The sequence below is a fragment of the Vibrio harveyi NBRC 15634 = ATCC 14126 = KCTC 12724 genome (genome assembly GCF_001591145.1).
Lineage (GTDB): Bacteria > Pseudomonadota > Gammaproteobacteria > Enterobacterales > Vibrionaceae > Vibrio > Vibrio harveyi.
In genome coordinates this window covers 1-41,820 of record NZ_BCUF01000046.1, presented here as the reverse complement: position 1 = coordinate 41,820, position 41,820 = coordinate 1, and the positions used below count along the sequence as shown (strand labels likewise).

Here is a 41,820-nt window from a genome sequence, read left to right as displayed (position 1 = left end):
TTAGCATCAATGGCAGAAGAACCATCAACTGCTGAATCTGACACTATTAGTCCAGAAGCATCGAATGAGTGCTTAGAAACGCCTCAGCCAGTGTTGCAAGCTGATAATGACCACGATGCTTTGTTCGAAGTCTTTGCGCAACCAGAAGCTTTCAGTGCCGATGTGGAGCCAGAAGCGAAAAATGCCTTTGAGTCAGAGTTAAATGACTTCGAAGAATCAGCGATGGCGAACCTGTTATCGGAAAATGCTGAATCTGAGGTCTTTGATGGCAAGCTAGATAGTGACACGATTGCAAGCGCTGGTATGGACTTCGAGACTATGCTGGATGTTGGTGATGACTGGGACGGCTTTAAACTGTCGCCAGAAAGCACTTCATCAGCAGCAGAGGTACCAGAAGATCAGCGTGAAGTATGGAGTTCGTCTGACGCGTTAGCACAGCCAGAAATCGCGCAAGAAAACTGGGGTGAGCAAGAAGACTTAACGGACTTTGATCCTAAGAAGAATCAATTCATGACGATTGATGAGTTGATGGCCCAAGTGGATAAAGACGGTGGCGAGTTTGAAGAGCAAGATCTCAAACTCGATGTGGGTCTGAACGAATTTCCTGACGTGATTGGTGATATTGGTGATGTCGATGTAGATACCAATGCAGAAGCTGCAGGTAAGCTGGATCTCGCAAAAATCTACCTTGAGATGAACGATCCTCAAGGCGCGATTAAGTTGCTAGAAGAAGCGATTGTCTACGGAGAAGATGATATTCGCCGAGAGGCTAAAAACCTCATCGATACGATTAACGGTAGGTAACTAAAAGGGCAGCAAATGCTGCCCTTTTTGTATCTGGAAGGACTTACGTATATACTTCCCGCCCCATTTTAGAGTTCGAAGGTTAAAATGAGAATCGCATTAGGTATCGAATACAACGGTACAAACTACTTTGGCTGGCAACGTCAAAGAGAAGTGAAAAGCGTCCAAGAAGAGCTAGAAAAAGCATTGTCTGTGGTAGCGAATCACCCTGTTGAAGTTCAGTGTGCAGGTCGTACAGACGCTGGTGTGCATGGCACTGGTCAGGTTGTTCACTTTGACACCAACGTGAGTCGTAAAATGGTGGCTTGGACTATGGGTGCAAATGCAAACATGCCAAGTGATATCGCTGTCCGCTGGGCAGTGGAAGTGAACGATGACTTTCATGCTCGATTCTCTGCAACTGCGCGTCGTTATCGCTACATCATCTTCAATCATGCACTGCGTCCAGGTATTTTGAATTCTGGGGTGAGCCACTACCATGGTGAACTCGACGAGAAGAAAATGCATGAAGCAGGGCAGTATCTATTGGGTGAGAACGACTTTAGCTCATTCCGTGCTGCGCATTGCCAATCATTGAGCCCATTCCGTAACTTGATGCACCTTAACGTAACTCGTCATGGTGACTACATCGTGATTGATATCAAAGCCAATGCATTTGTTCATCATATGGTGCGCAACATCACCGGTAGCTTGATCAAAGTGGGTCGTGGTGAAGAAAAACCAGAATGGATAAAATGGCTACTAGAAGCGAAAGACCGCAAATTAGCAGGCGCGACCGCCAAAGCTGAAGGCTTATATTTGGTGGATGTGGACTACCCAGAAGAGTTTGGATTGCCACGAGTGCCGATCGGTCCGTTGTTTTTGCCAGATAATTTGAACTAAATTTGCGATTTTGTTTCAAAATATCGGTACTTTAGGCTGGATACGTGCTGAAACTGTGCGTTATTAATGATATCAAAAATAGGTACAACCAGTTTTTTATCTACAGTCGCGGCAAGATATGTTTTAATCCATCCGCAATATTCCCGAATTTATATCTTTCGCAATGAAGCGGAAGAGTTGAGAGAAAAGGTCTTCCATGAGTTGGCTTGAAAAGATTTTAGAGAAAAGCAACCTAGTAAGTTCACGTAAAGCTTCTATTCCTGAAGGCGTGTGGACCAAATGTACTTCTTGTGAGCAGGTTTTATACCACGCTGAGCTTGAGCGTAACCTAGAAGTTTGTCCTAAGTGTAACCATCACATGCGTATGAAAGCGCGCCGTCGTCTAGAAACATTCCTAGATGAAGGTAACCGTGTGGAACTTGGTACTGAGCTTGAGCCGCAAGATAAACTGAAGTTTAAAGATTCTAAACGCTACAAAGAGCGTATCTCTGCTGCACAAAAGAGCAGTGGTGAGAAAGATGCACTGATCGTAATGCAAGGTGAATTGTTGGGCATGCCACTAGTGGCGTGTGCTTTTGAGTTCTCTTTCATGGGCGGTTCAATGGGTTCTGTTGTTGGTGCGCGCTTTGTAAAAGCAGTAGAAGCAGCAATTGAAAACAACTGTGCACTTGTTTGTTTCTCAGCAAGTGGTGGTGCGCGTATGCAGGAGGCGTTGATGTCTCTAATGCAAATGGCGAAAACCAGTGCGGCACTTGAGCGTCTTTCTGAGAAAGGCTTGCCATTCATCTCTGTACTGACTGACCCAACAATGGGCGGTGTATCAGCAAGTTTGGCAATGCTAGGTGACATCAACATTGGTGAACCTAAAGCGCTTATCGGCTTTGCTGGTCGCCGTGTAATTGAACAGACAGTACGTGAAGATCTTCCTGAAGGCTTCCAACGTAGCGAGTTCCTTCTTGAGCACGGTGCGATCGATATGATCGTTGACCGTCGTGAAATGCGTCAGCGTGTGGGTGGTCTAGTAGCTAAGCTAACTAACCACAAGTCTCCTATGGTGGTTTCGGTTAACGAATCTCCAAATGAAGAGCCATATTCTGTACCAGAAGCGGACGAAAAAGGGTAAAGTATCAACTAACATAAAAACCAAAGAAATTAATGGTTAAAGTTAGATGACCCAAAACTCTATTCCTCAAGCCACATCTCCTCTAACGATGTGGCTTGATTATTTAACAAATCTCCACTCTTCAGCGATTGACCTTGGCTTAGACCGCGTTCAAGCGGTAGCGCAAAAGGCTAACCTTACTAAACCAGCTCCTACTGTGATTACTGTTGCCGGCACCAATGGCAAGGGCTCAACATGTGCGTTGATGGAAGCCATTCTATTAGATGCCGGTTACTCTGTCGGTGTTTACAGTTCACCACACCTGATTCGCTACAATGAGCGAGTACGTATCAATGGCGTCGATGCAGAAGATAGCAAACACTGTGAGGCGTTCGATTACATCGAAAAACAGCGCGGCGAGATAAGCCTAAGTTTGTTTGAATTTGGTACGTTAGCGGCACTTCGTATTTTCCAAGTTGAGAAAGTGGATGTGGTCCTGTTAGAAGTTGGTCTAGGTGGACGCTTAGACGCGACTAATGTGGTTGACCATGACGTGTCTGTTATCACTAGCTTGGCTATCGACCATGTTGATTGGCTGGGCGATGACATCAATGTGATTGGCTTCGAGAAAGCCGGTATTTACCGTGCGGGCAAACCTGCAATTTGTGGTCAGCCAACACCGCCGGCGACGGTTGCTGCCCATGCTGATGATATTCAAGCTGAGTTTTTCCAAGTCGGTATTCAATTTGATTACCAGATAACTGAGAAAGGTTGGAAGTGGAGCAGTGGCGCATTTGATTTAGAAGATCTGCCATTGCCATCTCTACCGTTACCGAATGCAGCAACAGCGTTAATGGCTCTCGGCGCGTCAGAATTGCAAATCACTGACATTAATATCGTTAATGGCTTGAATAATGCTCGCTTGGCTGGCCGAATGCAGGTTTTGCAAACAGGTCCGGAAATCGTCCTTGATGTTGCACACAACCCTCATTCAGCTGAATACTTGGTTGAGAAGGTGAAACGTCAATACGCGGATAAGAACATCCACGTTGTGGTTGCTATGCTGCACGATAAAGACATCAAAGCAACAATCGAAGCATTAACTCCAATTGCAACGCAATGGTATCCAGCATCGCTGACAGGTCCACGAGCAGCGACAGCAGATGAACTGTGCCAATACTTACCTCAAGGTCAAGTTGAGTTCCAAGCTCCAGTAGAGGCGTTTGAGAGCGCGAAGACTCACGCAGCTCACGACGATGTCATTTTGGTGGTTGGTTCCTTCCATACTGTGGGCGAGGTGTTGGAGCATTGGCAATCAAATAATGAGTAATCAAAGGTAATTTGATGGCAAGTAAATTCCAAAGTCGTTTAGTCGGCACCATCATTCTAGTAGCGGTGGGGGTCATTGTGCTCCCTGACGTCCTAGATGGTAAGAAACTGCACTACAAAGAAGAGTTTGCCAGCATTCCTATCAAACCAGAACTTGATAGCGATGTGGAAAACTTTGAAATCTTGGAACCTGAAGAAGACAACGTTTCGTTACCAGAATCTCCGGTAACTGCGACGGTGGATGAATCTGAAGTGTCTCCAGTTGACGTTTCTGTACCAAAAACAGAGCCTGCTACTCAACCTGAACATGCGAACAAGCAGCCTGAAAAGGTAGAGGTCGCTGTTCGTTCGGTTGAAGAAAAAAATCAATATGAGGATTCGGCTTGGATCATTCAATTGATGGCACTGAAAAATCATGAGAATGCAGTTGCATTGGTAGAGGATTTACAGAAGCGCGGGTATCAAGCTCATGTAAAAAAAGAGAATACCTTTACTCGAGTAATTGTTGGTCCTGATGTATCAAAAAGTAAACTTGAACGACAGGTCAAGGAATTACAAAAAATTACAGGCTCAAAAGGTCAATTGCTTAAATTTAAGCCATTAAATCCATAAGAAAACGTTTGCGTCAGCATTTTTTCTGTTAAAATGCGCGCCAACTTAAGATGAAGAAAACATGAATTGGTTAGATTTTGTCATTTTAGGTGTGATCGGATTTTCAGCTCTGATCAGTTTAGTTCGCGGTTTTGCTAAAGAAGCTTTGTCTTTGGTGATTTGGTTCGGAGCATTTTTTATCTCCAGTAACTACTACGCCAAATTGGCGGTGTACTTCACCAACATCGAAGATGAAATGTTTCGAAACGGAGCCGCAATTGCGGCGTTATTCGTCGCAACCCTAGTGGTTGGTGCAGTGGTGAATTACGTCATTGGTCAACTGGTACAAAAAACAGGGCTATCAGGAACCGATCGAATTCTCGGTGTGGTGTTTGGTGGTTTACGCGGAGTACTGATTGTTTCTGCGGTGCTGTTTTTTATGGATGCGTTTACTGCATTCCCAAGCTCGGATTGGTGGAAAGAGTCACAGTTGGTCCCTGAGTTCAGCCGTATCATCGCCCCATTCTTCGAGCATTTAAAAGCAACATCAAGTTTTCTGTCTGGCACTATCTAGTAGTGCCAGCTACTGTCGCAAATCGAGGATTAGGACATGTGTGGTATTGTTGGAATCGTGGGCGCAACGCCTGTAAACCAGTCTATTTATGACGCGTTAACGGTGTTACAGCATCGTGGCCAAGATGCCGCAGGTATTTGTACCATAGAAAGCAATCGTTTTCGTCTGCGCAAGGCGAACGGTTTAGTGAAGGATGTGTTCGAAGCAAGACACATGCAACGCTTGCAAGGTGAGGTGGGTATTGGCCATGTTCGTTACCCTACTGCAGGTAGCTCAAGCGCCTCAGAAGCTCAACCTTTCTACGTAAACTCTCCTTTCGGTATTACACTTGCCCACAACGGTAACCTGACAAACGCTCATGAAGTTCGTCAGAAACTGTTTGAAAAAGACCGCCGCCATATCAACACCACTTCAGACTCAGAAGTGTTACTTAATGTACTGGCTCATGAAATCGACACCGTTAAAGGTAACGTGACTTCTGAAGACGTGTTCCGCGCGGTGACTAATGTGCATCGCACTATTCGTGGTGCATACGCAGTAACAGCGATGATCATTGGTCACGGTATGATTGCATTTCGTGACCCTCACGGCATTCGTCCTCTTTGTCTTGGCAAGCGAGAAGTAAACGGCAGAACAGAGTATATGGTGGCGTCAGAATCTGTCGCATTGGATGCTGTTGGCTTCGATTTTGTTCGCGACGTGGCGCCTGGTGAGGCAATTTACGCGACATTTGACGGTGAGCTATACACTAAGCAGTGTGCTGACAACCCTAAGCTGAACCCATGTATTTTTGAGTTCGTTTACTTTGCTCGTCCAGATTCATTCATCGATAAGATTTCAGTGTACAGTGCTCGTGTTGAAATGGGTAAGAAGCTCGGTGAGCGTATCAGCGAAGACTACGCAGATTTAGACATCGACGTGGTTATTCCTATTCCAGAAACATCTTGCGATATCGCACTGCAAATTGCTCAAGCGATTGATAAGCCATACCGCCAAGGTTTTGTGAAAAACCGTTACGTAGGTCGTACCTTTATCATGCCGGGACAACAGCAACGTAAGAAGTCGGTACGTCGCAAGCTCAATGCGATCCGCTCTGAGTTCAAGGGCAAAAATGTCCTGCTAGTCGATGACTCTATCGTACGTGGTACGACTTCAGAGCAGATCATTGAGATGGCTCGTGATTCCGGTGCGAACAAAGTGTTTATGGTTTCTGCCGCGCCAGAAGTTCGTTTCCCGAATGTTTACGGTATCGACATGCCAAGCGCAACAGAACTGATTGCTCATGGACGCGATAACGAGACCATCTGCAAGCAAATCGGTGCGGATGCTCTGATTTATCAACGTCTCGATGATTTAGTCGAGGCAGTTGGTCTTGGTAACCAAGACATCACTACGTTTGATACATCCGTATTTAACGGTGAGTACGTGACGGGTGATATTGACCAGCAATATCTGGATTTCCTTGATGGTCTGCGCAACGATGATGCGAAAACACAGCGCGAAATCCAGCAAGACCTAGCAAACTTAGAGTTGCACAACGAAGGCGCTTAAATCGCACTTCTCAAGAGATAAAAAAACCAGAGCTTCGGCTCTGGTTTTTGTTTTCTATCGGCTTCTGTTTTTAGCTTAGTGAATGTTGTAAGCAATCACGAAGTCGATGAATAAGCGTACCTTTTCAGGTAAGTGGTCTTTGTGGTTGTAGAGCATGTAGATGTCACGCGGGTTTGCGCTCCAATCTGGTAGTACGCGCACAAGATCGCCGCTTTCGATGTACTCTTTGATCATCACGTCAGGCATCAAAGTAATACCTAAACCTTCTGAACAAGAGCTACGAACCACGTTAAGTGCGTTTGCTTGAAAACGACCGCGCTCTACGTTCACCACAGACTCTCCTTTGCTGTTAATCAGTGTCCACTTGATAAGCGGTGAGCCTTTTAGCAAAGAGTGGTTAGAAAGCTCCTCAGCGTGATTTGGAGCTGGGTTCGCCGTTAAGTAGTCAGGGCTTGCAACCAAAATATCTTTTACTTCACCAATTTTGCGTGCAATCAGACTTGAATCACGTTGCGGACCAACACGGAAGATCACGTCCCATTCGGTCGGATCAAGTTGATCCGCATTGCTTTCCGTCGTCAACTCAATGTTGATATCTGGGTACTGCTTCATGAACGAATTGAACATTGGCATCATCATGCGCTTCGTCAGATTGTACGGCGCAGAAATTTTGATTTTGCCCGATGCACCGCGGCAGTCATCCGTAATTTCCTCAGCTGTCGAGGTTAGGCGTTGCAGCAGAGGTGAGCATTCATGGTAAAAGCGTTCTCCAGCTTCAGTGAGAGAAAGCTTACGCGCATGACGGTTCAGCAATCGAAGATTGACAGAGTCTTCTAGCGCTTGAATGCGTCGGGTGATGGTTGCCACCGGAATCATGGTTTTTCGCGAAGTTGCGGTATAGCTCCCATTTTCGACAACCAATCGAAACAGGTTTAGATCATCTAATTTCATATTTCCAGACACATTAAATTACCGTTTATGGCTAATTTATAATTAACTTTGTGATCAAAGTTTGCTTTAAGTCAACATGTTGCACCATTTGAACACAGCAGGACGCTCTTAGTAAATACTGATAAACCATGGAATATTTGTATAAACGTCAATTTAAGGCTACGGTTTATAACAAGGTGAAAGGGCCTGACGTCTTGCTGCACAACGTTTTGTAAGATGTGAATACAACAAAAATAATAACGTATAAATTTGTTTTTTGACTGAGCTTTGTGAGGTGCAAAGGTATGTTTAAGACTCACGGTCAAACGGCAATGGTCTCGGCGCAGGAAGTGGTCAATCACAAGCTCATCATGTTGGTGGACGATGACCCCATATTTCGTAGAGTAACTAGTGCCTATTTAGAAAGTCAGGGTTACAAGGTAGTAGAAGCTGAAAACGGTTTAGAAGCACTGCAGCAATTGCGTGAGTGCGAGCCTGACCTTGTCTTATGCGACTTATCCATGCCCGTTTTAGACGGAATCGAGTTTGTGGAGGAAGTAAGCCTAGAATATCCATCGATGCCATTGATCGTGGTGTCAGGTACAGACGAAATGTCTGACGTGGCAAAAGCGCTTCGATTTGGTATCAAAGACTTCCTACCAAAACCTATTGGAAATTATCACCATCTCTCTCAAGCGATTGACAATACGCTGGAAGATTCGGACTGCCACTTTGCTGAACAACGAGATTTTTCGAGCCAGTGGTTCCGAGTTGATGATGGTGGAGAGATGCCAGATGACCAAGAGCTTCATTGGCATCTTGAGTATCTACAGCAAAACCCGAATGCAGCGCGTGATTTGTTGCACGCTCTATTGCCTGAGAAAGACACCTCTCAGGGAGATTGGAAGTGCTCGTACCGATTACTGCAATCGACAGACGTGATGCCCTTGGTGTTTGACTACCGATGGTTAATGAACGGGCAATTTGCTTTCTACCTTGTGGATTCGGCTTCACTGCAGCAAGACGGCGTAGCAACCACATTACTGGTGAGAGCTCTGTTTGATGATTATCTACGCAACTTAAAAAGCTTTAGTGCCGATCTTAAAGACATGGTTGAGATCATTGAAAAGGGCATACAATGTTCAGAGTGTGCAGGTGCAGTAAATGCAGTGTTCGGCGTGGCTGATTTAGCATCATCGTCAGTCTCTATATTGCCGGCAGGTCTGGACAGCCAGTGGTCTGATGGACATGTTAATCAACACATCGCGGCCGGCAATCGTCTTGGTGATGGTAGTATGAAGAATTTTATTACCCGCGAACTTCCAATTACCACAGGTGGACAGCTTTCAATTGGCTGCTTAGGGACCTCAAGCTTTAGCCTAAACATTGTACGATTGAATCGTTTAATGTAATGAATTTAGAAATTCACGAGCAGCACTCATGTGCTGCTTTTTTTATTGTTTAAAATCCTATATCTTATTAATAATCATTCTCACAATAGCCTTACTTTTTGTTGGTGTTTAGCGTTTGCTGTTTAAGGTATAGTCAGCGCTTAAAACAATAATGACCCATTTACGTAACGATAATTTAACGATATGTAATTGGGAGAAAGCTAAGTCAACAAGTGAGAAGAAGCATCATGGCAGACAAAGATTTTAAAGAGCCTTATAATATTTTTTACTTTTTAGGTTTCATTGCAGTTCTTTTGATCCCAACTTTACCTGCAACGCTAACCTGGATTCGCGTACTGAACGGTTACGCAGGTTTTTAATTAAACGATTGTTTTTTGGAGTCCACCATTCGTATTAAGCGTTACTTTTTCAATATTGCTGGTGGACTCTGCATGATACTTGGCATTGCTGGTATCGTCCTTCCATTACTTCCAACCACACCTTTTATTCTATTAGCCAGCGCCTGTTTTATGCGTGGTAGTCCTGCTTTTCATCGTTGGCTGCATGAGCATAAAACGTTCGGACCTATTCTAGAAAACTGGCACAAACACCGAGCGGTTACACGAAAAGTGAAGCAGCGTGGTGCTGTATTTATCGTGCTCAGTTTTACCGTATCTATTCTGGTTGCTCCCATTGTCTGGGTAAAAATTGCGCTTTTAGTGATGCTAATCGTTTTACTGAGCTGGTTTATGCGTCTACCTGTGACTGAGCTGGTTGCTGACCGAGAAGAAAATCACTAAGATTGTAGAGAATAGTGTGCCCGCTCTTCGAGTGGGCGTTTGTATTTTCAGCGCTTGTAACTTTTAAAATAATGAGTACGTCGCGCTGAAAACCTATTGTTTATTGCCCTCATATATACTGCGATAAGAACAGAGGGTGATGAGCCAATCTAAGTAAATCGGTATTATGACTACAGAAACAATTTCGCTGATCAAATCTAGCATCAAAAGCATCCAAGATTACCCAAAACCAGGCATTCTTTTCCGCGACGTAACTAGCCTACTGGAAGACGCAAAAGCTTACCAAGCAACGATTAACCTATTAGTTGAACGTTACAAAGACATGGGCTTCACGAAAGTGGTCGGCACAGAAGCTCGTGGTTTCCTATTTGGTGCGCCTCTAGCACTTGAACTGGGTGTGGGTTTTGTCCCTGTGCGTAAGCCAGGCAAACTACCTCGTCCTACTGTGGCTCAATCTTATGAGCTTGAGTACGGTGTGGATACGCTAGAGATTCATACTGATGCAATCGTAGAAGGCGATAAAGTATTGGTTGTTGACGATCTGCTAGCGACTGGCGGTACAATCGAAGCAACAACAAAACTGATCCGTCAGCTTGGCGGTGAATTAGAGCACGCTGCGTTCGTTATTAACCTACCAGAAATTGGTGGTGATAAGCGCCTAGAAGGTCTAGGTCTTAACGTATACAGCATTTGCGAGTTTGAAGGACACTAATACATTCAATGAGTTATTTAGCTTTAGCGCGAAAATGGCGTCCTAACAAGTTTGATCAAGTGGTTGGACAAAGTCATGTCTTAACTGCTCTGGAAAACGCGTTAGCGCAAAATCGCTTACACCATGCGTACCTATTCAGTGGCACGCGAGGCGTTGGTAAAACGTCAATTGGCCGCCTGTTTGCTAAGGGCTTGAACTGCGAAACAGGGATCACTGCTAACCCTTGTGGGAAATGTGATACTTGTCGTGAGATTGATGAGGGTCGCTTTGTAGATTTACTTGAAATCGACGCAGCTTCTCGTACTAAAGTTGAAGATACTCGTGAACTGTTAGACAACGTTCAATACAAACCCGCGCGCGGACGTTTTAAAGTGTACCTCATCGATGAGGTACACATGCTTTCGCGTCACTCTTTCAACGCGCTGTTAAAGACATTGGAAGAGCCGCCAGAGTATGTGAAGTTCTTGTTGGCAACGACAGATCCACAGAAACTGCCAGTGACGATTTTGTCACGTTGTTTGCAGTTCCATCTTAAGCCAATCAGTGTTGATGATATCCATCAGCAACTTGACCATATTCTGGAAAAAGAACAAGTCTCTGCAGAAGCAAGAGCACTTGGCATGATCTCGCACGCTGCAGATGGCAGTATGCGCGATGCACTGAGCTTAACTGACCAAGCTATCGCCCTTGGTAACGGTACGATTCAAACTGACATCGTTAGCCATATGCTGGGTACGATTGATACAGACCAAGCTATCCATTTGCTGGAATCAATCAGTAGTAAGCAACCTCAACAAGCGATGGATAAAATCCAACTACTCGCATCAAATGGTGTAGAGTGGGATGGGTTACTACAGCAATTAGCTTCTCAGCTTCATCGTGTTGCGATGCACCAAGCTCTGCCTTCGACTTTGGACCAATCGCAGCCTGATGCTGAAAAAATTGAATTATTAAGTAAAGCTCTGACACCGCAAGATGTTCAGCTTTACTACCAGATCGCCTTGAAAGGTCGTGAAGACCTGACGATGTCACCAAATGGTCGCGTCGGCATGGAAATGATTGTATTGCGTATGATGGCATTCCGTCCGTCAGCAAATAACAACGCAAACGTAATTTCTACCTCATCGCAGCCTCAAGTCGCGCCGACTGCGACAGTGAGCCAACCACAAATTGCTCCACAACAGCAATCACCTCAACTGCAGCCATCGAAGCAACAAACACCTGCAGCACAAGCGCCAATGCAGCAGATGCAAAGCCGCCCAGCGCAATCAGCGCCACAGTATCAACCTGAGTATCAGGGTGGATACGATATGGCACCACCGCAATATGACATGGCTCCACCAATGAGTGAGAATCCTGCGCCAACGCAGCACGCTCCTCAACAGGCTCAGCCACAACAAAGTGCGCCTTCTCGCGGTAATTTGAGTGGTTTACGCCATCAATTGCGCTCACAGCGTCAAGGACAACAACAAGCAACAACTCCGACTGGTGGTCCAAAAAAGCCTAAAGCGGCACCTGCACAAAAAGAATCGGTTATTGACCGTTTAGCGCAATTGCATGGCAATTCTGCGCAGGTGTCGCCTAAATCTACTCCTCAAGCTGAAAATCAAGAGCCGGAGGATGAGGCATACCGTTGGCGACCAACAAAACCGGTCGAAAAGAAAGCCAATACGGAACTGACACCGACGCAGCTCAAACAAGCGTTAGAACATGAAAAAACGCCAGAAATGGCGCAAAAGCTGGTGGATGAATCTCTAGAAAGAAGTGAATGGGCGAATCTAATTAGCCAAATGGACACACCTAAATTGGTGGAACAATTGGCTTTGAACTCGCACTTTGATAAAGAAGGTTCAACGGTTTCACTACAATTAAGAGGCAATCAAGCTCACCTCAACACCGATAGAGCGCAGAGCGAGTTATTAAATGCTCTCAATACAGTGCTAGGGGAAGAGTGCCATTTAAGCATTGATGTCGGTGAAAATGGTGAAACCCCGCTAGAGTTAAGAGATAGGCTCTACCAAGAGAAATTACAACAGGCTCTGATCAGTTTAGAAAACGATCCACACGTACAGTTCATCGAACGTCGATTTACAGCAGAGCTTGATAAAGATAGTGTACGCCCTATCTAAAAATTGAACGGAATGGGGTTGAAAACGTAAAGTGATAACCCCATTAACAGATGCAACACCTAATTAAACCAGAGAGATAAACATGTTTGGTAAAGGCGGTATGGGCAACCTAATGAAGCAAGCCCAGCAAATGCAAGATCGCATGCAAAAGCTTCAAGAAGAAATCGCGAATATGGAAGTAACTGGCGAGTCTGGTGCTGGTCTAGTTAAAGTTACAATCACTGGCAGTCACAGTGTGCGTCGTGTAGAAATCGATGAAAGTCTGATGGAAGACGACAAAGAGATGCTAGAAGATCTAATCGCTGCAGCATTCAACGATGCAGCACGTCGCGTTGAAGAGACTCAAAAAGAGAAAATGGCTTCTGTAACTGGCGGTATGCAGCTACCACCAGGTATGAAAATGCCATTCTAATCTGCTGAATTCTAACTAAGCGGATTTTCAATGCGTACCAGTCATATGCTGGAACAATTGATGGAGGCCTTACGTTGTCTACCTGGGGTAGGTCCCAAGTCGGCGCAACGTATGGCCTTTCATTTGTTACAGCGTGATAGAAAAGGCGGTCTGCAACTAGCAGACGCGCTGAGCCAAGCAATGACAGAAATCGGTCATTGCACCGAGTGTCGTACCTTCACTGAAGAAGAAATTTGTCATATTTGTACTAACCCAAAACGCCAAGAAAACGGTCAAATTTGTGTAGTAGAAAGCCCGGCAGACATCGCTGCAGTAGAAGCGACCGGTCAATACTCAGGTCGATACTTTGTACTTATGGGGCACTTATCACCACTGGACGGAATTGGTCCAAGTGATATTGGTCTTGATGTTCTTGACTACCGTCTGCGCCGAGGTGATATTTCTGAAGTGATCCTTGCTACCAACCCTACGGTAGAAGGGGAAGCAACAGCACACTACATTGCAGAATTATGTAAAGAACACCAAGTCGACGCCAGCCGCATTGCACATGGTGTACCTGTAGGTGGGGAGCTTGAGCTCGTAGATGGGACAACCTTGTCACACTCACTCTTAGGTCGACACAAGATTTAATAAAAAAGCCGCTGAATTCAGCGGCTTTTTTGATCTTGCGGTTTGATAATCAATTAGTCGTTTGATTCTACACCTAGAAGATTCTTATAGATAAGCGCACCTAAGATACCACCAACAATTGGTGCTACCCAGAATAGCCAAAGCTGAGAAACTGCCCAATCGCCAACAAATACGGCAACACCAGTACTACGCGCAGGGTTAACGGATGTATTCGTTACAGGGATACTGATCAAGTGAATCAGGGTTAAACATAGACCAATCGCGATAGGTGCAAATCCCTGAGGAGCACGTTTGTCGGTCGCGCCCATGATCACGATAAGGAACATCATTGTCATCACAACTTCTGTTACAAGTGCTGCTACCATTGAGTACTGACCTGGAGAATGTTCACCGTAGCCATTTGATGCGAAGCCAGAACCAACTACATCAAAGCCAGCTTGACCTGTTGCAATAATGTAGAGCACACCGCCTGCAATCACGCCACCAATCACTTGTGCGATGATATAAGGGATAACGTCTTTGGTATCAAAACGACCGCCAGCCCATAAACCGACTGTTACAGCTGGGTTTAAATGACAACCTGAGATATGACCAATCGCAAATGCCATGGTGAGTACGGTTAAGCCGAACGCAAGAGAAACACCTAGTAGACCGATGCCAATATCTGGAAAGCCCGCAGCTAATACCGCACTGCCGCAACCACCAAGCACTAACCAAAAAGTACCAAAAACCTCTGCCATGTATTTATTCATGTTGTTTCCTATTTCGGATTTAGATTACCCGCTGAACATAGTAGAGAATTGTCAGAAAAGTGTGATTCGAAGCACGGAAATTAAGCGAATAACCAGATCGGCGGGTTTTTGTCTCAGATATGAAACGAAATACTCTATGAAGTGGAAACGTAGAGAACCTCGGTCATCATCATGAAGACGAATAACCGAGGTGAGAGGAAGGGTTAACTAAATGCGATGAAAGGTGAGATACACAGTAGAATACCTGTCGCAATGATTAGGTAGAGTGAAGCACCTTTGTATTTATGCAGTGAAGGAACTTGATACACCAAGTACGCAGGGATCAAACAACCAATCAAACCAAAGATCGGGCTACATATTGAAGTAAAACTCAATACTGGCAAGTTCAACACGATAGCGCCCCAAGCCATCAAAATAGCAAATAGAATGATGCCTTTGGTTACCAAATTACGGTTAATCTGCTCTTCAGGCATGACTTTCTTAAGAGCCAGCATTGCAAGACCTTGGCAAGAATCGCGGAACCCTAGGTACACCCCAAAGAACGCCGTCATAACAGAGAAAATGTTCAACATTAAGCTAAGCAATTTCAATGTTGTCCCGTCCATACCCTGTGCGACCATCGCTAATGCAGAGATGTTCTCTTCAGCTGCTTTTACTGCTTGATCGTGAGACATCGCAAGGGTGAACGAGATTGCATAGAAGAACACGGTGACAAACAGAATACCGAAAGCAATCTTCATCGCACGCATCGCTTTAAAACGCGCAACCTCAATTGATGTTTCTTTAGAGCGGTAAGAGATAACCATTGGGCTCAAGCTTTGAATAAACAAGATTGAAGTAAGAGTGAAGGGCAATAGTTCAATGGCGTCTTTCAAACCTGCACCTGCCGCAGGTACAGAGCCGACGTTAGCAAAGTCCCACTTTTCAATCATCATCACGCCAAGTAAGGCAACGGTACATAACTTGATCAAAACCAGACCAGTGCTCACTTTAAATAAGATCTTTTCACCACGTGACGCGATGGCCACTAAAGCACAAACTAAAGCAAGACCATACAGCGGGTTTTCCGACAATAGCCCCTTAGTGATGCCAAAGCTATGTAGGAAAGAGGCTGAGTCATTGTTGATTGCTGTGGAGTAAACGAACACCCAAATCACCAGCATGATGAAGTAGAGTATCCCCAACAGAGCCCCCCATTTATTTCCTAGGTACCCTGAAATGACACCAGCGTAGTCTTGGCATTTTGGTGACGTCGATAAGGTGTTAATGAATAATCGTTGGAATAAGTACATGGCAGGGTAACCAATAACTGCCGAAGCAAGGAATACCCAAATGCCCAGTACACCAACTTTTACAGGAAGAAAAACAATACCAGCACCGATTGCCATGCCGATACTCATGATCACCCAACCCCAGTCTGTGCTGTCAAACTTGGTTGCGGCTTTCCATTCTTCTACGGTCATTCCCGCCTTAACGTGAGGCGGCTCTTTGGTTATTGGAAGAGTTTGTGTAGGTACAGTAACGCTCATTGTCGTTGTCTCTTTGTTAGTATGAATTTTTCTCAAATCTATTTGAGAAAAAGAACAACAACAATTTTTTTGTGGAAAATTCAGATAAATTTGAGATCTCGGCAAAAATACTCAATAAAATCTGAAAAAAGATCGATTTATGTGATCTGAAGTAGTTGTTGTATTCGCATATAGTTGAAAGAATAGCTTTGAAATGAAAACTTACTTAAGAGTTTTCTTATTAAAACTAAAAATTATGTGAGGATTAAAATGAAAGAATTGATTACTTCAGAGTACGCTCCAGCTGCTATTGGCCCTTATTCGCACGGCACTGCTTACGGAGACTTGATTTTTACGTCTGGTCAACTGCCAGTTGATAGTGCAGTAGGCAAAGTAGTTGAGGGGGGCATTACTGCTCAGAGTCATCAATCTTTGATGAACCTAAAACACGTCTTAGAAGCAGGCGGTGGTAGCATTGACACTGTTTTGAAAACAACTTGTTATTTGGCAAACATCAGTGACTTTGCTGAGTTTAACAAAGTCTATGCTGAGTTCTTTAATAAAGAGTGTCCTGCGCGCAGCTGCTTTGCGGTAAAAGATCTTCCGCTAGGCGTATTGATTGAAGTTGAAGCGATTGCTTGCAAAAAGTAATACGGAGAAAAAACATGAATCAGCAATGGAACCAATATATCCAAATCATTAAGCAAGTTGTAAAACCTGCACTCGGATGTACAGAACCCATTGCTGCTGCATACGCGGCAGCAGTTGCAAAACGTGAGCTTGGATGCCAGACCCCAGAGATGATAGAAGTCCGTGTCTCTGACAATCTATTTAAAAACTCAATGGGAGTTTATGTCCCTGGAACCGGAAAGATTGGTCTAAAGATTGCCGCATCTGTAGGTGCGTTGGCCGGCGACCCTAATGCCGAATTGGAAGTTCTTGCCCATATTAATCAAGACAATGTGACTGCTGCTCAACAACTGATTGATGAAGAGCGCGTTAGCGTTGCGCGCATTGATACTCAAGAATTCATCTTTTGCAGCGTCACCATGACTGCTGGAGAAGACACGGTATCAGTGACAATCAGTGGTGGACACACCAACATTATTCAGATCACTCACAATGGCAAAGTGACATTTGATGCGCCCCAACAGCAACGAGTTGCAACTGGGTCTGTTTGTGAAGGTGTGGACATCTCTATCAAACAAATCTACGACTTTGCACTTAAAGCGCCTTTTGAAGAGATCAAATTTATCCTACAAGCGGCCGTGCTCAACAGCTCATTAGCGCAAGAGGGTATCGATAATGGTTATGGATTGGAGATCGGTCGTACATTAAAAGGTAATATCGAGCAAGGGTTGCTTGGTAATGATTTGATGAGCCGTATCCAAATGATGACCTCTGCCGCCTCGGATGCACGTATGGGGGGAGCTACGCTACCAGCCATGAGTAACTTTGGCAGTGGTAACCAAGGTATCGCGGCTACTATGCCAGTGGTCATTGCAGCAGAGGTTTTCCAAAGTACTGAAGAGCAATTAGCTCGTGCGTTAATCATGAGTCACTTAGGTGCGATTTACATTAAATCGTACTACCCACCGCTATCGGCGTTTTGTGGTAATACCGTCACCAGTGCCGCAGCTTCTATGGCGCTAGTATATTTGGCGGGAGGTTCGTTTGAACAGTCATGTTATGCGATTCAGAACGTGATTAGCGACAGTTCGGGCATGGTATGTGATGGAGCGAAATCGTCCTGCGCGATGAAAGTCTGCACTTCCTCAACCACCGCAGTACGCTCATATTTGATGGCTATGGGTAACCACAGCGTGAAGAATCAAGGTATAGTAGGTAACGAAGTCGAACAAACGATTAGAAATGTAGGCTCGATGGTTAGACTCGGTATGCCGTATACTGACAAATCTATTATCGATATTATGTCAGCCTAGCCTCAACGTTTTTGCTAAGGGAAGTAACATTGCTGCTTAAGAAACTCACTAAAAGTGATTTAGATATTTTGAATTCAATGAAGAACGTCGTGGATGGTATTGCACGCATGTATGGTGAGCACACCGAAGTCGTTCTTCACAGCCTTGATGCGGAAGCACCGGAAATTATCAAAATTGCCAATGGTCACATTACTGAACGTGGTGAAGGTGCACCGATTACCAACTTAGCAAGAATGAAGCTGTTAGAGGGCAATGACGTTTCAGACTCGTATTTAACGAAAACGGCGAGTGGAAAGACCTTGCACTCCATTACTACGATAGTTCGCAACCCTAAAAATAAACCGATCGGATTGCTGTGTATTAACGTGGACATGGACGTACCAATGCAAGATTTCTTGCGTTCAATTATGCCGCAACAGCAAAACGAATGTTGTACAGGAGCGCGTTCACCTGAGACATTCGCGCGTAATATTGATGAGACCATCATTAGCACGATTGAAACTGTTCAATCAGAAGTGTGGATGAATGAAGCGATCACACCATCCAAACGTAACCGAGAACTGGTCACCCGTTTGCAAGGGCTGGGTATTTTCAAATACAAAGATGCGGTTTTGATGGTGGCAAATCATCTCGGTATCTCACGCGATACGATCTACCTGTACCTAAGAGAGCTGGGGAACGATTAAGTGAGTTGCTCTAATTCTGTAATGTTGTTTAACGCTTCCTGATTTGTTTTGCCACACACAACCGGACATGGTTTGAAGTCGTGGCAAACTTTCGGGCGTTCTGGTTTTCCGAACAGCTTACACAGATTATCGTCATTTAATTGGATACAACGTTCACCTGCTGGTTTGCCATTTGGCATGCCTGGAATCGGGGAAGAGATGCTCGGTGCTATGCAGCATGCCCCACAACCTAATCGACAATCCATCTTAAAGCCCTCGTAAAAATGAAGGGGGCATTATGGACATTTCTCGCCAGATTGGAAGAGGCGCGCGTAAATTCATCGCAATATGATCGCATTGCTAAATGCGAACAAATCTTACTCAATATTCCTATCACTTCACTCACACCGTAAAACTTGAATTTTGATGCCCAGAGGGGTATAAAACGCACCCAATTCATTCCCACTCAGTAATAAGTAGTAAGCGTATGAGCACTCCATTTTGGCAAAGTAAATCGTTAGAGAACATGACAGAAGAAGAATGGGAATCTCTCTGTGATGGGTGTGGCAAGTGCTGTCTACACAAGCTAATGGATGAAGATACGGACGAAATTTATTACACCAATGTTGCTTGCAGTTGGCTGAACAGCAAAACGTGTTCGTGCAAAGATTACCCGAATCGTTTCACTTCAGGGGAAGAGTGCACCAAGCTAACACGTGAAGATATTGATGACTTTACTTGGCTACCGCACACTTGTGCCTACCGTTTGCTCGCAGAGGACCAACCACTACCAGAATGGCACCCACTGATAACGGGTTCCAAGTCAGCCATGCATGCTGCTGGCGAAAGTGTTAGAAACAAAGTGGTGTACGAGATAGACGTGGTGGACTGGGAAGACCATATCTTAAATCACCCTAATCGATAATATCGGAATAAAAACAAGCCTTTCATGTGAGTGAAAGGCTTGTTTGTTATTGGGGGAAATCGCCTAATTTTTCAAGAAGCGGTTGTAGACAAACAACAATACAAACGCGCCTAATGTGGCAGTGATGATGCTGCCGATATTTACGCCATCAGCACCGCCCAGCCCGACAAAGCTTCCCAAGAATCCGCCTACGAAGGCACCAGCAATGCCCAACACCATAGTCGCGATCCAACCGCCGCCATCATTGCCTGGCATCAGCCACTTAGCGAGTGCTCCGGCTATCAAGCCCAGAATGATCCAAGATAGAAAACCCATGATTTCTCCTTATTGATGAAACAATTAGCGTTCACTCCGTTCAATCATAGTCCATTCTTACTCAGGTGCTGTATTTGTGGCGACGGTGATGCACACTTAATCTTCAGTTTGTATCAATATCAACACAATGGAACTTGTCATAGGTTTGAGCTAATAGCGAATAAAACAGAGTAAATAATGGACATTGATTATGAATTTTGACGCTTAATTTACTAAATGCTGCTCGGTTTGCGAATTCGTGTTGTAAACTTAGAGCATCTAATTTCAAGAATTTACATTCCATTTCTCGATCGTGTTGATTGGGATTGTCTCTTACGAGGTAAAAATGACGTTACTATCCCCCCTTAAAGTGCGTTTGACCCCATGGTTGGTTTTAATGGCTCTGCTGACTCTGACAATGAGCCCTTTCATTGTACAAGCAACGGAAAGCGTTGAGACCACAGTAGATATGCCAAAGGTTTCTGCAGCAGAGAAGGCTATTGATAATATTAACCGAGACATTCTCGACTTATCTGAAAGTTTAAAGTTAGCTAGTGGAGACGAACGCGATGCACTTCAACTACAGCTTTTCCAGAAAAACGAAGAACTGAGAAGTCGTCTCGCTACTGCGATCAGTAATAAGTCCATTCCTCATGAGAAGTTGATTGAGCTCGTACAAACTCAAGAGAAGTACTCAGAAGGTGCCGTGGTTTATCTCGATGACAAAATCAAAGCGCTGAATGAGGAAATCAATAAGTCAAAAGACGAAGATAAGCTTTCTTTAATCAATAGCTATCGCGAGCTGCAACAGTATTTGGATGTGAGTTATGAATCGAGTTGGCAAAATTTAAACTGGTTGAAGAAGTTAGACGTTCAAGACGAAGATGCTGATGCTGAGTTTAAAGAGGGCGTAGATAAGCGTATGCGTCTGCTATCTGCGTCTATCGAGTACCTCAACCAGCAAAGCGAAATCATCGGTTCACAAGTCTCTTCCAGCCCAGAATCTGAAAAAGCGTCTTTACAACTGAGCCAACTGATCCTTAAACAACGCCTTAATATTGCTACCGATAGCCTTCGCAAATTAATTTCGATTGGTGACAAAGTAGGGCTGGAGACGTCTGAGTATAAACGTCAGATATTTGAAGTGACAGGTAGCATCACCCATGATCTTCTGAACTCAAAAGTCATTCTGTCTATCCTGAGTCATTGGTCGAACTCTGCGGTAGATTGGTTCGCGGAGAATGCGCCACAGCATGTTTTCCAGCTTTTTGTCTTTGCCCTGATCTTATTGATTGCTCGTTCATTGGCGAAGTTAACCCGAAAAGTCGTGAGTAAAACGGTAGCCTCTAAGAATTTGAAATTGTCGCATTTGATGCAAGATTTCTTTATTTCGATGTCGGGCAAGGCGGTATGGATCATCGGTATCATGGTCGGTTTGTCTCAAATCGGTTTAAACCTTGCTCCAATCCTAACTGGTTTCGGTATCGCCGGTGTGATCATTGGTTTTGCCCTACAAGATACATTATCGAATTTTGCGGCAGGCATGATGCTGCTGATCTATCGCCCATTTGATGTTGGCGATTTCGTATACGCGGGTGGTGTTGACGGTAAGGTAAGCCACATGAGTTTGGTGAATACTACGATTCGTACATTCGATAACCAAATTATCATTGTGCCAAACAGCAAGATTTGGGGCGATGTGATTAAGAACGTGACGCACGAGCGTATTCGTCGAGTTGATATGGTCTTTGGTATTGGCTATGCCGATGATCTGCTAAAAGCAGAAGAAGTTCTGAATGATATAGTCACGTCTCACCCTTCAGTGCTTCGCTCACCAGAGCCAAACATCAAGGTTCATACGCTAAATACATCATCGGTTGATTTTATTGTTCGCCCTTGGGTGAAAACCGACGATTATTGGGATGTGTACTGGGATGTGACAAAAGAAGTGAAATTGCGTTTTGACCGCGAAGGTATTTCGATTCCTTTCCCGCAACAAGATGTTCATTTACATATGGTCGACAAGAAAGACGCGTAACTCTCTCAACAGAAACTAAAGGCACTCACTTGAGTGCCTTTTTTATTTTTGTGCTTTAACGCTTATAGCTCTTCAAAGAAGGTGATTTTTGGCTCACTAGCTAGTAAACCATCGATAGTACTAAGCAGAGCTTGGAAATGTTCAGTATTACAGTGTTGGTCAAAAGCCGCTTGGTCAGCAAATTGCTCTTGGAACAAAAATTGGCAAGCGTCATTTTTGTCTTGGAAAAGTTGGTAACGCACGCATCCTTCTTCATTACGAGTTGGCACTAACATAGCTTCTAGTGCCTGCTTAAGTGTCGATGTGTGTTCTGGTTTTGCGTGAAATGCAGCAGTTAAATGAATCATAGTTATGTTTACTTCTTTGTTGTTATTAAAGGTAACGACCTTGTCGTTGTAAGAATTCGATTTTGTAACCGTCAGGATCGGTGACGAAGAAGAAGGTTGCTAAGTGTTTTTGCTGGTGGTCAAACACCTTGATATCACTTGCCTCAATATCAAGTGATGTTAAGCGGCGGTGTGCGGCTTCAATGTCTTCAACACTCACCGCAAGGTGACCATAACCCGAGCCGTGAGTGTACGGTTCGCTTTGGTCATGATTGTGAGTCAGTTCAAGTTCGAACCCTGTTTCTGAGTTCGCTAGGTAAGTAAGAGAAAAGCCGTCGAATACGTATTGGTCTTTGATTTCTAGCTCAAGTGCGTCGCGGTAGAACTTAAGAGAACGCTCCAGATCGCTTACGCGGATCATGGTATGAATTATTTTTGTCATGAGTACTCCTTAATCGTGCGTCTAGACTAGTCAGTTTCGACGCGCAATGGGTAGTACTCAGGTACGACAATAAAATGCAGGGATTAGTGTTGCTCGCTCAAAGCTCTTTCAATCGTTGCCTGAGGTTGGCGGGCGTAGGTGAGGCAAGCGCAACGAAGTAGGGAAGCAAAGTTGTTGACTTCACCGTTGTGTTCCAGCGCTTCTTGGTAAACAGTACTGATGAATTTTGGTACCGTCATGTCTTGTGCTGAGGCAATTTCTTCTAGTGTTAGCCAGAAACTTGATTCGAGCTTCACACTGGTTGCATGGCCATCAATACGAATCGAACGGGTCACAAACCGATAATTTTCCTGGGGCTGTTTGGCAAATATTTCACACATAGCATTGGTCATTTTTATAAATATTTGGCAAATAGTGGAGCGCAAAGCACGAAGCGTCAACCGTTTCAATGTAAAAAAACGCCCTCAAACGAGGGCGTTGAAGTTTCATCAGAAGATGAAAGTAAGTGCAGAGCGGAAATTATTTAATTTGTTGAATGAGGTATTCGCCCAGTTGTGAGTGATGCATGATCTTTGATACTGGCAGGATGGTCCCCGCAGGTCCCCAAGCGAATACATTGACCGGCGTATGCGTGTGTGTACCCGTTCCCCACACTGTATTTTGTTTGGTCGCTTGCTCTCGAGCCAACAAGTTTCCGCGATCGTTGTATGGGAAAAAAGCATCAAAATCATTGATTGCTGGAACATTCTCTTCACTCAGGTACTTGTGGCTTGCCAGTCGGTAAGGGTTTGGCTTACTTGCCAATACGCGCTCAGCTTGCTCCGGAGTAATGGTAAAGTCGCTACTTGCATTCACGATTTCTGCTAACTTCTCTGGCGTTTGCTGCGCTTTATCGAGTTTTTGGAACTCGCTGATCATACCGTAGTAGCTTTGTTTTTGATTGTAGAGTCCATCGAGAATGTCAAACTGACCAAAGTTGAAGTTTGGTGCGTAATCACGCTTAGCAAAAGCTTCGCCACTGCGCTTTTCTGGTTTAGGAAGGTTTGCTGAGGAGTAGCTGAAGCCAAAAGAGCCTGTTTCATGGTCGGCAGTGACGATTACTAGCGTATCTTCACGACCTTTCGCCCATTCATAAACGGAATTGACGGCTTCATCAAATTTGATCAACTCATGAAGCATGGTACCTGCATCGTTGCTGTGACCTGCCCAGTCAATTTGACCGCCTTCTACCATTAAAAAGAAGCCATCTTTGTCTTTTGATAGCACATCCAGTGCTTTTTCTGTCATCTCTTTAAGGGATGGTTGGGTGCGTTTCGGGTCATTTTTGCTATGGCTGTAAGCAATGCCATCGTTCATTCCTGAGTAAGCAAATAGACCAAGAACTTTTTCTCCTTTAGCGTTTTCTAACATGTCGCGATTAAACGCTAAGCTGTAGCCTTGCTGTTGCGCTTCTGTGAGCAAGTTGCGCTCATCTTTACGCTTTGATTTTAGGTAAACATCGCCTTGGGTGAGCTTTTCAAGTTGCGTATATGTGTCGCCTTTGTCGTTGGTAGATTTTGGGATCCAATGACGAAGACCGCCAGAAAGCATGACATCAACACCCGTCTCTAGCATGTCGACGGCGATATTGTTTTCTAGTGAGCGGTGAGGTTGGTGCGAGGCGAAAGCGGCTGGGGTCGCGTGCGTCATTCGAGTGTCGGAAACAAGACCTGTCGCTTTACCTTTTGCCTTAGCTTTTTCTAAGATCGTTTCAACGTGGTTGCCTTGGCTGTCGATACCAATTACTTCAGAAGCGGTTGGAATACCAGTGGCAAGCATGGTTGCAGAACAAGCAGAATCCACCACAATGGCATCTTCAGGGTTGGTTAACGATGAACCAATAACACCTTCCTGTGCCAGTTTATAAAGTGCGGTGGTTTCGCCTTTGTAGATTGAATTAGGTGCATGATTCGCGTAGGTCTCAAGCAAACCGACTTGTTGAGGTCCCATACCATCGCCAATCATTAAGATAACGTTTTTGATCTCTGCCGACAGAGCGCTGAAAGAGAGCGTAGATGCCGCCACTGCTGTGACGATTGGGGTCGCTAAGTGCTTCATTGTATATTCCTTATTTATAAAAGCGCTCGAATTACAACAAGGATTTATGACAAAAATACTACCGTCACAAAAGATTCATATGAGATACACAGGCGCATACTACGTCAGACACAAAAAAAAGCTCACCGAAGTGAGCTTTGAGTTATGTTTAGAAGTTGAAAGTCATGGGCTAAAGCTACACTGCGTAAGAGGTACTTTGGGCCACGATTTGATTAAACTCGGCTCTGGATTGCTGGGCAGTTTCCGATAACTCGAGTTTTCTCTCTTTTGCCTTCATCACATTATCCAATAGGGCTTGCAACTCCTCTTGCATACCCTGCGGTAAGTGATGATCGGCAAAATCATTGTCGTCGCTATGTTCAAGAGCGAAAGCACGAATGCGTTTACGCAGTGTCATCAATTGTGCCAGTGCGTCACGCTCTTGCTCCGCCGCTTCTTGAGCGGCGTCACGTGCGCGCTCAAACCTAGCCATTGCCATCCCTTCAGTTGACCAAGGATCAAACTCTGGTAGCTCTTCAATATTAATGGTTGGTTCGATGTAATCTTCCTGATGACGAATATCCAATGTTGTCGCTCGAACAGCCGACACCATGAGCATAATTGAGATGCCAAGTAGAGGTAAGCCTCCAACAATCGCCGCTGTTTGTAAGGTGCTTAGTCCCCCCATAAACATCAGAACAGTAGGCAGAAAAGACAACGTAAATGCCCAGAACATTCGGTTCCAACGCATTGGCTCCTCAGTTACGTTGTTTTGTACAACAGAGGCCAGAATGTATGAAATCGAATCAAAAGTCGTCGCTGTAAAAATGATGCACAGCAAGGTAAATACAGCGATAACAAAATAGCTCATCGGTAATGCATCAAGCATCGAGAATATCGCTGCTGTAGCGCCTTCGGCATTCAAAATGCCGACGACATCGAGTTCTCCGGATAACTGCAAAGACAAGCCGTAGTTACCTAAGATCATGAAAAATAGGAAGCAGCCCAGTGAACCAAAGAAGATGGAACCGGAAACCATCTGCTTGATGGTACGACCGCGAGAAATGCGAGCGACAAACAGTCCCATACTTGGAGCGAAGACTAGCCACCACGCCCAGTAGAAGATAGTCCAATCTTGTGGGAAATGTGTGTTGTCAAAAGTGCCGTATCCACCAAATGGCTCTGCCCATGTCGCCATAACAAAGAAGTTAGATAACATACGACCAATCGAATCTAAGCCAGTCTCCAGCATGAAGATGGTTGGTCCTACTGCCAACACAAAGGCTAGTAGTCCCATCGCTCCCCAGAAGTTAATGTTGCTTAGTACTTTGATGCCTTTTTCCATGCCTGCGTAAGAGGAGTAAGCAAAGATCGCAGTACAGATCAGCAATACAAGCACTTGACTGTAAGTATTTTTAGGCATGCCGAAGAGGTAATGCAGACCTTCTCCGATCAAAGGTGCAGCTAAGCCTAAACTGGTTGCTGCGCCGCCAAGTAGACCGAAGATAAACAGTACGTCAACAATCTTGCCAGCGGTACCTTTGCTGCGTTCTTCGCCAAGTACTGGCATCAATGCACTGGAGACTTTCAGTACGGGTTGTTTTCTTACGTAGAAGAAGTACGCAATTGGTAATGCAGGAATAAGGTAGATAGACCAGGCAATTGGTCCCCAGTGGAACAGACCGTAAGTTGCAGCCCAACGTACAGCTTCTTCGCTACCAGGCTCTAGTTGAAACGGAGGAGACTGGTAATAGTATGCCCACTCGATACAGCCCCAATAGAGGATACTTGCCCCGATGCCGCCACAGAACAGCATTGCGGCCCACGATGCCGTGGTGAATTCTGGCTTTTCATCAGGATCGCCTAACTTGATTTGGCCCATGTCGCTAAAAACGACATAAATCATGAAAATAAAAGCGGCAAGTCCTAGTGCAAGGTATAAGAAACCGAGCTTGTCAGTCATAAAGGTTTTAGCAACGGCAATCCATTGTGCACCTTCAGCCGGAAACAAAATTAAAGGGAAAACAATCGAAAGGAGCAGCGCGATTGCGCCAAAAAAAGTGGGTTTGTCTATAAGCGAAAATGCGTTTTTCACAGTTCATCGTCCGTTAATGAATAGTTTTCCATTATGGACTTGGACAAAAAAAGCGTTCAAATGAGGTTACTTATCGTAACGAAAGAAACTCTTGTTTAACCTGATACTAAACGGTTAACACCTAAACAAGAGCTAAGATGATACCACCAACCGTGAGGGCTGCTGAAAGATATTGACCTGCAGAGTAAGAGCCATCTTCCTCTTCTTCGATAGTGTGAGGATGGTCCATACCCAGTGCTCCATGAGCAAAAGATTCGACTTTGTCGCCAACGGTTTGGTTTTCGAGTTCCGCCTTCTTGCTTTCATGATCGATTTGCTGAAGCGCAGCGAGTAGTGCTTTCCCTTCACTAGAGAGTGATACTTTATTTTGCTCAATCTTTAATGGTGCGCCATCGGTGATTTTTTCGCTGGCTTTCGCTTGTTCAACTTTATTTTGTTGAGCAGCGTATGTATTGACTGAATTGCTTCCTACTGGATTCATCTGTTACCCCTTCGAACAACGACACTCTCTGATTGAGTGCAGGTAAAAAGCAGTTATCTTTATATCGACGGCAATAGGTATATCTTGAATCAATCAGAAAAAATAGGTCTGTTTTTGCCGCTTCTTAGGTATACAAACCAAGTTGCTTGCAAAAAGCAGACCTATTTCTCTATATCGGTTGTAAGATGCTTCTGATTACTTACATTGAAGGTCACTGTTGCGTGTTGCTAGGTGCTTGTACGCTGCCATTCGGTTGGCATCTTGTACATAACGAACTGGTGGAGAAAGTACTTCTAGTTGGTAATCCGAACTTTCCGAAGTAACCTCTGCTGTTGGGGTAATAACAACGACTTTTAGGTCTGGGTTACGGCGTAAAATGGAAGCAGCAGTGCCCAAACCATCTTCTGTGTGGAACTTACCGGCTATATGCACGACTTGAGTGTCAGGGTGTTTTGCAAGGTATTTGACGATCGAGTCCGCCATCGTTTCATCCCAAGTAACCTGAGCGGCGTATTGTTTCTCGGTTTGCTCTGGCTTGCCATGGTGCATAGATGCCATGAACTTTTCTTTGTATGGGCTGTTTGCCGTATTTACTTCATCAGCGATGAAGCTGCGCTCGTCACTGTCGAGCTTATTTATGTAATCTGCACCCTGACGACCGATACAGCGAACGATGTTCTTCGGTGCGTTTGCTGCGATCACAGGAATATCGGCTTGCTTAGCAAATTCCACCAAAGGACGGTAATCGCTTTCGTAGTTCGGCCATGCGTTGCTCTGCTTCATGAAGTACTGCTCGCCAATCTCTCCATCAAGGTAAGCGTCTAAGATAGCTTGTTTGTCGCGAGTAACTTGTTCCATTGAAAGTGCTATAGGACGGTCTGTCTTTGACAGCTGTTTGAGCATATCTGTTTGAAAACGATGGATACCTGCGTGAGTGTGCCATTCACCAATTAAAATAACGTCTGCTTGTTGTAATTCAGAGGGTAATTGGTTGATTGAGATGGCTTTACCAGCAGGGTCATGTAGCTGGTAGTCATAGAAACTGGTTACGTCACCAGTTATCGCGTCAGGAGCGGTGGGTGCGTTTGAAGCACAGCCAGTTAGCAAGCCTGCAAAAATCAGACTTAGTGTAGAAAAGCGCATTAAAAAGCCTCCAAAAATGTCCGGACGATATTAATGGAGGCTGATAAATGAATCAATGGTAATGAGAATAATTAGCGTTACATTTATTCTTCGGTACCTGCTTGAGTCGTTTTCTTACGGTAAACACGCAACATAAAGTCAGCCTCACATTGGAAAAGTGTAGATGACTTTAGCTCGTCACGAAGTTCATCGCTGGCTTTCCATGCAAATGGTGTCATTTGCAGCAAATCGAATGCGACGCCATCTTTTAAGTCCATGGTGTAGTTCAGCTTCTGTTGGTGCTCTAATTCGAAACCTTCGATGTGCTCTGGCTCTTCATTGTGCAGGCGAACTTCTTGATAAATGCGCTCGCGGAACTGATACAAGTGGCGACCCGCTGGCGTCACAGTGATCACCACACCATTGTCTTTGATAACACGCTGCAATTCTTCTGCTTTGCATGGTGCATAGATGCGCAAAATAGCATCCAGAGACCGATCTGCATATGGTAGTCGATGGCTTGATGCGACACTGAAATCGCAATGTGGGTAGCGTTTAGACGCATAACGAATAGCGACTTTTGAGATATCTAACCCATAGACATTGGCGTTTTCATCTTGTGCATGTAATGAGCGCTGAACTTGGTCTGTGTAGTAACCTTCACCACAGCCAATATCCAATAACTGATGACTTGTACCTTGAGTATAGGTTGCACAAAGATGAGCGACTTCTTGGCGCATTGGGTCGTAATGATTTCCCTCAAGAAAGCGACGACGCGCCTGCATCATCTCTTTGTTGTCACCTGGATCTTTTGAGCGTTTGTGGTGTGCTGGCATCAAGTTTACGTAGCCTTCTTTCGCTAGGTCGAATTGATGATTGTTTTCACATTTAAACGTCTTTGCGGTGAGCTCAAGAGGTTGATGACATAGAGGACATTGATAGTTCATGACGATCTCTGGACAAGAAGTAGGGCGGCAGATTCTATCAAAAAGGGGGTGGGTAAGCGAAACAAAAAAGAGCCGAAAATATCGGCTCTTTGATGGTTTTACTTGATGGCTTAGTGGAAGAAGTCCACTTGGTGTTTCAAGTTTTGTGCTTGCTGTTGCAGCTCGGTCGCACTGTGTGATGTTTTTGCACTCGTGTCACGGCTTTCACGGTTCAACTCACTGATAGAGTGAGCATTTGCCGCGATTTCTTGAGAAACTTGTGCTTGTTCTTCAGACGTTGCCGCAATTGCGTCTGCTTGAGAGGCGATGGATTGAACTTGACCCGCAATGGCTTCAAGCGCAGTGCCTGCTTCTTGTGCTTTATCAAGTACCTTATTCGCGTTTTGCTGACTTTCCGTCATCATGCTTACGGCATTGCTTGTTGAGCCTTTAAGTTTCTCAATGATTTCCACAACGTCTTTCACCGAGGTTTGAGTGCGATGAGCCAGTGTACGAACTTCATCTGCTACGACCGCAAAGCCACGACCCTGCTCACCAGCTCGCGCTGCTTCAATTGCAGCATTAAGAGCGAGTAGGTTAGTTTGCTCAGCAATTTCATCAATCATTTTCGTGACAGTTTGGATGCTTTCACTATCACGGTTTACTTGCTCAATCGCTGCCGCAGATTGGTCTAGCTGATCGTTGAGCTGTGCCACATCAATGCAAACCCCTTCAACTACGCCCAAACCAGATTGGCTATCTTTGTTTGCAGAGCGGACGTTTTCTGCAATTTGTTCAACCTGTTGTGCGACAGATTGAGCGGATGATGCCATCTCCTCAATCGCAGTCACAACTTGTTCAACCTGTTCTTGCTGAAGATCGGATTGCATCAAGTTGCGGTTCGCATCATCCACAACACTTGTTGAGTTGCTCTCAACTTGGTCGCTTGTTGTTCGAATTTGACCAACTAACTCGTTCAATTGCCCCGCCATGTTAGCGACGCCGTTGTTCAGGTTAATGATTTCATTTTTAGACGCTTTTCCTGATGCAGGAATATCAATACTTACTTCACCTTTCGCTAAGCGGTTCATATAACCGTTCAGTACAGTGAGTGGGTTTAGCATGCGGTTTAGAACCAATGTCAGCACCAAAAATGTCGCCGCAGCAACAATGACAGAGATAGTCGCGATCAGTTTAAGCAACGTTTGGCTGCCTTTGGTCACTTCGTGGATAAATGTGCCACCCAACAGCTTCCAATTCCAACCAGGCACTTGAGTGTAAACAAGGTATTTCTCACCTACCGTTCCTTGATATTCAAATGGGTATCGAATCAGACCACTGTCTTGTTCGAATAATTGGTGGAAAGGCTTGTTACCGTTGTAGTCAGCAACTTCTTGAATTGGTGGCTCACTTTCTGTTCGTGTTGGATGAAGAAGGTAGTGACCTTGGTTACTTTTCTCATTATCCAAGATAATGGTGTAACCCGTATCTCCCCATTTTACAGTCTTTAATGAGTTAAAGAGATCTTGTGTCGCGCGCTCAACAGGGAGACCGATAAAAGAAATTCCTTGGACCTTACCATTTGCATCTTTTAAAGGGGCGTAGTAGGTGATGTAGCGCTCACCATAAAGTTTGATTTGTGCGTAGTAAGGCTGACCACTCATAAGTTTCTGATAGCCCGGGTGATTTTGACCAAGTGTCGTTCCCAGAGCTCGCTTACCTTGAGGATCTTTTAATGATGTTGCAACACGAATGAAATCATTTCCTAGTGGGGCAAATAGCGTTGCGATAGCGCCAGTATCACGCGTAAAGGTATCCACCAATTTGGTATCACCAATCAGGCTTTCGCTGTATTGGGTAATGTTTGGAACCTGATGACCTTGAAAGTCGACAGTGTAATTCTCTACATATACACCAGCTAGATACCCATTACGGAAAGTTGATTCCAGAACTTCTGCCGTGTGTAAATAAGCGTTGAATTGACCGGCAATGGTTTTTGCCATCGATTCAACTTTAGATTGGTGTTCTTTGAGGGTGTTTTCTAAAAGTACGTTAGAAGCGTTTTGATAAACAAGCGCAGCAATGCTTGAAAATGCGATGAGTAGACACAGCGTGATTACCAGCTTTAGCTGAAAACCGACACTTTGGTTTCGATAATTGTCTAGCATGTAGTGTCATTCCTGATATTTTTCGATGTTATAAATCTTGTATCGGCATGCTATCGATTTATATGACGTGTTTTTTTGATTTTTATTAAGTTAGTTGTCAAAAAACCACCGCAACCAATAGCTTAGGCACTAACTGACCGTTAATTAAGCAATTTTCTTTCAAAAAAAGCTCGAAACTTTGATTTTAAGTTGGAGCAATGATGACCAATTTCCTTTCGCTAGATCGAGTTGTCGCCTAGAGATGTAAGATGACAAAACTCATACCTTAGATTTTTGTCACGTTTATCCTTGTTTTTTATAGGTATTGTTAGTGTTTTCTTGCGTGAAATAGATGCTCATATGACAAAGAAAATCATTCTAGACACAGACCCAGGTATCGATGATGCGATGGCTATTCTTTTTGCAGAAGCTCATCCGGATGTCGAGCTTATGGGTATCACTACCGTTTATGGTAATGCGACCATAGACAATGCGACTCACAACGCGCTGTACCTAAAACAGAAGTTTGGTATGAATGCTATCGTTGCCAAGGGGGCGGATAAACCTTTAATAAAAGCACCTGTCGGAGCGACGGTTGTCGTGCATGGCGAAGAAGGCTTTGGCGATGTGAAGGCACCAAGCTCACTGAATGTAACTGCTATTGATAAGCCCGCTTATCAGTACATTATCGATAGCGTTCGTGAGCAGCCGGGAGAGATTACCTTAGTGGCTGTTGGCCCACTTACTAACCTTGCTCTGGCACTGGAAGCGGACCCTGAAATTGTTCACTTAGTTAAGGAAGTGGTTGTGATGGGTGGCGCTTTTGGTGAGAACGACCATAGAGGCAATGTCACGCCATACGCAGAAGCAAATATTCATGATGATCCTCATGCCGCAGACAAGGTATTTACTGCATCATGGCCGGTGGTGATTATTGGATTAGATGTCACAGAGGAGAGCTTCTTTACTGGTCAATACCTTGATCAACTTCGAGATGATGCAGGGGAAGTGGGGCAGTTTATTTGGGATGTGAGCCGTTATTACCTGAAGTTTTATTCGGAAAAGGTAGGGATGGATGGATGTCATGTTCACGATCCTTCCGCTATTGCCTATGTGATTGACCCAACACTCTTCAATCTGCGTTGTGGGGCTGTAAGAGTGGTTACTGATGGACCGGCAGAAGGTATGACGATCCAGAAAGCCGATCAGCGCAAATATATGAATGATGAATGGAGCGTATTCTCTGCGCAAAATGTCGGGGTAGGAGTGAAGAATGAGGCACTACTTTCGCTTTATCGAGAATCGATTATTCGTTATGGCACGCAATAACACAGATGAGTTTATCGGTAATAGTCGATGACTTGGACTGATTTCCACTGGTTGTCTGACTCGACGGGACGTATGAAAGCATTCAACTTTGAAGCTTGATTGTCGAAGGTTAGCCCTTCAATTTTCTTAGACGGTTTGTTGGTCTCGTAGAACCTTTCGAAGGTTACTTGGGTATACATCCAAATAAAAGGGTAGCGAACAGTGGTATCAAGAAAACAGCGTGTTTCATCATATGTGCCTTTTTTAGACGAATGTGTTTTTGTTTCGATGCTTGTACTTTAAAGTATGGCACTGGCTACCAAACCTTGTACCTGCTGGTGGTAAAAAGGTCGGTTGAACCGACCTTTGAGTAGTGTTAATGGGCAGAAATCACAGTAATAAGCTCGTGAGTCTCGCCTGGCTGCAAGGTTTTGCCTTGCTTGATACTTGGTGCATGTACCGTGGACTCAACACACAGCATGGTCTCGTAACCATTGTCTGCCATATCACCCATACCTTGTGCGCCTGTAGCCCAAGGGTTCCACAATACCGCAGAGTTATGACCTTGGTTTTCTACACTTAGTGTGCGATTCAGTACCGCGTCTTTCACCAAGATTTGTGCTTCTGGTTGAGTGTAAACACGGTCAATCGTATCAGTCAGTTGAAGGACATCACCGCCTTGGCAGATTTCACCTTCTTTTAAGCTGTCGATGTATTCAGGTCCCATGCCTGTTGTTTGTGCTTGCTTGATATCACCAACGTTTAAGTAGGTATGCAGTGCACCAGAGAATGTCCACTCTGCATCATCGATGTTGGTGACTTTTAATGTCACTTTCAATTGGTCGCTGATTTCAACCATCAAGCGAGCATCAAACATGTGTGGCCAGATGTCGTGAGTTTCTTCAGTTGGGAATAGAGCGAGTTCAACGATCACGCCATTATCATTTTCGCGGTGTTCAACTAGTTCCCATTCCGCCGTGCGAGCAAAGCCATGAGCCGGTGCCGCAATGCGACCAAACCAAGGCCAACAGACAGGAATACCACCGCGAAGTGCTGCTTTACCATCAAAAATTGCTTTCTCACTCATCCAGATGAGGTCTTCTTTACCCGCTGGTGTAAATGACACAACGTGACCGCCATGTAGCGCGATGCCTGCCGTTGCTTTCTCATGAATAACGCGGACGACTTTAACCTGATCAACTTCAATGATAGTGACGTTGTCAGATAACACAGTGAGTGCTGGGAGAGTTTTTAAATCCATGTGTTATTTCCTATAGCTGGGGGAGAGCGTTGTCGATACTTGCAGAACAGATGTTATATCGATTTTATATTCTCTCAAATTCCAGATACAAAAAAGGCGACTCTAGAGCCGCCTTTTCTTTAACGAAGTTATTCGCTAATTGCTAACTGTCTAATTACTTAGAGATGTGAGCGATTAGGTCTAGAACTTTGTTTGAGTAACCGATTTCGTTGTCGTACCAAGATACAACTTTAACGAAGTTATCAGTTAGAGCGATACCAGCTTTAGCATCGAATACTGAAGTTTGAACTTCGCCGATGAAGTCTTGAGAAACAACTTGGTCTTCAGTGTAGCCTAGTACGCCAGCTAGTTCGCCTTCAGAAGCTTCTTTCATTGCTGCACAGATAGCTTCGTAAGATGCGCCTTCTTTTAGGTTAACTGTTAGGTCAACTACAGAAACGTTAGCTGTTGGTACGCGGAAAGCCATACCAGTTAGTTTGCCGTTTAGTTCTGGAAGAACAACGCCTACAGCTTTAGCAGCACCAGTTGATGATGGGATGATGTTTTGAGAAGCACCACGACCACCGCGCCAGTCTTTAGCAGAAGGACCGTCTACAGTTTTTTGAGTTGCTGTAGTAGCGTGAACTGTAGTCATAAGACCAGATTCGATACCGAACTTGTCGTTAAGAACTTTAGCGATAGGCGCTAGACAGTTAGTAGTACAAGAAGCGTTAGAAACGATGTCTTGACCAGCGTAAGTAGCGTGGTTAACGCCCATTACGAACATTGGAGTAGCGTCTTTTGAAGGACCAGTTAGAACAACTTTCTTCGCGCCAGCAGTGATGTGCTTACGTGCAGTCTCGTCAGTTAGGAAAAGACCAGTTGCTTCAGCTACTACGTCAACACCGATTGCGTCCCATTTTAGGTCTTCTGGGTTGCGCTCTGCAGTTACACGTACAGTTTTACCGTTAACGATTAGGTTACCGCCTTCAACTTCAACAGTACCGTTGAAACGGCCGTGAGTTGAGTCGTACTTAAGCATGTATGCCATGTAATCTACGTCGATAAGGTCGTTAATACCTACAACTTCGATGTCGTTGCGCTCTTGCGCTGCACGGAATACGAAACGACCGATACGGCCAAAACCGTTAATACCTACTTTGATAGTCATTATAGTTGCTCCACAACTTAATTTCTGATTAAAGATAACTGGTAGTAAAATTACAAAATCCAGTAAACATCTGCAACAGATAATCGGACTTAACTTGTTTAAAGTCAAAAAAAAGCGACGCTTTTTTTAACAATTCTTCGCAAATGCTCGTTTTTTAAACTTTTAACTGGTTATTCTACATTCCAGTTGGCGTAATATAACTTTCGAGATAAGAACTCGTATCAAATTAATTACACATGGTGTCCTGGTGAGAAAGTATGTGCTACAACTGTTACGAGAAGCAAGTTTTTTGCTAAAAAAGTCATTGCCAAAAATAAGAAATAAGGAACAGAAATTGGTAGAACAAAGCGGAAGAAAAGTAACGAAGTCCGATGAACAGTGGCGTGAGCAGCTTTCAGAGGAAGAGTTTCGCGTGTGTCGTGAGCATGGTACAGAGGCTCCGTTCAGCGGTAAACTGCTTCACAATAAAGACACAGGTGTGTATACCTGCACATGTTGTGATGCCCCTCTATTTATCTCCGATAACAAGTACGATTCAGGGTGTGGATGGCCAAGTTTTGATGCACCAATTAATGATACCGCGGTGCGCTATCTAAAAGATCTAAGTCACGGAATGGTTCGTACAGAGATCCGATGTGCGGCTTGTGACAGCCATTTAGGTCACGTTTTTGAAGATGGACCGCAAACAACAGGCGAACGCTATTGTGTAAACTCAGTGTCGTTAATTTTCAACAAATCCGACCAATAACGCCATTTTGGACTGAAAGAATGTTTCATCCTTTCAATTAATATAAGACAAACGATTACTCTACAAATAAAAAAACTCCCTATATGAATGGGAGTTTTTTTATTTTATAAATCGCTTGGAATCATCCTTGGTGAATAATTTCCTTTCTCTATTGCCTTAGATATTGATTTAGCAAGATCGTCTAATTGTTCATATTTCTCTGGCTGTGCAAAGTTGAACATGCGTTTTAACTGCTGCTCATCTGCAAGGGGAACATCGAAGCGTTTAGCCACCATTGCCCACAAGTACGCTTGTGCTTTGTTTCCCTGACCTTGATTGATGCTTGCTAAGGATTTTAAAATCTCAGGGTTTAAGTTGTCCTCATTCGACATCGATAGTGAATTGTGAAGTAATGTTAATGTTTTTTGCTGATCGCGGTTGGTATAGAACGTTGCCAAGGCGTATTGCATTTCTGCTGTATTCAGTTCTGGCGAACCTTCCATTTGTAAAAACTGTCGGCGAGCTTGTGTGTCACCTGTTTGCGACCATAAAAAATAGAGAGTGGCAGGGTCTTTTGTACCTTTGAGTTCATTCACAATGCGATCTAGTTCATCAATGCTGTGCACCAAGGCATCAAAGCGTTTACGTTTTAACGCACTTTGATCGATAGGCGTGATTTGCGAAGCGAGTTCTAGACACTTGCGGTACTCTGCCACCAAGCCATATTCGATCACTTGATTGGCTTCGGTCGGGCTCTTGAGCAATTCAAAACGATGCCAGACAAGATTCGTTCGCGGAATTCGACATTGACCATCGTCCATATTTAACTTCTCGCAGCGAAGTTTGGGGTTGTTTTGACACAATTCTTCCGTTGTGACATTGCCTTCAAAGCAGCCAGTTAATGTTAGGCTGAAAAGGCTTGCTAGTAACCAGTATGTTCGTTTCATGGTTTTGCTTGTGATCCGTTACACCAATTCATTTTCAGGTTCTTGACTCTGTTTTCTATACCGTTATGTTCTGTAAATAGAATGTAATAAGAAGGTACATTATGGACGCAGAACAATTATTAGATGCGATAACTCCAGAAGTCTATGATCGATTGGTTTACGCAGTAGAAACAGGTAGATGGCCCGAGGGTACACCACTTTCTCAAGAGCAGCGAGACTCATGTATGCAAGCTGTGATGTTGTATCAATCAAAACATAATACTGAAGCTCAACATATGACGGTTGCCGCTGGTGGTGAAATCAGCTTTAAGTCCAAGCAAGAATTGAAAAAACAGTTTAAACAAGAAGAGAGTGACATCGTTCGAGTTAATCCAAACCTCAACTGATTCACCTTTTAGATGTAAAAAGCCCAATCATTTCGATTGGGCTTTTTCGTGTTCGGTGGAGTCATTAACGTGTTATAGACTCATTTCACCTCGAAGCACTTCTTGCATCTTCAGTTTGATCTCTTCATACGACAAGTTTTGGCTTAGAAGATAGTGAAGTTTCGCAAGTGCCGCTTCTGGTGTCATATCAAAGCCGCTGATCACGCCAGAATCTGCCAGGGCACAACCTGTCGCATAGCCGCCCATGTTCACTTTACCTGCCAAACATTGAGTCAGGTTTACGACGATCACTCCACGTTCTGAGGCTTCTTTTAAATGGCCAAGTAGCTCAGGGTTTTGTGGTGCGTTACCTACACCGAACGTCAACAGGATCATAGCGTTAACTGGTTGGCGTAGCGTGTTGCGGATTACTTCGTGTGAAATGCCAGGGTACATGGTGATCACACCAATTGGCTGTGGCGTGATGTTGTGTACTTTGAACTCACCTTCTGGTTTTGCACCAACCGTAACATTGTTACTGATTTGGATATTGATCCCTGCTTCCAAAAGCGGTGGCAGGTTAGGTGAAGTAAAGGCATTGAATCCATCTGCGTGAGATTTGGTACTACGGTTACCACGCATCAACTGGTTGTTGAAGAACAGTGTTACTTCGTTGATTGGGTAGTTGGCCGCAATGTGCAGGGCATTAAGGAGGTTTGCTTGTCCGTCTGAGCGTAGCTCAGCCAACGGAATCTGTGAGCCTGTCACGATAACGGGCTTACCTAAATTTTCCAACATGAAAGACAAGGCTGAAGCGGTGTATGCCATGGTGTCAGTACCATGCAAAATCACAAAACCATCATATTTTTCGTAGTTGTCACGGATGTCGTCTGCGATTTGCTGCCAGTCAGCAGGCGTCATATCTGAAGAGTCGATCAGTGGTTCGTACTCGTGGATAGTGTATTCCGGCATTTCTGGACGGTGGAACTCGGGCATACTGGCTAGTTGCTTTTCCATAAAGCCAGCCACAGGCACGTAGCCGTGATCCGATTTTTGCATACCGATGGTGCCACCGGTGTAAGCGATGTAGATATGTTTTCTAGTCATCGTTCTACTTTACTTCATGTAGGGGAACAGTGGCGGGGATTATAGCGAAATGAAACCTAATAAAAAGGGGCATCTCGCACAGAGACGCCCCTTTTTGGCTAAGCTAGGAAAGCTATTGCACTTGGCAGTTCAAACAGAACGCATATTGACCTTTTGGATCGTTAAAGCTTTGCAGCATGCTTGCGTCTTGCTCAAATTGTTGAGCGACAGGTTGAAGGCTCTTTGGTAAAAACGCAGTCGCGTCGATACCGAGAGATACTTTGACCTGATTCATAAACTCTTGGATCAGTTGTTCTGTTGGCGATAGTGGCTCTTCGACCCAGTAGATATCGTAGTTGTCGACTTCTGCTAATTTCGCAGCCAGTTCTACCGCATCATCGAAGTCACCCATTTGGTCCACCAAGCCGAATGACATTGCGTCTTGACCTGTCCAAACTCGACCTTGCGCCACTTTGTCGACGTCTTCCACAGACATATCACGGTTGGACCCCACCAGTGAAATAAAGCGCTTGTAACCGTGCTCAATGCCAAGCTGGAATGCTTGAGACGCACCTTCAGACAATCCCGTTGTGATACCGTCACCTGAGAATGGTGAAGTGCCTACGCCATCGGTGCTGATACCAAGTTTAGTGAAGCCTTTTTCAAATGTAGTGATCACACTGAAGATACCAATTGAGCCTGTCAGTGTTGTTGGCTGAGCAACGATCTTGTCTGCGCTCATTGAGATCCAGTAACCACCTGAAGCAGCAAGGCTAGACATAGATACGACCACAGGTTTACCTGCTTCTTTAAGCGCTTCCACTTCATTACGGATCACTTCTGAAGCAAATGCACTACCGCCAGGGCTGTCCACTCGAAGTACGACTGCTTTTACCTTGTCGTCATTACGAGCTTGGCGCAGTAGGCTTGCGACCGTATCGCCACCAACAGTGCCACGTGGTTGCTGACCATCCATAATCGCACCGCTCGCGACGACAACAGCAATGTCATTTTCAGACGGTATTAAGTTAGGGCGCATGGTCGCTAGGTAATCGTAGTAACCAATTGCGTTGTAACTGTCCTTGCCATCACTACCAAATTCTTTTGCGAATAACTTTCGAACGTCTTGACGCGTTGCAAGTTCATCTACTAGACCCATTTTTACAGCAAGTTGTGCAAGATCACCATCAACGGATTTCATTTCAGCAAGGAGCTCATCCATTGTTGGGTTTAGTACTTTTGCATCAATGTTACGGTTAGTCGCAACGTCATCGACAAAGGCACTCCAAAGTTGGGTTATCCAGCGTGTTGCTGATTCTTTCGCTGCATCAGACATATCGTCACGGATGAAGGGCTCAATTGCGGATTTGTAGGTACCAACACGGAATACGTGTGTTGATACGTCCAGCTTCTCTAACAAGGTTTTGTAGTACATTGAGTAAGAGCTGTAACCCTTGATCAACACGCCACCATCAGGTGCTAGGAACACTTTATCTGCATAACTTGCCAGGTAGTATTGGCTCTGGTTGTAGAAGTCCCCGACGGCATAGACAGGCTTGCCTGACGTTTTAAATTCGTTCAACGCTTTGGCGATGTAGCGAAGCTTGGTCAGGTTGGTTTCCGGCATATCGCGTAAAGCTAGGACTAAGCCAGAAACTTTCGGATCGTCTTTGGCGTAACGAATGGTATCGACGATATCGAAGAGTACGTTTTCTTTCGGAATTTCGTTACCTAGGATTGAACCTGCGACGGAGTCCATCGGATTAACATAACGGCGCTGCTCGACGATAGGACCAGAAAGGTTCATCACAAGAGCCGATTCTTTTTCAACAGTAGGTTGACCTTCACCAGTGTATGTAAAAGCAAAGTAAAAGACGGCAATCATCACTAGGAAGATCAAATTTGCCAGAGCAAGTCTGACAAAGGTAATGGCTTTCCATATTCCCTTAAATATCAGACCAATAAATTGGAAGATTTTTTTCATCTTGTCTCCATAACGAGATAGTCATTCCCTAATAGTACAAAGTATGGGGTCTTATCTCTAAGATCTCAAAAGATAACAATTTTTTTAGCTTATCACGCTCATTCAACAATTGGCATAGTTTAGCGCGAGATTGACGTGTGTTGCAAAAATGTAAACGCTTGTTTGATTTTTTGGTTTTTGCGGCGTACTGTGGTCAGACCACAACAATAAAAATGGATGTTTAGTGATGTCTGCCATGTACCCAAATTTGTTAAAACCATTGGACTTAGGTTTTACACAGCTACGAAACCGCGTCTTGATGGGATCAATGCACACCGGTTTAGAAGAACACAAAGAAGGACTACAAAAGCTTGCGGCGTTCTATGAAGAGCGTGCGAAGGGCGGTGTAGGTCTTATCGTGACGGGTGGTTTTTCTCCAAACTTACGTGGTCGACTACACCCTTTGAGTGCCGAGTTTAGTAAGCCGAAACACGCTAAGGCACACCAGGTTGTGACAGAAGCCGTACATAAACATGGTGGCAAAATCGCTTTGCAAATTCTTCATGCCGGACGTTATGCGATGCACCCATTCGCGCAAAGTGCGTCGGGAATCAAAGCTCCGATCGCAAAATTTGCACCTAATGAAATGAGCGAACGTCAGATCAAAAAGACCATCGACGCTTTTGCTAACAGTGCTGAATTGGCACAGCTTGCGGGTTACGATGGCGTGGAGCTGATGGGCTCTGAAGGTTATTTGATTAACCAGTTTTTATGTAAGCGCACCAACATGCGTTATGACGAGTGGGGCGGCAGCTACAAAAAACGCATGCGTTTCCCGGTTGAAATTGTCAAAGCGGTGCGCAAAGCGGTTGGTGAAAAGTTCATTATTATTTTCCGACTCTCTATGCTTGATTTGGTTGAGCAAGGCAGCACCTTTGATGATGTGATTGAACTGGCAAAGGCACTAGAAGAAGCGGGTGTAACCATCATCAATACGGGTATCGGTTGGCACGAGGCTCGTATCCCAACGATTGCGACTCAAGTTCCGCGAGGTGCGTTTACTTGGGTTACTGAAAAAGTCAAACCTCACGTTTCGGTTCCTATTATTACTTGTAACCGAATTAATACCCCTGACGAAGCTGAACGTATTCTCTCTTCTGGACACGCTGATATGGTATCAATGGCGCGACCTTTCTTAGCTGATCCTTACTTTGTCGCTAAGGCTGAACAAGAGAAGTCCCAATTGATTAATACTTGCATTGGTTGCAACCAAGCGTGTCTGGATAACGTATTTAAAGGCAAGCGAGCGAGCTGTTTGGTCAATCCGCTCGCCTGTTATGAAACAGAAATTGTCGTAGAACCCGCATTCAAGAAGAAAAACATTGCCGTTATTGGGGCGGGTCCCGCCGGTCTTGCGTGTGCTACTACATTGGCTG

General features: G+C 44.6%; 42 protein-coding genes. 23 read left to right on the top strand and 19 right to left on the bottom strand.

Features of this window, described 5'->3' with window-relative positions:
- The 7 genes from VHA02S_RS20060 to purF form a co-directional block, all read left to right on the top strand.
- On the top strand, positions 1–804 hold an 804-nt coding region (locus tag VHA02S_RS20060), incomplete at its 5' end, for a FimV C-terminal domain-containing protein (RefSeq protein ID WP_303621207.1).
- Between the two features lie 87 nt (positions 805–891).
- Positions 892–1,686, top strand: coding sequence for a tRNA pseudouridine(38-40) synthase TruA (truA, locus tag VHA02S_RS20055; protein ID WP_005452100.1), 795 nt, complete (start codon positions 892–894; stop codon positions 1,684–1,686).
- A gap of 196 nt (positions 1,687–1,882) precedes the next feature.
- Complete coding sequence (gene accD / locus VHA02S_RS20050; protein WP_005452095.1) at positions 1,883–2,809, top strand: acetyl-CoA carboxylase, carboxyltransferase subunit beta; 927 nt, start codon at positions 1,883–1,885, stop codon at positions 2,807–2,809.
- Positions 2,810–2,855: 46 nt separating this feature from the next.
- Positions 2,856–4,118 (top strand): bifunctional tetrahydrofolate synthase/dihydrofolate synthase, encoded by a 1,263-nt coding sequence (folC, locus tag VHA02S_RS20045; RefSeq protein WP_038899569.1) that lies wholly within the window; start codon positions 2,856–2,858, stop codon positions 4,116–4,118.
- Positions 4,119–4,132: 14 nt separating this feature from the next.
- A complete protein-coding gene (locus VHA02S_RS20040) occupies positions 4,133–4,729 on the top strand; it encodes an SPOR domain-containing protein (protein WP_038899571.1) in 597 nt (198 codons plus the stop codon).
- A gap of 61 nt (positions 4,730–4,790) precedes the next feature.
- Positions 4,791–5,282, top strand: coding sequence for a CvpA family protein (locus tag VHA02S_RS20035; protein ID WP_005432921.1), 492 nt, complete (start codon positions 4,791–4,793; stop codon positions 5,280–5,282).
- Positions 5,283–5,318: 36 nt separating this feature from the next.
- Positions 5,319–6,833: an amidophosphoribosyltransferase gene (gene purF / locus VHA02S_RS20030; protein ID WP_005452092.1), complete on the top strand. Its 1,515-nt coding sequence runs from the start codon at positions 5,319–5,321 to the stop codon at positions 6,831–6,833.
- A 75-nt stretch (positions 6,834–6,908) separates the two neighbouring features.
- Here the strand turns inward: purF and VHA02S_RS20025 are convergent, their stop codons facing one another.
- Positions 6,909–7,784, bottom strand: a complete 876-nt coding sequence (locus VHA02S_RS20025; RefSeq protein WP_005452091.1) for a LysR family transcriptional regulator — start codon at positions 7,782–7,784, stop codon at positions 6,909–6,911.
- A gap of 284 nt (positions 7,785–8,068) precedes the next feature.
- Between VHA02S_RS20025 and VHA02S_RS20020 the strand changes: the two genes are divergently transcribed.
- The 7 genes from VHA02S_RS20020 (at position 8,069) to recR (ending at position 13,837) form a co-directional block, all read left to right on the top strand.
- Positions 8,069–9,175 carry a response regulator gene (locus VHA02S_RS20020; protein WP_005452090.1) on the top strand — a complete coding sequence of 369 codons (1,107 nt, stop codon included), beginning with the start codon at positions 8,069–8,071 and terminating at the stop codon, positions 9,173–9,175.
- Positions 9,176–9,402: 227 nt separating this feature from the next.
- On the top strand, positions 9,403–9,534 hold the full coding sequence (locus tag VHA02S_RS26385) for a hypothetical protein (protein ID WP_005452089.1): 132 nt from the start codon (positions 9,403–9,405) through the stop codon (positions 9,532–9,534).
- Between the two features lie 15 nt (positions 9,535–9,549).
- Entirely contained in the window at positions 9,550–9,954 is a 405-nt protein-coding gene (locus VHA02S_RS20015) for a YbaN family protein (protein WP_038899572.1), read from the top strand.
- A gap of 166 nt (positions 9,955–10,120) precedes the next feature.
- On the top strand, positions 10,121–10,666 hold the full coding sequence (gene apt, locus VHA02S_RS20010) for an adenine phosphoribosyltransferase (protein WP_005452085.1): 546 nt from the start codon (positions 10,121–10,123) through the stop codon (positions 10,664–10,666).
- Between the two features lie 8 nt (positions 10,667–10,674).
- Complete coding sequence (gene dnaX, locus VHA02S_RS20005; protein WP_038899573.1) at positions 10,675–12,795, top strand: DNA polymerase III subunit gamma/tau; 2,121 nt, start codon at positions 10,675–10,677, stop codon at positions 12,793–12,795.
- Positions 12,796–12,877: 82 nt separating this feature from the next.
- Positions 12,878–13,207: a YbaB/EbfC family nucleoid-associated protein gene (locus VHA02S_RS20000; protein WP_005432961.1), complete on the top strand. Its 330-nt coding sequence runs from the start codon at positions 12,878–12,880 to the stop codon at positions 13,205–13,207.
- A gap of 30 nt (positions 13,208–13,237) precedes the next feature.
- The gene (gene recR / locus VHA02S_RS19995) at positions 13,238–13,837 is read left to right on the top strand and encodes a recombination mediator RecR (protein WP_017817816.1); all 600 of its coding nucleotides are present in this window, start codon (positions 13,238–13,240) and stop codon (positions 13,835–13,837) included.
- A 53-nt stretch (positions 13,838–13,890) separates the two neighbouring features.
- Here the strand turns inward: recR and aqpZ are convergent, their stop codons facing one another.
- Together aqpZ and VHA02S_RS19985 are read right to left on the bottom strand one after the other, a co-directional pair.
- Positions 13,891–14,589, bottom strand: a complete 699-nt coding sequence (gene aqpZ, locus VHA02S_RS19990; RefSeq protein ID WP_038899574.1) for an aquaporin Z — start codon at positions 14,587–14,589, stop codon at positions 13,891–13,893.
- Positions 14,590–14,792: 203 nt separating this feature from the next.
- Positions 14,793–16,052 (bottom strand): amino acid permease, encoded by a 1,260-nt coding sequence (locus tag VHA02S_RS19985; RefSeq protein WP_038899587.1) that lies wholly within the window; start codon positions 16,050–16,052, stop codon positions 14,793–14,795.
- A 315-nt stretch (positions 16,053–16,367) separates the two neighbouring features.
- Here VHA02S_RS19985 and VHA02S_RS19980 point away from each other — a divergent pair, with 315 nt between their 5' ends.
- Genes VHA02S_RS19980 through VHA02S_RS19970 form a run of 3 tightly spaced genes read left to right on the top strand, consistent with a single transcriptional unit; the run spans position 16,368 to position 18,726 of the window.
- A complete protein-coding gene (locus VHA02S_RS19980) occupies positions 16,368–16,748 on the top strand; it encodes a Rid family detoxifying hydrolase (RefSeq protein WP_038899575.1) in 381 nt (126 codons plus the stop codon).
- A gap of 14 nt (positions 16,749–16,762) precedes the next feature.
- Positions 16,763–18,040 carry an L-cysteine desulfidase family protein gene (locus VHA02S_RS19975; protein WP_038899576.1) on the top strand — a complete coding sequence of 426 codons (1,278 nt, stop codon included), beginning with the start codon at positions 16,763–16,765 and terminating at the stop codon, positions 18,038–18,040.
- A 29-nt stretch (positions 18,041–18,069) separates the two neighbouring features.
- A complete protein-coding gene (locus VHA02S_RS19970) occupies positions 18,070–18,726 on the top strand; it encodes a helix-turn-helix transcriptional regulator (protein ID WP_005452072.1) in 657 nt (218 codons plus the stop codon).
- Here the strand turns inward: VHA02S_RS19970 and VHA02S_RS19965 are convergent.
- Positions 18,723–18,971 carry a YkgJ family cysteine cluster protein gene (locus VHA02S_RS19965; RefSeq protein WP_005452071.1) on the bottom strand — a complete coding sequence of 83 codons (249 nt, stop codon included), beginning with the start codon at positions 18,969–18,971 and terminating at the stop codon, positions 18,723–18,725. The genes VHA02S_RS19970 and VHA02S_RS19965 overlap by 4 nt on opposite strands.
- Positions 18,972–19,192: 221 nt before the next feature.
- Between VHA02S_RS19965 and VHA02S_RS19960 the strand changes: the two genes are divergently transcribed.
- Positions 19,193–19,630, top strand: a complete 438-nt coding sequence (locus tag VHA02S_RS19960) for a YcgN family cysteine cluster protein (protein ID WP_005452070.1) — start codon at positions 19,193–19,195, stop codon at positions 19,628–19,630.
- A gap of 63 nt (positions 19,631–19,693) precedes the next feature.
- Here VHA02S_RS19960 and VHA02S_RS19955 read toward each other — a convergent pair whose 3' ends face one another.
- A complete protein-coding gene (locus tag VHA02S_RS19955) occupies positions 19,694–19,945 on the bottom strand; it encodes a GlsB/YeaQ/YmgE family stress response membrane protein (RefSeq protein WP_005452067.1) in 252 nt (83 codons plus the stop codon).
- A 325-nt stretch (positions 19,946–20,270) separates the two neighbouring features.
- On the opposite strand from VHA02S_RS19955, the gene VHA02S_RS19950 reads away from it, so the two are divergent.
- Positions 20,271–21,962, top strand: coding sequence for a mechanosensitive ion channel family protein (locus tag VHA02S_RS19950; RefSeq protein WP_009698542.1), 1,692 nt, complete (start codon positions 20,271–20,273; stop codon positions 21,960–21,962).
- Between the two features lie 62 nt (positions 21,963–22,024).
- Here VHA02S_RS19950 and VHA02S_RS19945 read toward each other — a convergent pair whose 3' ends face one another.
- The 9 genes from VHA02S_RS19945 to VHA02S_RS19905 all read right to left on the bottom strand — a co-directional run bounded on the left by VHA02S_RS19945 (position 22,025) and on the right by VHA02S_RS19905 (position 31,598).
- Entirely contained in the window at positions 22,025–22,309 is a 285-nt protein-coding gene (locus tag VHA02S_RS19945) for a putative quinol monooxygenase (RefSeq protein WP_005452063.1), read from the bottom strand.
- A 25-nt stretch (positions 22,310–22,334) separates the two neighbouring features.
- On the bottom strand, positions 22,335–22,730 hold the full coding sequence (locus VHA02S_RS19940; protein ID WP_005452061.1) for a VOC family protein: 396 nt from the start codon (positions 22,728–22,730) through the stop codon (positions 22,335–22,337).
- An 83-nt stretch (positions 22,731–22,813) separates the two neighbouring features.
- Complete coding sequence (locus VHA02S_RS19935) at positions 22,814–23,110, bottom strand: ribbon-helix-helix domain-containing protein (protein WP_038899577.1); 297 nt, start codon at positions 23,108–23,110, stop codon at positions 22,814–22,816.
- Between the two features lie 139 nt (positions 23,111–23,249).
- Positions 23,250–24,827: an alkaline phosphatase gene (locus tag VHA02S_RS19930; protein WP_038899578.1), complete on the bottom strand. Its 1,578-nt coding sequence runs from the start codon at positions 24,825–24,827 to the stop codon at positions 23,250–23,252.
- A gap of 175 nt (positions 24,828–25,002) precedes the next feature.
- A complete protein-coding gene (locus VHA02S_RS19925) occupies positions 25,003–26,901 on the bottom strand; it encodes a BCCT family transporter (RefSeq protein WP_038899579.1) in 1,899 nt (632 codons plus the stop codon).
- A 121-nt stretch (positions 26,902–27,022) separates the two neighbouring features.
- Complete coding sequence (locus tag VHA02S_RS19920) at positions 27,023–27,382, bottom strand: hypothetical protein (protein WP_005452054.1); 360 nt, start codon at positions 27,380–27,382, stop codon at positions 27,023–27,025.
- Between the two features lie 195 nt (positions 27,383–27,577).
- The gene (locus tag VHA02S_RS19915) at positions 27,578–28,525 is read right to left on the bottom strand and encodes a ChaN family lipoprotein (protein WP_038899580.1); all 948 of its coding nucleotides are present in this window, start codon (positions 28,523–28,525) and stop codon (positions 27,578–27,580) included.
- An 83-nt stretch (positions 28,526–28,608) separates the two neighbouring features.
- Positions 28,609–29,451, bottom strand: a complete 843-nt coding sequence (gene rlmA / locus VHA02S_RS19910; RefSeq protein WP_038899581.1) for a 23S rRNA (guanine(745)-N(1))-methyltransferase — start codon at positions 29,449–29,451, stop codon at positions 28,609–28,611.
- A 110-nt stretch (positions 29,452–29,561) separates the two neighbouring features.
- Entirely contained in the window at positions 29,562–31,598 is a 2,037-nt protein-coding gene (locus VHA02S_RS19905) for a methyl-accepting chemotaxis protein (protein WP_038899583.1), read from the bottom strand.
- A 339-nt stretch (positions 31,599–31,937) separates the two neighbouring features.
- Here VHA02S_RS19905 and VHA02S_RS19900 point away from each other — a divergent pair, with 339 nt between their 5' ends.
- A complete protein-coding gene (locus VHA02S_RS19900; protein WP_017817822.1) occupies positions 31,938–32,906 on the top strand; it encodes a nucleoside hydrolase in 969 nt (322 codons plus the stop codon).
- Positions 32,907–33,261: 355 nt separating this feature from the next.
- Here VHA02S_RS19900 and VHA02S_RS19895 read toward each other — a convergent pair whose 3' ends face one another.
- Positions 33,262–34,146, bottom strand: a complete 885-nt coding sequence (locus VHA02S_RS19895) for a D-hexose-6-phosphate mutarotase (protein WP_038899584.1) — start codon at positions 34,144–34,146, stop codon at positions 33,262–33,264.
- A 154-nt stretch (positions 34,147–34,300) separates the two neighbouring features.
- Positions 34,301–35,296, bottom strand: a complete 996-nt coding sequence (gap, locus tag VHA02S_RS19890; RefSeq protein ID WP_005452046.1) for a type I glyceraldehyde-3-phosphate dehydrogenase — start codon at positions 35,294–35,296, stop codon at positions 34,301–34,303.
- A gap of 334 nt (positions 35,297–35,630) precedes the next feature.
- Between gap and msrB the strand changes: the two genes are divergently transcribed.
- Complete coding sequence (gene msrB, locus VHA02S_RS19885; RefSeq protein WP_005452043.1) at positions 35,631–36,044, top strand: peptide-methionine (R)-S-oxide reductase MsrB; 414 nt, start codon at positions 35,631–35,633, stop codon at positions 36,042–36,044.
- Between the two features lie 104 nt (positions 36,045–36,148).
- Here msrB and VHA02S_RS19880 read toward each other — a convergent pair whose 3' ends face one another.
- Positions 36,149–36,970, bottom strand: coding sequence for a DUF2989 domain-containing protein (locus VHA02S_RS19880; RefSeq protein ID WP_005444635.1), 822 nt, complete (start codon positions 36,968–36,970; stop codon positions 36,149–36,151).
- Between the two features lie 101 nt (positions 36,971–37,071).
- Between VHA02S_RS19880 and VHA02S_RS19875 the strand changes: the two genes are divergently transcribed.
- Positions 37,072–37,356: a YeaC family protein gene (locus tag VHA02S_RS19875; RefSeq protein ID WP_005444637.1), complete on the top strand. Its 285-nt coding sequence runs from the start codon at positions 37,072–37,074 to the stop codon at positions 37,354–37,356.
- Between the two features lie 72 nt (positions 37,357–37,428).
- Here VHA02S_RS19875 and ansA read toward each other — a convergent pair whose 3' ends face one another.
- Entirely contained in the window at positions 37,429–38,442 is a 1,014-nt protein-coding gene (gene ansA, locus VHA02S_RS19870; RefSeq protein WP_005444639.1) for an asparaginase, read from the bottom strand.
- A 112-nt stretch (positions 38,443–38,554) separates the two neighbouring features.
- Positions 38,555–40,405, bottom strand: a complete 1,851-nt coding sequence (gene sppA / locus VHA02S_RS19865) for a signal peptide peptidase SppA (protein ID WP_038899585.1) — start codon at positions 40,403–40,405, stop codon at positions 38,555–38,557.
- 226 nt (positions 40,406–40,631) lie between these two features.
- Between sppA and VHA02S_RS19860 the strand changes: the two genes are divergently transcribed.
- A partial coding sequence (locus VHA02S_RS19860) for a 2,4-dienoyl-CoA reductase FMN-binding domain-containing protein (protein ID WP_174522165.1) occupies positions 40,632–41,820 on the top strand: 1,189 nt, incomplete at its 3' end.

Excerpts from the sequence above, each read along its gene's own strand:
- VHA02S_RS20020 (WP_005452090.1), top strand. The coding sequence starts at position 8,069 with ATGTTTAAGACTCACGGTCAAACGGCAATGGTCTCGGCGCAGGAAGTG.
- VHA02S_RS19915 (WP_038899580.1), bottom strand. The coding sequence starts at position 28,525 with ATGCGCTTTTCTACACTAAGTCTGATTTTTGCAGGCTTGCTAACTGGC.
- VHA02S_RS19980 (WP_038899575.1), top strand. The coding sequence starts at position 16,368 with ATGAAAGAATTGATTACTTCAGAGTACGCTCCAGCTGCTATTGGCCCT.
- ansA (WP_005444639.1), bottom strand. The coding sequence starts at position 38,442 with ATGACTAGAAAACATATCTACATCGCTTACACCGGTGGCACCATCGGT.
- aqpZ (WP_038899574.1), bottom strand. The coding sequence starts at position 14,589 with ATGAATAAATACATGGCAGAGGTTTTTGGTACTTTTTGGTTAGTGCTT.
- VHA02S_RS19940 (WP_005452061.1), bottom strand. The coding sequence starts at position 22,730 with ATGACAAAAATAATTCATACCATGATCCGCGTAAGCGATCTGGAGCGT.
- VHA02S_RS19985 (WP_038899587.1), bottom strand. The coding sequence starts at position 16,052 with ATGACCGTAGAAGAATGGAAAGCCGCAACCAAGTTTGACAGCACAGAC.
- VHA02S_RS19875 (WP_005444637.1), top strand. The coding sequence starts at position 37,072 with ATGGACGCAGAACAATTATTAGATGCGATAACTCCAGAAGTCTATGAT.
- VHA02S_RS19945 (WP_005452063.1), bottom strand. The coding sequence starts at position 22,309 with ATGATTCATTTAACTGCTGCATTTCACGCAAAACCAGAACACACATCG.
- VHA02S_RS19955 (WP_005452067.1), bottom strand. The coding sequence starts at position 19,945 with ATGGGTTTTCTATCTTGGATCATTCTGGGCTTGATAGCCGGAGCACTC.
- apt (WP_005452085.1), top strand. The coding sequence starts at position 10,121 with ATGACTACAGAAACAATTTCGCTGATCAAATCTAGCATCAAAAGCATC.
- VHA02S_RS19920 (WP_005452054.1), bottom strand. The coding sequence starts at position 27,382 with ATGAATCCAGTAGGAAGCAATTCAGTCAATACATACGCTGCTCAACAA.
- VHA02S_RS19935 (WP_038899577.1), bottom strand. The coding sequence starts at position 23,110 with ATGTGTGAAATATTTGCCAAACAGCCCCAGGAAAATTATCGGTTTGTG.
- VHA02S_RS19880 (WP_005444635.1), bottom strand. The coding sequence starts at position 36,970 with ATGAAACGAACATACTGGTTACTAGCAAGCCTTTTCAGCCTAACATTA.
- truA (WP_005452100.1), top strand. The coding sequence starts at position 892 with ATGAGAATCGCATTAGGTATCGAATACAACGGTACAAACTACTTTGGC.
- folC (WP_038899569.1), top strand. The coding sequence starts at position 2,856 with ATGACCCAAAACTCTATTCCTCAAGCCACATCTCCTCTAACGATGTGG.
- gap (WP_005452046.1), bottom strand. The coding sequence starts at position 35,296 with ATGACTATCAAAGTAGGTATTAACGGTTTTGGCCGTATCGGTCGTTTC.
- VHA02S_RS19960 (WP_005452070.1), top strand. The coding sequence starts at position 19,193 with ATGAGCACTCCATTTTGGCAAAGTAAATCGTTAGAGAACATGACAGAA.
- recR (WP_017817816.1), top strand. The coding sequence starts at position 13,238 with ATGCGTACCAGTCATATGCTGGAACAATTGATGGAGGCCTTACGTTGT.
- VHA02S_RS20025 (WP_005452091.1), bottom strand. The coding sequence starts at position 7,784 with ATGAAATTAGATGATCTAAACCTGTTTCGATTGGTTGTCGAAAATGGG.
- VHA02S_RS19900 (WP_017817822.1), top strand. The coding sequence starts at position 31,938 with ATGACAAAGAAAATCATTCTAGACACAGACCCAGGTATCGATGATGCG.
- VHA02S_RS20040 (WP_038899571.1), top strand. The coding sequence starts at position 4,133 with ATGGCAAGTAAATTCCAAAGTCGTTTAGTCGGCACCATCATTCTAGTA.
- VHA02S_RS19965 (WP_005452071.1), bottom strand. The coding sequence starts at position 18,971 with ATGGATTGTCGATTAGGTTGTGGGGCATGCTGCATAGCACCGAGCATC.
- VHA02S_RS19975 (WP_038899576.1), top strand. The coding sequence starts at position 16,763 with ATGAATCAGCAATGGAACCAATATATCCAAATCATTAAGCAAGTTGTA.
- VHA02S_RS20000 (WP_005432961.1), top strand. The coding sequence starts at position 12,878 with ATGTTTGGTAAAGGCGGTATGGGCAACCTAATGAAGCAAGCCCAGCAA.
- rlmA (WP_038899581.1), bottom strand. The coding sequence starts at position 29,451 with ATGAACTATCAATGTCCTCTATGTCATCAACCTCTTGAGCTCACCGCA.
- VHA02S_RS19905 (WP_038899583.1), bottom strand. The coding sequence starts at position 31,598 with ATGCTAGACAATTATCGAAACCAAAGTGTCGGTTTTCAGCTAAAGCTG.
- VHA02S_RS26385 (WP_005452089.1), top strand. The coding sequence starts at position 9,403 with ATGGCAGACAAAGATTTTAAAGAGCCTTATAATATTTTTTACTTTTTA.
- VHA02S_RS19950 (WP_009698542.1), top strand. The coding sequence starts at position 20,271 with ATGACGTTACTATCCCCCCTTAAAGTGCGTTTGACCCCATGGTTGGTT.
- purF (WP_005452092.1), top strand. The coding sequence starts at position 5,319 with ATGTGTGGTATTGTTGGAATCGTGGGCGCAACGCCTGTAAACCAGTCT.
- sppA (WP_038899585.1), bottom strand. The coding sequence starts at position 40,405 with ATGAAAAAAATCTTCCAATTTATTGGTCTGATATTTAAGGGAATATGG.
- accD (WP_005452095.1), top strand. The coding sequence starts at position 1,883 with ATGAGTTGGCTTGAAAAGATTTTAGAGAAAAGCAACCTAGTAAGTTCA.
- dnaX (WP_038899573.1), top strand. The coding sequence starts at position 10,675 with ATGAGTTATTTAGCTTTAGCGCGAAAATGGCGTCCTAACAAGTTTGAT.
- VHA02S_RS20035 (WP_005432921.1), top strand. The coding sequence starts at position 4,791 with ATGAATTGGTTAGATTTTGTCATTTTAGGTGTGATCGGATTTTCAGCT.
- VHA02S_RS19930 (WP_038899578.1), bottom strand. The coding sequence starts at position 24,827 with ATGAAGCACTTAGCGACCCCAATCGTCACAGCAGTGGCGGCATCTACG.
- VHA02S_RS19895 (WP_038899584.1), bottom strand. The coding sequence starts at position 34,146 with ATGGATTTAAAAACTCTCCCAGCACTCACTGTGTTATCTGACAACGTC.